48 protein-coding genes and 1 pseudogene (1 of these 49 running past the window's edge) are annotated in these 57,671 nt (G+C 45.4%); 20 read left to right on the forward strand and 29 right to left on the reverse strand.

What is annotated here, in order from left to right; translation table 11 throughout:
• On the reverse strand, positions 1-266 hold a 266-nt coding region (locus tag IEW69_RS16950; protein ID WP_229663611.1), incomplete at its 3' end, for a hypothetical protein.
• A 56-nt stretch (positions 267-322) separates the two neighbouring features.
• On the opposite strand from IEW69_RS16950, the gene IEW69_RS12240 reads away from it, so the two are divergent.
• Complete coding sequence (locus tag IEW69_RS12240; RefSeq protein ID WP_188627153.1) at positions 323-1,303, forward strand: acyl-ACP desaturase; 981 nt, start codon at positions 323-325, stop codon at positions 1,301-1,303.
• A gap of 1 nt (position 1,304) precedes the next feature.
• Here the strand turns inward: IEW69_RS12240 and IEW69_RS12245 are convergent, their stop codons facing one another.
• The 11 genes from IEW69_RS12245 to IEW69_RS12295 are packed head-to-tail and all read right to left on the reverse strand — an operon-like array spanning position 1,305 to position 15,435.
• Positions 1,305-1,892, reverse strand: a complete 588-nt coding sequence (locus IEW69_RS12245; protein WP_188627154.1) for a WcaF family extracellular polysaccharide biosynthesis acetyltransferase — start codon at positions 1,890-1,892, stop codon at positions 1,305-1,307.
• On the reverse strand, positions 1,861-3,318 hold the full coding sequence (gene xrtY, locus IEW69_RS12250) for an exosortase Y (RefSeq protein WP_188627155.1): 1,458 nt from the start codon (positions 3,316-3,318) through the stop codon (positions 1,861-1,863). Before xrtY ends, IEW69_RS12245 begins: the two co-directional genes overlap by 32 nt.
• Positions 3,312-4,580, reverse strand: coding sequence for an XrtY-associated glycosyltransferase XYAG1 (locus IEW69_RS12255; RefSeq protein WP_188627156.1), 1,269 nt, complete (start codon positions 4,578-4,580; stop codon positions 3,312-3,314). The genes xrtY and IEW69_RS12255 overlap by 7 nt, the downstream gene beginning before the upstream one ends.
• A 25-nt stretch (positions 4,581-4,605) precedes the next feature.
• Entirely contained in the window at positions 4,606-6,045 is a 1,440-nt protein-coding gene (locus IEW69_RS12260; protein ID WP_188627157.1) for an exosortase Y-associated Wzy-like protein, read from the reverse strand.
• Positions 6,035-7,210: a glycosyltransferase family 4 protein gene (locus IEW69_RS12265; protein ID WP_188627158.1), complete on the reverse strand. Its 1,176-nt coding sequence runs from the start codon at positions 7,208-7,210 to the stop codon at positions 6,035-6,037. Before IEW69_RS12265 ends, IEW69_RS12260 begins: the two co-directional genes overlap by 11 nt.
• On the reverse strand, positions 7,192-8,559 hold the full coding sequence (locus tag IEW69_RS12270; protein WP_188627159.1) for a glycosyltransferase: 1,368 nt from the start codon (positions 8,557-8,559) through the stop codon (positions 7,192-7,194). The genes IEW69_RS12265 and IEW69_RS12270 overlap by 19 nt, the downstream gene beginning before the upstream one ends.
• The gene (locus IEW69_RS12275; RefSeq protein WP_188627160.1) at positions 8,517-9,800 is read right to left on the reverse strand and encodes a glycosyltransferase family protein; all 1,284 of its coding nucleotides are present in this window, start codon (positions 9,798-9,800) and stop codon (positions 8,517-8,519) included. The genes IEW69_RS12270 and IEW69_RS12275 overlap by 43 nt, the downstream gene beginning before the upstream one ends.
• Positions 9,801-9,803: 3 nt before the next feature.
• Positions 9,804-11,150: a glycosyltransferase gene (locus IEW69_RS12280; RefSeq protein ID WP_188627161.1), complete on the reverse strand. Its 1,347-nt coding sequence runs from the start codon at positions 11,148-11,150 to the stop codon at positions 9,804-9,806.
• The gene (locus IEW69_RS12285; protein WP_188627162.1) at positions 11,147-12,262 is read right to left on the reverse strand and encodes a glycosyltransferase family 4 protein; all 1,116 of its coding nucleotides are present in this window, start codon (positions 12,260-12,262) and stop codon (positions 11,147-11,149) included. The genes IEW69_RS12280 and IEW69_RS12285 overlap by 4 nt, the downstream gene beginning before the upstream one ends.
• Positions 12,263-12,265: 3 nt before the next feature.
• Complete coding sequence (locus tag IEW69_RS12290) at positions 12,266-14,641, reverse strand: polysaccharide biosynthesis tyrosine autokinase (RefSeq protein ID WP_188627163.1); 2,376 nt, start codon at positions 14,639-14,641, stop codon at positions 12,266-12,268.
• Positions 14,638-15,435 carry a polysaccharide biosynthesis/export family protein gene (locus IEW69_RS12295; protein ID WP_188627164.1) on the reverse strand — a complete coding sequence of 266 codons (798 nt, stop codon included), beginning with the start codon at positions 15,433-15,435 and terminating at the stop codon, positions 14,638-14,640. Before IEW69_RS12295 ends, IEW69_RS12290 begins: the two co-directional genes overlap by 4 nt.
• Positions 15,436-15,519: 84 nt before the next feature.
• Here IEW69_RS12295 and IEW69_RS12300 point away from each other — a divergent pair, with 84 nt between their 5' ends.
• The 5 genes from IEW69_RS12300 (at position 15,520) to IEW69_RS12320 (ending at position 25,051) form a co-directional block, all read left to right on the forward strand.
• Positions 15,520-16,263, forward strand: coding sequence for a glycosyltransferase family 2 protein (locus IEW69_RS12300; protein ID WP_188627165.1), 744 nt, complete (start codon positions 15,520-15,522; stop codon positions 16,261-16,263).
• Positions 16,264-16,330: 67 nt separating this feature from the next.
• Positions 16,331-17,332, forward strand: coding sequence for a type I glyceraldehyde-3-phosphate dehydrogenase (gap, locus tag IEW69_RS12305; RefSeq protein WP_188627166.1), 1,002 nt, complete (start codon positions 16,331-16,333; stop codon positions 17,330-17,332).
• A 263-nt stretch (positions 17,333-17,595) separates the two neighbouring features.
• Positions 17,596-18,789 carry a phosphoglycerate kinase gene (locus IEW69_RS12310; RefSeq protein WP_188627167.1) on the forward strand — a complete coding sequence of 398 codons (1,194 nt, stop codon included), beginning with the start codon at positions 17,596-17,598 and terminating at the stop codon, positions 18,787-18,789.
• 353 nt (positions 18,790-19,142) lie between these two features.
• A complete protein-coding gene (locus IEW69_RS12315; protein WP_188627168.1) occupies positions 19,143-24,014 on the forward strand; it encodes a PKD domain-containing protein in 4,872 nt (1,623 codons plus the stop codon).
• A gap of 2 nt (positions 24,015-24,016) precedes the next feature.
• Entirely contained in the window at positions 24,017-25,051 is a 1,035-nt protein-coding gene (locus IEW69_RS12320; protein WP_188627169.1) for a PorP/SprF family type IX secretion system membrane protein, read from the forward strand.
• A gap of 134 nt (positions 25,052-25,185) precedes the next feature.
• On the opposite strand, the gene rpsA is transcribed toward IEW69_RS12320, so the two are convergent.
• Together rpsA and cmk are read right to left on the reverse strand one after the other, a co-directional pair.
• Positions 25,186-27,117: a 30S ribosomal protein S1 gene (gene rpsA / locus IEW69_RS12325; RefSeq protein ID WP_188627170.1), complete on the reverse strand. Its 1,932-nt coding sequence runs from the start codon at positions 27,115-27,117 to the stop codon at positions 25,186-25,188.
• A 154-nt stretch (positions 27,118-27,271) separates the two neighbouring features.
• Positions 27,272-27,958 (reverse strand): (d)CMP kinase, encoded by a 687-nt coding sequence (cmk, locus tag IEW69_RS12330; protein WP_188627171.1) that lies wholly within the window; start codon positions 27,956-27,958, stop codon positions 27,272-27,274.
• Positions 27,959-28,057: 99 nt separating this feature from the next.
• Here cmk and arfB point away from each other — a divergent pair.
• A pseudogene (gene arfB, locus IEW69_RS12335) lies at positions 28,058-28,432 on the forward strand (alternative ribosome rescue aminoacyl-tRNA hydrolase ArfB); the annotation flags it as partial.
• A gap of 14 nt (positions 28,433-28,446) precedes the next feature.
• Here arfB and IEW69_RS12340 read toward each other — a convergent pair.
• Complete coding sequence (locus IEW69_RS12340) at positions 28,447-29,394, reverse strand: lipid A deacylase LpxR family protein (protein ID WP_188627173.1); 948 nt, start codon at positions 29,392-29,394, stop codon at positions 28,447-28,449.
• 53 nt (positions 29,395-29,447) lie between these two features.
• Positions 29,448-31,916 (reverse strand): endopeptidase La, encoded by a 2,469-nt coding sequence (lon, locus tag IEW69_RS12345; RefSeq protein ID WP_188627174.1) that lies wholly within the window; start codon positions 31,914-31,916, stop codon positions 29,448-29,450.
• A gap of 247 nt (positions 31,917-32,163) precedes the next feature.
• Here lon and IEW69_RS12350 point away from each other — a divergent pair, with 247 nt between their 5' ends.
• Positions 32,164-32,790 carry a tetratricopeptide repeat protein gene (locus IEW69_RS12350; protein WP_188627175.1) on the forward strand — a complete coding sequence of 209 codons (627 nt, stop codon included), beginning with the start codon at positions 32,164-32,166 and terminating at the stop codon, positions 32,788-32,790.
• A gap of 284 nt (positions 32,791-33,074) precedes the next feature.
• Here the strand turns inward: IEW69_RS12350 and IEW69_RS12355 are convergent, their stop codons facing one another.
• Both IEW69_RS12355 and gpmI read right to left on the reverse strand, forming a co-directional pair.
• Positions 33,075-33,596 (reverse strand): hypothetical protein, encoded by a 522-nt coding sequence (locus IEW69_RS12355; RefSeq protein ID WP_188627176.1) that lies wholly within the window; start codon positions 33,594-33,596, stop codon positions 33,075-33,077.
• A complete protein-coding gene (gene gpmI, locus IEW69_RS12360) occupies positions 33,596-35,116 on the reverse strand; it encodes a 2,3-bisphosphoglycerate-independent phosphoglycerate mutase (protein WP_188627177.1) in 1,521 nt (506 codons plus the stop codon). The genes IEW69_RS12355 and gpmI overlap by 1 nt, the downstream gene beginning before the upstream one ends.
• 143 nt (positions 35,117-35,259) lie before the next feature.
• Between gpmI and IEW69_RS12365 the strand changes: the two genes are divergently transcribed.
• The 4 genes from IEW69_RS12365 to IEW69_RS12380 are packed head-to-tail and all read left to right on the forward strand — an operon-like array spanning position 35,260 to position 38,034.
• On the forward strand, positions 35,260-35,658 hold the full coding sequence (locus tag IEW69_RS12365; protein WP_188627178.1) for a DUF4783 domain-containing protein: 399 nt from the start codon (positions 35,260-35,262) through the stop codon (positions 35,656-35,658).
• Between the two features lie 44 nt (positions 35,659-35,702).
• Complete coding sequence (nadC, locus tag IEW69_RS12370; RefSeq protein WP_188627179.1) at positions 35,703-36,545, forward strand: carboxylating nicotinate-nucleotide diphosphorylase; 843 nt, start codon at positions 35,703-35,705, stop codon at positions 36,543-36,545.
• A gap of 2 nt (positions 36,546-36,547) precedes the next feature.
• Positions 36,548-37,195: a glycerol-3-phosphate 1-O-acyltransferase PlsY gene (gene plsY / locus IEW69_RS12375; protein ID WP_188627180.1), complete on the forward strand. Its 648-nt coding sequence runs from the start codon at positions 36,548-36,550 to the stop codon at positions 37,193-37,195.
• Between the two features lie 11 nt (positions 37,196-37,206).
• Positions 37,207-38,034 carry a M48 family metallopeptidase gene (locus IEW69_RS12380; RefSeq protein ID WP_188627181.1) on the forward strand — a complete coding sequence of 276 codons (828 nt, stop codon included), beginning with the start codon at positions 37,207-37,209 and terminating at the stop codon, positions 38,032-38,034.
• 18 nt (positions 38,035-38,052) lie between these two features.
• On the opposite strand, the gene IEW69_RS12385 is transcribed toward IEW69_RS12380, so the two are convergent.
• The 4 genes from IEW69_RS12385 to IEW69_RS12400 all read right to left on the reverse strand — a co-directional run bounded on the left by IEW69_RS12385 (position 38,053) and on the right by IEW69_RS12400 (position 43,441).
• Entirely contained in the window at positions 38,053-39,312 is a 1,260-nt protein-coding gene (locus IEW69_RS12385; protein ID WP_188627182.1) for an anthranilate synthase component I family protein, read from the reverse strand.
• A gap of 66 nt (positions 39,313-39,378) precedes the next feature.
• Positions 39,379-40,653, reverse strand: a complete 1,275-nt coding sequence (locus IEW69_RS12390; RefSeq protein ID WP_188627183.1) for an adenylosuccinate synthase — start codon at positions 40,651-40,653, stop codon at positions 39,379-39,381.
• Between the two features lie 31 nt (positions 40,654-40,684).
• On the reverse strand, positions 40,685-41,173 hold the full coding sequence (locus tag IEW69_RS12395) for a Fur family transcriptional regulator (protein WP_188627184.1): 489 nt from the start codon (positions 41,171-41,173) through the stop codon (positions 40,685-40,687).
• A gap of 60 nt (positions 41,174-41,233) precedes the next feature.
• A complete protein-coding gene (locus tag IEW69_RS12400; RefSeq protein WP_188627185.1) occupies positions 41,234-43,441 on the reverse strand; it encodes a RelA/SpoT family protein in 2,208 nt (735 codons plus the stop codon).
• Positions 43,442-43,592: 151 nt separating this feature from the next.
• Here IEW69_RS12400 and IEW69_RS12405 point away from each other — a divergent pair, with 151 nt between their 5' ends.
• The 3 genes from IEW69_RS12405 to bshB1 are packed head-to-tail and all read left to right on the forward strand — an operon-like array spanning position 43,593 to position 45,450.
• The gene (locus IEW69_RS12405) at positions 43,593-44,210 is read left to right on the forward strand and encodes a DUF4294 domain-containing protein (protein ID WP_188627186.1); all 618 of its coding nucleotides are present in this window, start codon (positions 43,593-43,595) and stop codon (positions 44,208-44,210) included.
• A 5-nt stretch (positions 44,211-44,215) separates the two neighbouring features.
• Complete coding sequence (locus IEW69_RS12410; RefSeq protein ID WP_188627187.1) at positions 44,216-44,713, forward strand: glutathione peroxidase; 498 nt, start codon at positions 44,216-44,218, stop codon at positions 44,711-44,713.
• Positions 44,714-44,733: 20 nt separating this feature from the next.
• Positions 44,734-45,450, forward strand: coding sequence for a bacillithiol biosynthesis deacetylase BshB1 (gene bshB1, locus IEW69_RS12415; protein WP_188627188.1), 717 nt, complete (start codon positions 44,734-44,736; stop codon positions 45,448-45,450).
• A gap of 1 nt (position 45,451) precedes the next feature.
• Here the strand turns inward: bshB1 and IEW69_RS12420 are convergent, their stop codons facing one another.
• Together IEW69_RS12420 and lat are read right to left on the reverse strand one after the other, a co-directional pair.
• Positions 45,452-45,862 carry a hypothetical protein gene (locus IEW69_RS12420; RefSeq protein WP_188627189.1) on the reverse strand — a complete coding sequence of 137 codons (411 nt, stop codon included), beginning with the start codon at positions 45,860-45,862 and terminating at the stop codon, positions 45,452-45,454.
• Positions 45,863-45,878: 16 nt separating this feature from the next.
• Positions 45,879-47,210, reverse strand: a complete 1,332-nt coding sequence (gene lat, locus IEW69_RS12425) for an L-lysine 6-transaminase (protein ID WP_188627190.1) — start codon at positions 47,208-47,210, stop codon at positions 45,879-45,881.
• A gap of 169 nt (positions 47,211-47,379) precedes the next feature.
• On the opposite strand from lat, the gene IEW69_RS12430 reads away from it, so the two are divergent.
• Both IEW69_RS12430 and IEW69_RS12435 read left to right on the forward strand, forming a co-directional pair.
• Entirely contained in the window at positions 47,380-48,216 is an 837-nt protein-coding gene (locus tag IEW69_RS12430; RefSeq protein WP_188627191.1) for a universal stress protein, read from the forward strand.
• A 265-nt stretch (positions 48,217-48,481) separates the two neighbouring features.
• Positions 48,482-51,508 (forward strand): glycosyltransferase family 117 protein, encoded by a 3,027-nt coding sequence (locus IEW69_RS12435; RefSeq protein ID WP_188627192.1) that lies wholly within the window; start codon positions 48,482-48,484, stop codon positions 51,506-51,508.
• Positions 51,509-51,522: 14 nt separating this feature from the next.
• Here the strand turns inward: IEW69_RS12435 and IEW69_RS12440 are convergent, their stop codons facing one another.
• The 4 genes from IEW69_RS12440 to IEW69_RS12455 form a co-directional block, all read right to left on the reverse strand.
• Positions 51,523-52,287, reverse strand: coding sequence for a ThuA domain-containing protein (locus IEW69_RS12440; protein ID WP_188627193.1), 765 nt, complete (start codon positions 52,285-52,287; stop codon positions 51,523-51,525).
• A 91-nt stretch (positions 52,288-52,378) separates the two neighbouring features.
• Positions 52,379-52,567 (reverse strand): hypothetical protein, encoded by a 189-nt coding sequence (locus IEW69_RS12445; protein WP_188627194.1) that lies wholly within the window; start codon positions 52,565-52,567, stop codon positions 52,379-52,381.
• A gap of 272 nt (positions 52,568-52,839) precedes the next feature.
• Entirely contained in the window at positions 52,840-53,289 is a 450-nt protein-coding gene (locus IEW69_RS12450; RefSeq protein WP_188627195.1) for a DinB family protein, read from the reverse strand.
• A 27-nt stretch (positions 53,290-53,316) separates the two neighbouring features.
• Positions 53,317-54,201 (reverse strand): 1-aminocyclopropane-1-carboxylate deaminase/D-cysteine desulfhydrase, encoded by an 885-nt coding sequence (locus tag IEW69_RS12455; protein ID WP_188627196.1) that lies wholly within the window; start codon positions 54,199-54,201, stop codon positions 53,317-53,319.
• Between the two features lie 471 nt (positions 54,202-54,672).
• On the opposite strand from IEW69_RS12455, the gene IEW69_RS12460 reads away from it, so the two are divergent.
• Both IEW69_RS12460 and IEW69_RS12465 read left to right on the forward strand, forming a co-directional pair.
• Positions 54,673-55,707: an RluA family pseudouridine synthase gene (locus IEW69_RS12460; RefSeq protein WP_188627197.1), complete on the forward strand. Its 1,035-nt coding sequence runs from the start codon at positions 54,673-54,675 to the stop codon at positions 55,705-55,707.
• Positions 55,708-56,553, forward strand: coding sequence for an aminotransferase class IV (locus IEW69_RS12465; protein ID WP_188627198.1), 846 nt, complete (start codon positions 55,708-55,710; stop codon positions 56,551-56,553).
• Between the two features lie 8 nt (positions 56,554-56,561).
• Here IEW69_RS12465 and fmt read toward each other — a convergent pair whose 3' ends face one another.
• Positions 56,562-57,470: a methionyl-tRNA formyltransferase gene (gene fmt, locus IEW69_RS12470; RefSeq protein ID WP_188627199.1), complete on the reverse strand. Its 909-nt coding sequence runs from the start codon at positions 57,468-57,470 to the stop codon at positions 56,562-56,564.
• Between the two features lie 58 nt (positions 57,471-57,528).
• On the opposite strand from fmt, the gene IEW69_RS12475 reads away from it, so the two are divergent.
• Positions 57,529-57,671, forward strand: the beginning of a protein-coding gene (locus tag IEW69_RS12475) for a DNA topoisomerase IB (RefSeq protein ID WP_188627200.1). 925 nt of this gene lie beyond the right edge of the window; only the first 143 of its 1,068 coding nucleotides appear in the window; its start codon is at positions 57,529-57,531; its stop codon lies beyond the right edge, outside the window.

Below are 57,671 nucleotides of genomic sequence, written 5' to 3' on the forward strand. Positions count from 1 at the left end.
CGTGGGAGAGTAGGTCGGTGCCAAATCTTAAAGAAAGCCTGTAAGTGAAAACTTACAGGCTTTTCTTGTTTATACAGGTTTTTATTTGCTTCATGTTTGTTGCCTTTGATCCGGATTGTTTCACTGGTTTTCAATCTTGTCAAACGCATCATACTTAATAACATTCTGTTAAAGTCATCATTTTCAAATATTCTATTGAAAACAGGGCATGCTATTTGCTTTTCCTTGCTTAAAGAAGGTAAAAAGCCGTATTTGTGCTTCTTCATATGATCAGATAGACAGATATTTGTTTATCTTTACACCCAAATAAATTAGATATATAATGAGGTATTTTGTTGAGAGAAGAAGGGAAGTCATGTTACACATCGAGAACTATATGCTTGAGGTAATGGACACCTACCTTAAACCAATTGATACAAACTGGCAGCCTTCAGACTTTCTGCCTGATTCTACGAGTGAGACTTTCTTTCAAGATTTAAAGTACTTGCGTGAAAATGCAGAAGGCTTATCTTATGACCTTGTTGCGGTGCTTATCGGTGACACCATTACTGAAGAAGCTTTACCAACATACGAGTCCTGGCTATCAATGGTAGACGGTGTGAACAGAGATGAGCAGGGTGGATGGATGAAGTGGGTTCGTCACTGGACCGCTGAAGAAAATCGCCATGGTGACCTGTTAAACAAATACTTATATCTTTCCGGTAGAGTTGATATGCGCCAGATGGAAATCTCTACTCAATATCTGATTGCCGATGGTTTTGATATCGGTACCGGTAATGATCCATATCGTAACTTTATTTATACCAGTTTCCAGGAACTTGCAACCAATATCTCACACAGACGCGTGGCTTCTTTAGCTAAGCAGAACGGCGATACGTCATTGTCGAAAATGTGTGGTGTAATTGCTTCAGATGAGGCAAGACATGCTAAAGCGTACAAGGACTTCATGAGCAAAATCTTTGCTGTTGATCCAAGTGAAGCGATGTTAGCATTTGAAGATATGATGCGCCATAAGATTGTAATGCCTGCGCACTTCCTAAGAGAAATGGGATTGAAAATAGGTCAGACATTTGGACACTTCACGGATGCTGCACAACGTTTAGGCGTGTACACGGCTGTCGACTATGTTGAAATTATGCAACAGTTGATCGAAGAGTGGAAAGTGGAAACAATGCCTGATCTTAATGAAGCAGGTGAGAAAGCCAGAGATTATATCATGGCTTTACCAAACAGGTTACTTCGCGTTGCAGATCGCATGAAGAACCCTACAATGGAATATAAATTCAGCTGGATCCATTCCTAAGCTATAACGCAACAGCAGTACTATTTTCAATATAGGCATCGCTGAATATTCGGGTTCGTTGCCTTATGGCAGGGTTCCCCTGATAAATGACATACGCATCCAGATTTCTGACCGCAGTTGAACCTGCGGTTAGAACGGCATGTGTTGCCACACGCACGCCCGGTGCAACAAGCGACTTGGCACCAATCCATACCCCATCTTCAATAATTATCGGTTTTGTTATCAAATCGAACGTCTTCGATTTATAATCGTGGTTCCCGGTCATCAGCATTGCTTGCTGCGATATACACACATGTTTTCCAATAATGACCATGTCCAGGTTGTCGATGTAACAATCCGCCAACCAGGAATGATCACCCAATCGCAGCTTCCATGGGTACCGGATGTGGATGCCCGGCTTAATACGCACATCCTTTCCGATCTGTGCACCAAACAGGCGAAGAATACCAACCAAGATCGTGCTGAATGGTATCAGTCCTGATTTGAAGCAGACCACGTCTATCAGATACCAGCAGTAAACTTTAGCCGCAGGTGCGCCTATACGAAAGGCTTTCTTGTCAAAGTTCTTTGTTAGGGTTGTATGTACCATAATTTTCATGTTTTAAGTTTTCGGCTTTCTTCGTCCACCAATATAGGGCGCATAGTGTAAGGGCATAGACAATGCTGTTGAACAGGGTATGGTGGTCTAACCAGTTTGCCTTGAATGTGGGTTTCCAGTAAAGGCTGATACAGACGAACCTGAAGAGGTTGAGCAGCTGAATCACCAGAATGCCGATTAAGATCATGGGTGCTTTCGGTACGGTTGATTTCGGCCATGCCAGAATGAATGCCGTATAAAAGCTCATTAAACCGTAGCCTAAACAGCTGTATACGAGTTTGAATCCTGAATGCCCTGTTACTACGAGTGTGAAGGTCGTTAGTTTTGTCTGGTAGCCCAGCGTTTTAAGTAATGCCGCTGTTGCCTGCAGATCGAATCTGCGCCAAGCCTGTATGTAGTTTAGGTTTTCCTCAAGCCAGGGAACATAGATTCCGACGGGGCTCGTGATTGCAATAGAGCAGAGGATGAAGCCGTACAGGACAGTGAATAACATTAAGAACTTCAACATGAACAGGAGTTCGAAGTGTGTTTTTTTCTTTGGCATTTGAAGGGTTGTCTTCGCCTGCAGTATTTCTTCAATTTTGATATCCACAATTAGACGAAACCAAAAGCCCTGAAGAAAATGGAAGATAATGCCCGTTCGGCCATCCAGGAATCCCCTTTGGATGATCATTCTGTATGAAAAATATAAGACTGGCCGGATGTATCTGGGTAGTTGCCACCAAAGCAGCTTGAGAAATGCTTTACGCTCATTGGGACTGCCCAGGAGCTTTGGCTTGCTGGCCTGAACCCTTAGGTGCAGCATTCGTTCCACTTCTTCCTGCGCCAGCAGACTGCTATACCTGCCATGTTTATCCAGCCAGAATTGTACACTGGACTCTTTTTTATTTTCTTCAATAAGATACCCGCGCTTCCAGATGCAGGTTTTTCCAGGTACAATGAACCGGTGATCCATGTTCTCATTCAGATCAGAAAATCCCTTATTTACTCTAAACATCTTGAGCAGATAGAATGGATAATAACCACCATGGCGGATCCATTTGCCCTTGTAATAATTTCGTCGGTTGAAATAGATGCCATCTATCCCGCTCATTTCTTCATTATCGAATGCTTGCAGCAGGGTTAGCAGTTCCGGTGAAAGGAACTGATCAGCATCTAAAGCGATAACCCAAGGCGTGCTGATCTGAAAGCGGGATAAGGCTTCATGCCACTGTTTTGGATGATTTTCAAACGAATGATATTCAAGCGCTGCACCATAAGCATTGCAGATCTCCAGGGTTCGATCCGTACTACCGGAATCGAGAATGTAGGTAGGTGCATTTAGCTCCCTGATAGAATCAAGCAGCCTGGCAACATGCATGTCGTCGTTGAAAGTGAGTATTAGAAAGGAAAAAGCTGGTTGCTGTGTGGTTACCATGGCACATGGTTATAGGTTCCACTTGCTTCAGTATTGTTTTGCCGGAATACATCTTCATACAGCTTTCGATAGTCTGCCATGATGGATGCTGTGCTAAAATCGGATCGGATTTGCTGAGCACCATCCTCCCGGATTTTTAATCGTTTTGGCAGGTCCATGTGGATGAAAGCTAGTTTTCCAGCCACATCTGCTATCGTAGTTCGGCATACCCATCCTAAGTCACGCTTGGAGACGTAAGCCGCAAGGCCGACCTGATCAGAGATCAGGACTGCAGTTCCGACGAGCAGGCTTTCAAGCACCACATTGCCGAAGTTTTCGCTGCTGGATGGCAGAACGAGCAGGTCGTGGCGAGCCATCAGGTTGTACTTTGCGTCGTTGGCAATCTGACCAACCCACCTGATGTTTCCGCTAATTTTCAGACTACCGGCAAGCTGCTTCAGATGCCTGATGTACTTTACAGACCCACTACCGGCGATGGTAAGTGTCCAAGGGAATGTTAGCGTAGACAGGGCCTGTATTAGCAAGTCAAGGCCTTTCTTCTGATCAATTCTGGAGAGAAAGAGTAGTCGGAAATCCGGGTTTACTGGATCCGTCACTTGTTGATCATCTATGTATGATGGGAGATTTGAGGTTTCCTGCTCTTCGACTGGACACTCCAGCGCTGCAGCCGTAAGTAAATTGGGGATGACCTTTATCTTAGCGCGGTTGCAATTGAGATGGATGTCCTGGCCCTCCAGCGATGTTGTTGCATGTAGCACTGCTTTTTTTAAGAGGTATTGACCGATGGTCAGGTGTAGCATTCGCTTCATGAAGGTGTTTCGAAAAGTTCTGGTATAGTTGGTGATCATACCTCTAGGCGAGATGATGAGCGGTATGCGGTGCAGAAAACTTAGAACCGCTGCAAGTATCGCCACCAGGTTCCACCAGGAATGGATATGCACGATTGTAGGCTGTCCCTGCAAACGTGCTTTTCGTAGATAACGATGAAGTCCGAGGAGCAATGCCGGTGAGAAGTGTGTATGATCCCGGGTGACCCGGGGGTAAAAGAAAATGGGAACACCATCAATGCTATTTTCACCCCTGAGGTCGAGTTCAGCTTCTCCGTTCGCAGTGGTGGTAAAGACCAGGCAACCAAGGTTGTTAGGGCCAGTGATCGTGGCTTCACAGAGCCGGGCTACAGAAAGGATCGGCCCACCATAGCAGTATGCCGGTTTGTAGGAGGGTGTGATGTGGACTATTGTGAGTTTCTGCTGTTCTGGCATAATCGGCGCTTTAATTTACCTGCTGTTATTGATCAACATCCGATGGACGGAGTACGCCGATGTGTTTAAGCATATTGAACACGATCATCATGAGGATGTAGCCATAAACGACGTTATTGATGATGAATTCAAGGTTATTTCCACGCCAGAGCTGTTGAAACATACCGTTGAAAATGACGATACAGCCGACCTCATAGCCGCCAAAAAGCCGTTCAGCAAGGTTGCACAGTGATTGGCAGACAAGGCCGTAGCAGAGCATGGTGAGGAACACGCCGGCATACCCGGCACTGAGGTAACCATCTACTACGGTCCGTGTTTTTGCGGAAGCGTCTGAATGCTCGCTTATGACCCCAGCTTCATACACTCGGGTCATAGAGGCCGCCTCTGTATTTGGTTTTGCAGGCCATAATGCACGCGGGATTAGGGCTAACATGGCATCTTGCAGAATCTCGGTCCCATAGTACGACCGGTTTGCAGGAACATGCTCCACATATTTGCTGAACATGCTAATTTCACTAAAACGATTGGTCAGAAATGCCCAGCTGTTTTGTTTCACCGTACCATCATTGCTGGAGAAAAGCTGATCATAGGCCTGTTCGGTTGCTTGTTCAAGCGGAAGCTCATCAATCCAGGTTGCGTTACGGATCGTGTTGTTCCAGGTTGGTAGAAAGTACAGCAGCAGCAGCAGGCATGGTGTTCCTAGATTGATTACCAAATGTTTATATCTGGGATAGAGCACTGCAGCAAGGAGGATTAAGGTTACAAACAAGCCTTCCTTATAACCGGATTGTGCAGACTGGAAAACCTGGTAACAGAGGAAAGTGCTGCCTGCAAGAAGCAACTGAGGTTTATTCTGTGTTAAGCCCCATAGCACCATGATTGCGGACAATGTTCTGGCAACTGGAAGCAACAGCACCGCGAATTGGGCAAGTGCGCTAAACTTTGACAGGCCATAACTGCTGAGCAGGACGATACAAAGGATGGCCACGAGGTGGTTAGAAACATCAGGCTGCCAGCGGAACACAGGCCTTTGTTCTGGTCTTAAGCAGATGATCATTCCGAAAACAAGTGCAGCATGCGCAAACACGTAAAGCCTTTGGCAATAGGCCAATTGATAGGTAAAAGTATTTGCCTGGAAAGCTGCTCGGGGTAATCTGGACCAGAAGTAAAAGCCAAGGTGGTCTAAAAAGAAGAAAATCGCGCTAATGCACATCAATCCTGTGAAGATGATCTGGATGAGGATCAAAGGCCGCATGACTTGCAATTTCAGCGGCACGCCAGAGCTTAAGGGCCTCAGCACCTTTTTTGTCGAATAGTAAAAGATGAAGAAGCTACCCAGCCAGGCACAGAAGTAGGATAGTACCGGGTTATAACTGATTATACTGGATAGCAGCCATGGTGCAAATATCGGAAGGAGTGCCATGCGTTTGATGGCAAGCCTTGGATGTAAATGGTCAACTACCATAGATTGCTTGAATTTGATGTTGATAGCTCCAGTTCTTTATCTTTTCGCTTGAAGCGCGACCCATATTTCGTAATTGGGCTTTGTCGGCGAGCAATTCGGTTAGTTTAGCCAGGAGATCATCCTGATCGCCAGCTTTGAAGGTTCGCCCATTGCTATTGTCAGTCAAGTCGGCAGCAGCACCGGCCATTGAAGATGCCAGGATGGGTTTTCCGGCCGCCATAGCTTCATTGATCGCCAGTCCCCAGGTTTCTGCCGGGCCGGATGAGGGCATGCAAAACAGATCACAGCTCTGGTAAATCGCAGGCATACGCTGTTGATTTTGGAACGTCATGAAGTGGATGTTTGATTTTGGCTTTACACCCCTGATTTCTTCTGCCATCGATTTTAACTGCTGTTCTAATTGGCCGGATCCTACAAACAGGAGGTGAATCCCGGGCTGTTTTATTTTAGCGAAGGCATGTAGAAGTATCTCAGGGTTCTTTTTTGGTGTAAACTTGCCGGTATAGAGGACGAGCAGGTCTTGATCAGCGATGCCAAATGTAGTTCTGATGCCGAGTTCAGTTCTGATGACGACCGCCTCTCTGATGCTGACCGCCTCTCTCAGGCTGGTTGCGCCATCTTGATGATCTGCAGCAAAGTACTTGTTGTCTACTGCAAAGCGCTGGTTGTCTACCGCGTGAGGTGCGTATATAAGTTGCTCCGATTTGAACCCATACTCTTCAAAGTACAACTTGTTGTGACGGCCTACATATAGGGCATAATCGAACTGTCGATAGATCAGTTTAAGTAGAAGTTTCTTAATCATTTTACGCCAAAAAGGAGTAGGATCAAGTAAGGTGGAGTCACCACGAAAGTATAGGGTGGCTTTATTTGAAAAGTATGCTATGATTTTGAGATGGGTTGCATGGGCCCAACCATAGATTAATATGGCCGTAGGCTGGTATCTTTTTATTTCTGCCAGGGCGTGAGAAAATACATGATTGTAACCGTCGAGTAGCGGAAGGTCCCAGTTCACGTTACGGCAAAATCCTGGATCGTACTGCGGCTGAGTTTTGTAGAATACCTTGATTTCATGACTTTGGGCCATGAGTCTGAAAAGCGGGGCATAGTACTGCACCGGGTGACTGCATATGATGGCAAGCCTTTCTAATCCGGGGTTTGGCATACCTGATCAAATAAGTTTGTTTGTAATCTTGTGAAATGTTCAGCGCTATAGTGCCTGAGCGTATCTGCTTCCGCAACGCTTATGCTTTTTAAGCTGAGGATCGCATCACGCAAACATTCAGTGATTTGGCTACTCTTCATAGCATAGTCTTTGTGTATGTGAAATACACTTGCTTGTGGAATGGTTCTTAAGATTGTAGATACTGCACTTAACGGATGTACGATGGCCAATATTGGCCTTTGAACCATTAGGTAAGGGTAGAGCTTAGATGCAACGTAGTCCGCTTGATCGGGCCCGGGTATGAACAGCATATCAGCTGCCTTCAGCGTGTTTAAGGTTTGATAGTAGGGTAGGCGGTCGGTTGATTCCAAGAAAATCCCTTTAAGATTCTGAACGTCCTGTTCTTGAATTAAGGTTGATTTTCCTGATCCATTCGGTGCATAGCTGGTACCATATAGATGGACCTTCAGTTTATGGAATACTTCAGGATATTTCTTCAAGCCCAACTGAACCGCCGAACGCAAATGGCGGAAGGCTGGGAGCAAGTCATGCCCACCCCGCCCGATGTAAACCAGATTAAAGCAGGAAATCCTATCGGGTATTGCTGCGCCAGTGGTGCAAACGCCCTCCATGCACATTGCGTGCGCGTTTAACTTATTCTGCTGTGCGATTTCCATATCCGGCAGGTGCATCCCGAAAGGAATGGTTGCCGTTGGTTTACTTCTCAGGTGCGGGTACCGTTGTTGTAGTACTTCCAAATAACCGGCAGACACACTGATTAGGCCGTCGGCAGCTTGCATTGCGTAAGGTTCTAACATCTTGTTTAGATAATAGGAAAACCAGAATTTCTTGGGACGTTCGTGCTTCGGCTTGGATAGGTAATAGGTACTGTGCCATGGATCCTGTATGTCAAACACGATCCTGGTTTTGAAGCGCTTTTTCCATATTGCCGCAAGTGCAAGCGTTGGAAATTGCGTGGTAGAGAAAAAGATCAGATCATAGTCGCGCGACTGCAGAAGCTTGTTCACTGCCTTGAAGTAGAATATGAGTGAGCGGAGTGCGATGCTGCCGAGTCCGATTTTAGCGGTCCAGCGTTTATCCAAGGCTTTAACAAGGTGGATCTTGATGTGCTGGGGGACACTGTTGAGTAGAAGATCATCCTGTACCATGTCGCAATACCGTGGATCTACAGCGACAACCTCCGGTATCCATCCATTATCAGCATAAAACGAAATACTTGTTCGAACACGATGTGCGTCAGCTGCATTGATTGGTGCAAAGTACGGCGATATGATCAGGAGCTTTTTCAATTCAGAATCCGGTTTATTTTGCGCAAAAGGAGTTGGCATTCTGTCTCCCAGTTTAAGAATTGTTGACCTAGTAAGTAGTTCGCCCTTTTTGTGTCTGCCAAGGCTTTCCTATAGTTGATGTAGTGTTGAATAGCTTCCGCAAGGGCGCTTAAGCTATCTTTTTTATAGCAAATTCCGATACTGGAATGCTCGTTATAAAATTGACGCTGCGCCTTGGTGTCACTCAAGATTACTGCTAAACCTGCTTGTATATAGGTGAAAAGTTTGTTACTCAGGGCTGCTTCATTGTTGCTGCAGAATCCTGTTTCGGATGCAAGCCCGACGTCGAAGGTTGCGCTGAACCGGGTTAGTGCTTCCGGCTCCATTGGTTTATGGATGTGCAGTTTCTCTAAGGGGATGTTGTTTCTGGATGCAAGTCCATGAAGTTGCTCCACGTAGCCAGGCTTCATATCACCGAGCAGGTGTAACTCATAGTTTGTGGCTGCAAGGTATTGAAGCGCGTCCATGATGAGTTCTATGCCTCTGTTTGGGCCTATGCTTTGTGAAAACCAAAAGAGCTTTACGGGAGGGGATAGCAGGTTTGTGGAGGCAGTCGCATGCGGTATGGCAGTCGCTTGCGGCCTTAAAGCAGTAGCCGTCGTGAACAATGGTGTTGTTTTCGGAAGCAAGTTTCTGATGACCATAGGCCTGCGATGGTAATGCTGCTCATATAGTTCCGCAATGTCTTGACTACTCGTGGTGAAGTGGTCTAACTGCGGAATGTATGTGTCTTCAATCCGGACTTTGAGCCGGCGTTCTGTTGAGGAGAGGCTTGCTGGTGTTTCTTCGCGATGGTAGTCTTCGGCGTCAAATCCAGATATCGCTTCATTTCGCCGAGCAGCGATTACGGCCGCTGGTAAGGCCGCAAGGTTATGGGCAAGATATAGGTCGGCAGGAATACGGGATGCTGCTCGGACGAGTGGCAAAGTGGCTCTGGAAAGGGCATATACGCTTAGCTTGTTGTTGACGCTTATTCTGGCGGTACAGCCGGCCAGTTTATGAAGCAATTTACTTTTGTAGTATGCGGCTATGGCGCCTGCTGGTGAACCAGCAACCTGGATTAACTTCCATTTTCTGGTAGCCATCAGCTGCTGATCCGCAAGTGTCGCCCACTTGTTCCAGTAACAATAAAGGACGGTGACCTGGTAACCGTTGGCCGTAAAAAGGTCTGCTTCCTTAACGAGCCGCGGGTTTGTCGCTGGTTGTCCGCTGGTAATTAGTACAATATGTCCGGCACACATAGATTACATTATTTTATTTGTACGTTCTACTGAAGTGCTTTCACGTCCCTGAACAGCAAGCTCCAGGTATTTACGTGCGATAATGTTGATGTCGAATTTGGCCATTGCCGTGTCCCTGCAAAGGCCCCGGTCCAGTCGCTTAAGTTTGTGTACGGCATTGATCATTGCTGGAGTATCCTCTACAATGAAACCTGTTCTGCCTGGCGTGACAACTTCTGGTACAGCGCCTTTGTTGAATGCGATGACCGGTGTGCCACATGCCATAGCTTCGATCATCACAATGCCGAATGGTTCTTCCCATTCTATGGGAAACAGCAACGCTTTTGACCTTGAGAGATAATAGCTTTTCTGCTTGTCATCAAGTTCCCCGAGATAGATGATCTGTGTTCCATCTATTTCCGGAGCAAGCGTTTCGCTGTAGTAGGCCTGACCGGCAGGCGTGTTGGTGATATTGCCAGCGAGCCATAATCGGCTGCGCGTCTCCTTTGCAACCTTTATCGCGGTATGCGCGCCTTTGATCGGGTCCAGCCTGCCCAGGAACATCAATGGCGCATGTTCATCAAAGGTTGTATGATGTTGATATGTTGAAAAATCAACTGTGTTATGTATCGTTTCCCATTGTGTGAACCTCTGCTTCAGGGCGTTTTTGTTGTTCTTATTGTTGTTGTTATTAGTATTGATGTCGTTATGGTTGTTATTGGTGTTTTTGAAGGCGTTAGTGGTGTCGTTATGCTTGTCAGTGGTGTTGTTGAGGGAGTTAGTGATGTTGTCCTTGTTGTTAGTGTTACTGTTGTTGAAGTTGTTGTTGAGGAGGTTATTGTTGAAGTGCTTATTGTTGTTGTGCGAAATCGCTAGCGAAGCATTGCCTACATCCGCTAACGACCGGCAATTATCACTGCAGGCTGTAAACCAGAAATTCCTGGGCCGTAATCGCTGAATCATATGTGTGTTCCGTGTGGTGATCTTTCGTTGGTAACTCATAATCTTGATGGAAGCAACCCGTAGCACTGGTAACAGGTAAACTAGTCTGCCGAAATTGTGAATGAGGTCGAACCTTGCGACTGCAAATGGTTGTGTACCATGGTTCTGCTTCATGGAGAAGGTATTTTTAAGTAAGAAAGCCCATACAAAGGCAATCGCCTTCGTGCGATTCCATTTGGATCCATCTACTTCATTGACACCGTAGGTGATGGTTTGTCCATCGCAATGGGAGTTCGGACCCGCAAGCAAGGTGACATCGTGGCCTTGCCTAGCATAAGCATTGGCCAACAAGTGGACAATGCGTTCAATGCCTCCGTACCTCAACGGGGGGACTGAAATTCCTGGATCCATAATTAAGAGAATGTTCATCGAGCGTCGGTTAAAAGTGAATAAATGTTTTCTTGGTACTTCTCGAAGGAAAAGACTCTTGTCACAATTTCTTGCCGCCGTTTTTGATCCTGAGCGTCATTCGGTTCCTGTAACAAGTTCTTCAGTGCCTGGACGATCTCCGCCCTAGAATGCGGATCAACCAAACAGCCCGTTACCCCGTCGAGTACAGCATCAGCACTGCCATCGCGGTTTCCGGCAATGACCTGACTGCCACATGCAGCAGCCTCCGGGAAGACCAACCCAAAGCCTTCTTTACTGCTGGGTAGGGCAAAGATGTCTGACAGGAGGTGATGATCCGTTAGTTCTTCATGGCGCACGAATCCTGTAAGGCGAACGTGTTGTTGGAGCTTCAATTCACGGACTTTTGCTGCGAGGCGAAAGCGTTCGTCATCACTGGCTTTTCCAGCGATTACATAACGGACATTCGGAAAATCCCTAATCAAGGTGGGAAGACTTTCAAGGATCAAGTCGTAACCTTTCTCCTGCTCAAACCTGTCCAATCTGGTGAGTGTAAGGATGATCTTATCATTTACATGGATGTTGTACCGCTTCAAGAGATAGTCTGGCTTATTAAACTGCTCTGGCACCTCAAACAGCGGGTCCAGGCAATTGTTCAGGATCTGGATACGGGAAGATGTAATCCGATGTTTTTCGACCAATACTTTTTTGGTGAACCTGCTTACTGCCCAAATTCGGACTTGTTTGTTCAACAATCGCTTTTTCCACCAGGGGGTATCCCCCCAAACTTCTTTGCCGTGAGCCAGAAGTGTAATTTCTGTGGCAGGTGAAAACAACTTAATCAGGAAAGCCAGGGGCAGTAAGTTAACATGGGCAAGTATGACGGTCTTTGCTGAACAGGCTTTCCAAACTGCATACAGCATGAATTTCAATCTCTTGTAGTTGAAAGCTTTATAGCACTTAGACCCAACATAATTCAGATTAACATCCGTCGCCGCATCACAAAGTGAGAGCACTTGGAATCCTTGATTCTGTTGTAAACTAATGTTGTATAAAGCTTTGGTCATTGACCTGCAAACCATCTGGACACCGCCGGTTTGGCTGAAAGTTGCGAGGGTGAGAAAGAGCATCATCTTTTAATTAGCGTTTCTAGATTGCCACCAGCTTCTTTTTTGCGTTCCACCAAGATAGCCCTGCAGGGTACCTGAGGCATCTGCCTCTGTATATAGGCTTGTGCTATAATATGGACTGTGGAGATTATCGTAGTTGAAGGCATTTAATACAATGTGGAAGTTGTCCATGTCCAGCTCCTTTGACAGTCGATCAGGGACAACGGCAGCATGGTACCTCGACACTCCTGCACGAATGATGAACAAATTTATATCTGCGGATTTTAACATTGGCACGGCATCAGATACCAGTCCTACAGGTGCGGAATCTATGATCACATAGTCATATTCCAGTTTCGCTTCCGCAAGAAGTCTGTGCATGCGTTGTCCGTACAAGAGCTCCGCAGGATTGGGTGGCACGGGTCCGGCGGTGATATAGGAAAGCCAATCTGAATGATGTACAATTACTTCGCTGAGTTCCGCTTGTGCAGACAGGTAATTACTTAACCCACGCTGGTTGGTTGCATCAAAGGCCATGTGTAGCATGGACTTACGTAAGTCGGCAGCAATAAGCAAGACCCGTTTGTCAATCAGGGACAGCGAATGTGCAAGGCACAGTGCGGTGAAAGACTTTCCTTCCCCGGCAGTTTCTGAAGTGATGCAAATCATCTTCTTTCCAATGTCTGGCGCAAGGAAGCTGATGTTTGTTCGCAGCGACCGAATGGATTCTGCAAACATGGTTTTACCAGGTTCTAATAATAATCCAGGGTTACGGGGAAGTCTGCTCGGGTATTTTCTAATCACTCCGATTATCGGCGTGCTGGTTAATTGCTCTAAGGTTTCCCGGTCGAAAATGTACGGGTTCATCGCACGTACCAGGAAGATCAAGCCTATACCACCAAGAAGTCCAATTATCATAGTTGATTTATAGGTGTTCATAGCAACGGGCGCTACCGGCGTAAATTGGGCCACTGCTTTATTTACGATCGTTGCTGCAGGGGTTATCGCTGCCCTGCTAATCTGCGCTTCGAGCTTCTTCTGATTAAGGTAGGCGTAGACTTTTTGATTGACATCAAAGGTGGATTGAAGGTTCATGAAATCCTTTTCCGCTGTCGGCAGTTGATTCAGTTGAACCTGATTTTTATCGATCTGTTGCTGCAAGAGCAGTTTGGCTTCGGTATTTCTCCGATGCTGTGCAGTGATGTTATTCGTCAATGCTTGCCGGAGGATTCCAAGTTGTGCTTCTGTATCTTTTACTACCTCGGAACTTCCTTTATAGGTGCTCAGTTGGTTTTGTTTCTTCAACAGCAGTACGTTGTATTGTGCCAGTAGGTTTGCAAGCAGCGGATCTTCAATGTTTTGTAGATCGAAGTCAATGCTGCCATCTCCATTATCAAGCAGTAGCTGACCTTTCAGCAGGTCCGTCTTCATGATGTCCAGTTCGAGATCGGCCTTCTGCTTTTCCAGTGTTTCCAGTTTGTTCAGAGCCTGTGCAGTTATCCCAGAGACATTAAGCATCTTAGAGCGGACCTTAAACTTTTCGAAGTTCGTGCCTGAATGACTAACTACCTGTGCCAGCCTATTTTGAAGGGTGTCTATAAAAGTGATCGTCTGGTTCGCTGATCTGGTTTTCTGTATCTGATCATAGCTGATATATGCTTCCAATACCGCGTTTAGAATATCGGCAGCAAATACAGGATTTTTATCCTTCTGTGTAAAGCTTAGAATGTTCGTATTCTTGTTTTCGGTCATCGTGAGCCCGTTATCTATTCGTCTCACCAATGCAGCAGGCGCATTAAAATGTATGTAGTACGGCGTCTTAATCTGTGTTGATTTAAACTGCCCTGCCACCAGAAACTGATATCCGCCAATGGAAATAGCCTCATTAGTATGATGCGTTTTACGCACGGTACTGCCAGCTACACGATACTCAAGTTCAAATTGATCTTTTGAAACTGGTGTAATCCGGTAATTATCAATTTGATTATTCCCTGATGTTTGATGCAGTATGATGATGTTAAAAGGGACTAAGGGGTATAGTTCTACCAAATCAAGTAATCCCATTTTGTAAAAAGCCACAGGATAGTTCAATCGCTTTGCAGCGTCGAGCAGAACGGCTCTGGAGCGTATGACAAACTGCTCAGATTGTAGCTTGTTGCTGCGTTCATAAGTGTTTCTGACATTGATCAGCTCAGAAATCTCTGACCGCTTTTCTTCAAACTTCAGCGTGGCATCCATTGCGTAGAACTTAGGAGCAATACTAAGATATATGTAGGTACTGATCACGGCTATAAAAAATGTCGCGACAAGCCAGTACCATCGACTGCTAATAATTTTTAACAAGCGATTGTAGCTGAACTTCAGCCCGTTTTGCGAATAGTTTTTAGCCTTCACTTCCATCATTTTGATAAGTTGACGATCAGTAATATGGTATTTAGTGCAACAAACCCAATTTGGAAGAATGTGCTATAAGCTTGCGCATGATGCGCCTTTAGGGCAGCAGTTCTGGGTTCGACGTAGATGATATCTCTGGATTGCAGCTTAAGCCGCTGGTCCTTAAGAAAGGCATAATCTGCAAGGTCTACGATAATGACTTCAGGCTTACTGCGCGGACCACGTATGATTTTTACGCGGTGTTTGTTGGCGATGGATGTTAAACCTCCTGCGTCTCCAAGCAAATCAATGAGTTCATAATCCTCCCTGTTGATGATGTATTTGCCCTGTTTAGCAACTTCGCCCATTACAACCACATACAGATTGTTTATCCTCACATCGATCAATGGACGCTTAAGCTCTTTCTCACTGTATTTTGCTTCTATAAGCTGCGCGGCCTGATCGCGGTTTAAGCCTGCGACATGTACCTTTCCAATCAACGGTAGATTAATGTCTCCAGCTGCATTCACTTTGAAAGTGGCATATGTATCTTCTTTAAAATCATTTCTCAGGTGTTCCTTTCTCACCAGGATGGTGATGTCCTGCAGGTCCGCAATTGCGAGTTCATCCTCCGGTTTAATGCTGTTGTAATAGTCGGACTGCTGATCAATGTTCTTAACTACATACGCGCTGCTACTCGTATCTCCATCGAAGGGCGTTTTTAAAATTACGTCTCGGTTAACAAATGCACACCCACCGAGCAATTGCATAAACAACATCAAAACTATCCATCTGGTCCTTGCGTGCATATTGTTTTTTGTCATCTTTAAGTTTAAATACTTGATACAATGTATAAATAATTATTTTACAAAATACTATATTACATTTGAATTAATAAATTTATTAAAATGAAGGTAAGTTTGATAACTGTTGTATTCAATTGTGAAGACTACATCGAGCAATGCATTCAGTCGGTGCTTGCGCAGGATTATGGGGAGTTGGAGTATATTGTCATCGACGGAAAATCTTCTGATGGTACCGCTTCGATCATCAACCGGTACACCGACCGATTGTCGTACTACGTTTCTGAACCGGATTCGGGTATGTATGATGCCTTGAACAAAGGCATCGCTGTTGCCACTGGCGAGCTTATCGGAATTGTAAATGCAGATGACTACCTGGTTGACACCGACGTCATCTCTGCAGTAGCGGATTTTCTCCTTCAGCGCAATGCCGATGCGGTATACGGCAATCTGAACTACGTGCAAAGAACAAAGGAAACGGTCATTAAACGAAGTTGGCGCTCCAATCCACCACGGCGCAAGGATCTTAGACTCGGCTGGATGCCTGCACATCCGGCGCTATTCATTAAAAGATCATGCTTCCAACGTTATGGTCTTTATTCGCTCAAACTTGGTACGGCAGCAGATTATGAACTTATCCTCCGGTTCTTCTATAAGCATCATATGCATGCGGTGTTCCTCAACAAACTGATTGTGCACATGCGAATGGGAGGGATGAGTAACCGGAACCTGAGAAGCCTTTTAAATGCCTGCGCCAATGATTATAGAGCCATGGTTCATAATCAACTGCCTGCACCTGTGCTGGCGCTGCTGTGTAAGAAGTTGAGGAAGCTTGGTCAGTTCATCTGAAAGTTAATTCCTGGTAAATATTTATAATAGAATAAAAGGGGTAATTTTGCCACTCAGAATTTTGACTATGAATATTTCTATTAATGGCTTTGGCAGAATAGGACGCAACTTCTTAAGAGCTGCACTTGAACGCGACTTAAATATTGTTGCAATTAACGACCTCTCAGATCCTAAAACATTAGCCCATCTATTTAAATACGACACGGTACACCGGGGTTTCAAAGGCAGTGTCTCTCATGACGACGAGTCTATTATCATCAATGGAAAACGCATTCTGATCTTAGCTGAAAAGAACCCGGAGGCGCTACCATGGAAATCCATGAATATAGATTTAGTGATTGAATCCACTGGGAAGTTCACCGACCTGGCAGGAGCCTCAAAACACCTGCAGGCGGGCGCCAAACAAGTGATTATCTCTGCACCGGCTACAGACAAGGAAATCCCGATGGTAGTGCTTGGTGTGAATGACCATTTAGTAGACCTTCAATCGCCTGTACTTTCAAACGCATCCTGTACAACAAACAACGTAGCGCCAATGATGAAAATCCTGGACGATAAATGGGGCATCGTAGAAGGATACATCACCACCATTCACTCCATGACGGGTGATCAAAGCCTGCATGACGCACCACATAAGGACTTGAGGCGCGCACGTGCGGCTTCTGCCTCTATCATTCCGACAACTACAGGTGCTGCGAAGGCGGTAACCCACATCTTTCCGCATCTGGACGGAAATCTTGGCGGGGCGGGTGTTCGGGTGCCGGTACTTAATGGCTCCCTAACCGATCTGACTTGCATTCTTAAAAGTCCGGCGAGCATAGAAGCGATCAACAAAGCCTTCCAGGATGCCGCTGCAAACGAAATGATCAATATTCTTGAATATACAGAAGATCCGATTGTCTCCGTAGACATTCTGGATAACACACACTCCTGCGTATTTGATGCACAATTAACCTCCATAGTAGGTGATCTGGTTAAGGTTGTAGGGTGGTACGACAATGAATCCGGCTATTCTGCACGACTCGTTGATCTGGTACTTAAGATTAGCAGCCATAATCAGGTTGATTAAACTTTACCTAATCACCTGAATTAAATGAATTCTTAAACATCTTATTAAACTTATCCATATAATCCGTTAAAAACCTGCAACAAATTGCCTTAACACCGTCATAAAGTTTGTCTTAGATGGATTGAAAAAGGCGGGTGCTGCTTATATTTGGTGCAAAGCCGGTTTCCAAGGGGCAGTTTTCAGCGATATACACTGGGAATTTCATCGGCATCACCCATTAGGGTATCTTGGTTATCATAAATGTCAACAACTAAACTAAAATTATGAATACAGTAGATCAATGTAACTTCAAGGACAAGAAAGCACTTGTAAGAGTCGACTTCAATGTACCTTTAGATAAAGAATACAACATCACAGATGATAAAAGAATGCGCGCTGCCATTCCTACGATCAGCAAGATCATCAAAGATGGTGGCGCTGTGATCTTGATGTCTCACCTTGGCAGACCAAAAGGCGGGCCAGAAGAGAAATACTCTTTAAAGCACATTTTAGGGGACCTATCGCGAATGCTTGACATCGAAGTGAAGTTCGCAGATGATTGCGTAGGTAAAGAAGCTGTAGATAAAGCAGCGAATCTGATGCCTGGGCAGGTATTATTGCTTGAAAACCTGAGATTCTACAAGGAAGAAGAAAAAGGTGATCGCGACTTCGCTGAAAAGCTGGCGAAGCTTGGTAATGTATACGTTAACGATGCCTTTGGTACAGCTCACCGTGCGCATGCTTCCACGGCGATCGTAGCGGAGTTCTTCCCAACGGAAAAGTACTTCGGATATTTAATGGCTGAAGAGCTTAAGAACGCAGAGAAAGTTAATGAAGGTGCTGATAAACCTTTCACCGCCATCATGGGTGGCGCGAAGGTGTCTGACAAAATTCTCCTGATCGAAAGCTTGCTGAATAAAGTTGATAACTTAATCATCGGCGGTGGCATGGCCTACACGTTTGCCAAAGCACAGGGCGGCGAAATTGGTACCTCTTTATTAGAAGCAGACTTGATGCCCCTTTGCCTGGAGCTTATTGAGAAAGCAAAAAGTAAAGGTGTTAACCTAGTCTTGCCAATTGATACAGTGATTGCCGACAAATTCGATAATGAAGCGCAGAAAGACACGGTAGATTCAGGACAAGTACCTGCAGACTGGATGGGCCTAGACATCGGTCCGAAGTCCATTGCATTATTCACAGAAACCATCAAGAACTCTAAAACCCTATTATGGAATGGTCCAATGGGTGTATTTGAGATGGAGAATTTTGCGGTAGGAACACGTGCTATCGCAGATGCGGTAGTTGCGGCTACTAAAGAAAGCGGTGCCTTCTCATTAATCGGAGGAGGTGACTCTGCAGCAGCCATTGCCAAGTTCGGCCTTGAGGATGAAGTTAGCTTCGTATCCACTGGCGGCGGTGCATTGTTAGAGTATATGGAAGGCAAAGAACTTCCTGGAGTGAAAGCAATAAACGCATAATTAGGCGCTAATAGCCTCTGGTCAGCTCAAGACCTACTAAAAAGCCCGGGAGTAATCGCCGGGCTTTTTTTGTATAAAGTTGAGAAATCATTTGTGTGTAATGTTCAAGAATTAAAAACTATGCCAAAGTAGATGTTAAGTGTCTAAAAATAAGCACAAATTCAAAGGCCAAAACTTCAGCTTTTCAGACCAAAAATGCGATGAAACTCGCTACCAAAGCATTAAAGCAAGATATTCAGCGCTGATAGACTAAAAACGAACAAACTCTAACGTATTATTTCTCATTTTATTTTAACAAAAAGAATAGCTAAGTTGCTGAATTGCTGTTATTGTTCGTAATTTTGCTAACCAATATGAGGAAAAAACTACCCGCAATCGTCGTACTGTTGTTAACAATTTTTCCCATACTGGGAATTGCTCAAATCAATAGTGAACAAGTGGATCCTGGCCCTTACGGCAGGCTTAGCAACATCACCGTTCCCAACCAGCTTTCCATCAGCAATGCGAACTTTGCTGCGAACAATACCTTTACGCTGTATCTATCCGATGCAACGGGAAATTTCGCTAATGAAAGGGTCATTGGCTACTTTGTGGGATTCTTTTCCCGGTTCATCAATGGTGTCATCCCCGGAGACGCCGCTGCGAGCAATGCTTACCGGATTCGAATAAAGAGTAGCAATCCTGTGGCCGTGCATGAGTTTACAACGGCTTTCCAGGTCGTCGCAACACAGGGGCCTGGTTCAGGCATTACGGCGCCAGCAAACCTCAGCCTGGGCGCAGATGCATTTGGCTGGTGCGGAACCAGCACAGGCGATAACAAGTCCATTCTTTTCGGCATTGCGGCCAATGCGCCACCTACACAAACCTTAACTTTCAAAAATGAAGTTACCGGAGCCACCGGTACCGTTCCTGCAAGTAGCGTTGGCTATGATCTGAATGGAATCAGTAAAGATTACTATACCCTAAGGGTAAGTGCCGAGCGTGTAGAGGCCGGGCAGACCATAAAATCAAACAAGTCGTACTTACTGTTAAACCAACAAACCCAGGTGAGCCCGATCAGCGGGGAAAAAACCGGTTGTATTGATCCTGCCCTCGGTACAGGTGTAGACATCAACTTCGCCATTTCGGTAAGTGGAAACGGTGGTATCCAGAACAACTATCCCGGTTCAATCTATCGTGTAAACTGGGGCGATAAACAAGAAAGTGTCTATACACACGCCGAAGTCCTCCGTCTCAACGGCGAGCTTGTCCACAATTACAAAAACTCCTCCTGTGGAGAGCCCCCGATTGACTTAGGCACAGGCATAAGGCTTGCAAATTCTTTCAAGATCTCTATTACTTCTCAGAATGCCTTTTGTTCAACAATCTCCAATCCCGTTACTTCCTACGCTCAGATCTATGCGAAACCAGTAGCGAAAATAGATACTGCGCTGATCACGGCAGTTTGTGTAAATAAACCAGTACTGTTCAGCAACAAAAGCATCCCAGGAACAAATGCAAACTGTTCAACCGGCATGACATACAGATGGTATGTGGACGGTGTACTTGCATCAGATAGAGAATCCTTTGTGTTTCCTGGCTTTGCGACCACAGGCACGCACACCGTGCGACTTGTCGTTTCCAATGACGTTGGCTCTTGCAGTCCGAGTGAAGATAGTTGGACTATTTGCGTGCAAAACCCACCAAGACCAAGCTTCAACCTGGGTACAAATACCACGGCTTGTGTAGGTACGATCTTCAGACCTGAAAACACTTCTTACGTAGACAATAGCTGTAATGCCACCAACAGCTTCCGTTGGGAGATCACTGGCGGACCAGTTACTTATGTAAACAACACTACTGCGACCAGCGAGAAACCAGAGTTTAGCTTCAATACACCAGGAATCTACAAGATTAAGCTTGTCGCAAAAACAGCTTCCTGTGGCGAGGTGGTTACGGAAGAACAAACCATCATCATCAATGGTGCGCCAACGGCGACTCTTTCTCCAAATGCACAACTTTGCAGCCTGGGTACCTACAAGTTCTCCGACATGGGTACAGGACCAACCTTAACCAAATTCAGCGGAACGCAACAAGAGCTTGCAGATACCTACACCTGGACGGTAACCGGCGGTGAGTACGAATTCGAAGGTTCTACCGCAAACACAAAGTTCCCAAGCATCAAATTCCTGGAATATAAAACATACACCATCACCGTAACCCACAAAAACAGCTGCGGAACGGAAACGAAAACACAAACCATATCCTTTATTCCTTCGCCGACCATTGAGATCCAAACGGCTGATATCATCTGTTTTGATGATCCAATTGCTTTAAGGGCGATCATCACAGGCGAGGCAGCTACACAAACCTGGGTCGGCGGATACGGTACCTTCAGCGCCGGCAGAAATGCACTGGTTACGGATTATATTCCAACTGCTGCGGAACGTGCAGCAGGAAGGGTAGAGCTGAAAATACGTATCACAACAGCCCTTGCTGCGCCATGTGCGTTAATCGAAAAAAGCGTGGTCGTAGTTATCCGCCCTAAAGCAGCCATCACCAGTGCGGCAGCCATCGCCAACTGTAACAATGCGCCGTTAAATTACACCATCACTTCCAACCTCACGGGAACAACCTACACCTGGACCGCAACCGGTCCCGCAAGTGTCACCGGCTTTACCGCTGGTAGCGGAAATGTGATCAATGATGTACTGGTAAATGCAAACGGAAACGTTGATGCGACCGTAACCTATATCATCACCCCGATGAACAATGGCTGTCCTGGTACACCTTTCACGTTAACCGCGACCATTGGAAACATTAAAAATGACATCAGCAGCAGCATCCGCACGATTTGCAGTGGCCAGGAAATTACCATCACCGGAAATGACCTTTCTACTTTAGCAGGATACCGTTACGTATGGGAACGCAGCTTAGATGGCGGCGCAACCTGGACAGCAATTGAAAACCAGAATCAGAAAGATCTTAAACTGACACTGACAAGCACCCAACTGTTCAGACGTTCCGTAAGCGGTGGCAACTGTTCAGCTGTTAGCGAGTCGATCCAGATCAACGTATTACCGCCTTTAGAAAACAACATCCTTACCCAAGTGCCTGCCATATGCGAAGGCTTTGCAGCAGCACAATTAACCGGATCTGTACCTACCGGAGGCGATGGAAACTACAATTACCAGTGGCAACGAAGCACCAATGGGGGCACAGCCTGGACCAACATAGACGCGGCGGTACTTCCAGCTTACCAACCAGGTATATTGACTGCTACAACCTTATTCAGACGACTGGTAAGCACCACTATCTGTTCAGGACCTTTCCAGAGCGTGAGTAACCCAATCACCGTAACAGTAAATCCTAAGCCAAAAGCGGAGTTCACTGCAGTGCTTGATAAAAGCTGTGCACCGTTCCTGATCAATGCACAGAATGTCGTTGCAAAAGCTTACCCGGATCGTAATGATATCTACAGCTGGTATGCAAATGATGTGCTAATTGGTACAGGCATCAGCTTTCCAAACTACACGATCACGACAGACAATACGTCCATCCAGATCAAACTTGTAGTAAGCAGTCGCTTTGGTTGCGCAAGCGATAGCACAAGCCGCGTGTTCAGTACGCAACAAACGGCTACCGCATCCTTCAGCCAGAGCACTGAAGAAACCTGTGGACCTGCACGCGTGACTTTCCGTAACACGACACCTACAATACCAGGCACAACCTACTTCTGGGATTTCGGAAATGGCGTTACCACGAACGTGGCGAATCCAGTGCCGCAGAACTTCCCGGAACATCCGGCAGGCCGCGATACCACATACACCGTAAAACTTACCGTTAGAAACGTTTGCGGTGACAACACCTTTACTTCAAGGGTACTTGTTAAAGCATTACCACGGGCCGTGTTCTCGCCAAGTAAAACAACAGGCTGTTCACCAATGGTCGTTACTTTTACGAATACCTCTCCAGGTACGGGCAACACTTACTACTATGATTTCGGTGACGGTACGCCGCCATTGCGTAAAACAGATAATTCACCAGTTACGCACACATTCGTATCGGGTACCATTAAAGACTACACCGTAAGCATGATTACCGAGAACAGTTGCGGAAGGAGCGAGCCAACCACGTACAAGATCCGCGTATCACCAAACACGGTGATCCCAGAGTTGGTGGTAAACAGTGATGAACTTGCAGGTTGTGCACCTTTCACCGTAAAGTTCTTCAACAATTCCAGCGGCGCCACATCTTACGTTTACGACTTCGGCGATGGCAGCAAAGCCGGACCAACAAGAACATCACCAGAAACCATTACCCACACCTTTACCAAAGGTGGTGTTTATGTGGTAACACTTACCGCATCCAACGGATGTTCAGATACCACTACAACAGAAACCATCACTGTTTATGAACAGCCAATGCTGCAGATCGCTGCAGATCAGGTACAGGGCTGTCCGGGCTTAAACGTGAAGTTCAAAAATGAAAGTGTAGGCGGCATCTCCTACGTGTGGGACTTCGGTGATGGATCGCCAACTTCCACTGAATTTGCACCTTCACATGTTTATACCGGTGATAAAGAATATTACACGGTGACTTTAACAGCTGTGAACGCATTGGGTTGCAGCAACACCAGGGTGTTCAACCAATTTGTACACATCATTCCGCCACCAGTAGCGAAGTTTAATGTCGTACCTGGAACAACCATCAACATCCCGAACTACACGTTCCAGTTTGAAGATGAAAGCGAAAACAACCCAGACAGCTGGAGCTGGGATTTTGGAGATGGCACAACATCAAACACCAGAAGCCCTAAACATACCTATCCAGACACAGGCAGCTACACGGTTACCTTAAGGGTTACCAACCAATTTAACTGTTATACGGAAGTTAGTAAAGTCGTTAAAATCGTTGGTGTACCAGGATACCTTTATGTGCCGAATGCATTTATGCCGAACAGCGGTACTGAAGAACTTAGAACCTTTAAAGCAAAAGGTTCCGGCCTCGCAACTTACAGATTAAGCATTTTCAATAAATGGGGTGAACTGCTGTGGCAAACGGATAAGCTTGAAGAGGGCAGACCAGTAGAAGGCTGGGATGGTACTTATAAGTCCATACTTGCGCCACAAGGCACATACATCTGGAAAATAGAAGCAGAATTCATCAACAAAATGCCATGGAAAGGCATGAGCCTCAATGGCTCCGCGCCGAAGCGCACAGGTACAATCAATTTAATTAGATAAAGATGAAACGTAAGCATATCAATAAGATATTGATGATGGCGTGTCTGGGCTTATTTTCATATGAAAGCCGTGCACAAGATCACATATACTCCCAGTTTTTCAATTCACCGATCTACCTGAACCCTGCGCTGACCGGCCAGTTTGAAGGTGACTTAAGGATGAACCTGATCTACCGGAATCAGTACTCCGGCATGGCACAGAACTTGAACTATTTAAGTGCTTCTGCCGACCTTAACATCCCGGATTTTGGTGGTGGTGTGGGCCTGCTCTTCAATAGAAGCAGCGAAGGGACCGCATATCTCGTTAAAAACAACATTGCGGCAACATATTCCTATAGTGTCGGTGGTGATGACTTCATTGCCTCCTTTGGTATCCAGGCTGGTGTAACCAACCGTTCCGTAACCTGGAATAAGCTGGTGTTCGCAGATCAGATCGACATGCGCCTGGGTTACATCCCGGGAAGCATCTCTGCAGCAGAACTACCAGACGTATCCAACAAGTTCTTCTTCGATGCCGCCGCAGGTACCAACATCGTATTTAAGTCCATGATGCTAGGTGCTTCATTCTACCACATCAATCAGCCAAATGAGTCCTTCAGTGGAGCAGAAGCGAAGCTCCCGATCCGTATGTCTGTTAATGCAAGTTATATGATCCCGCTGGCTTATAATGCGGGCTACAGTAATTATGACGGCGCTTTCCTTATCCCATCTGTAATTTACAACCGACAATCCAGGATGAGCACAGCGACCTTCGGTGCGCAGATTAAATACCGTAATCTAAATACAGGCTTGTGGTACAGAACAGCAGGACAGGGCGGACCAGATGCTGTGGTGCTATCTTTTATCATCGACCTTTTGGGTGGAAGCAGATCAGGAGAGAAGCTGCGATTGGGTATCAGTCATGATGCCACCACATCCAAGATCAACTACACCAATACCAGCGGCACTACAGAGGCCAGCGTAGGCTACCAAAAGTACTTCCGCAATAGTGGGAACTACCAGAAGTTTAAAGGCCTCCAGAGCTACTATTTCTATTAGGAAATAGTAGCAGGTCAAAACCTGAATTATACTCCTATTAACCTGGTTAAATTATATTCCAATTCACCTGACTACAGGGCAAAAAAAAAGCTATCCGATTTGGATAGCTTTTTTTATTTAGAGATTAGGAGAACTTATTGTTTGTTTTTGTTCTCTTCACCTTCCATTTGTTGTTTCAATTGAGCAAGAACGTCTAGATCTCCAAGCGTTGATTTCTCAACTGAGTCTTTAACTTTCTTTACTGCTGTATTAGAAGCTTTAGCTTCTTTTTTCTTGGTAGCTCTTTCTTCAGCAACTGCTTCAGCTTTAGCCTCTTCCCAGATACGGGCGTGAGATACAACGATACGTTTAGCATCTTTGTTAAACTCGATGATTTTGAAATCATTGGTTTCTTCAGCTTTGATAGTTGTACCGTCTTCTTTAGCCATATGTTTTGTAGGTACGAAACCTTCAACACCGTAAGGTAAAGCAATAACAGCACCTTTATCAGTTACTTTCACAACTGTACCCTGGTGAACTGAATCAAGGGTAAAGATGGTTTCGAAAGTATCCCAAGGGTTTTCTTCTAATTGTTTGTGACCTAAGCTTAATTTACGGCTCTCTACGTCAAGTTCAAGAACAACTACGTCTAATGTATCACCAACTTTAGTGAATTCGTTAGGGTGATTAACTTTCTTAGACCATGATAGATCAGAGATGTGAATTAAACCGTCGATACCTTCTTCAATTTCAACGAATACACCGAAGTTAGTCATGTTTTTAACTACTGCTGTGTGTTTGCTGCCGATTGGATATCTTTCAGCCACATTTTGCCAAGGATCTTGCGTTAATTGTTTGATACCTAAGCTCATTTTACGCTCGTCGCGGTCTAATGTAAGTACTTCAGCTTCGATTTCGTCACCAACTTTCAAGAACTCTTGTGGGCTGCGTAGGTTTTGAGACCATGACATTTCTGACACGTGAATCAAGCCTTCAACACCAGGGATGATCTCTAAGAAAGCACCGTAATCTGCAACGGTAACAATTTTACCTTTAACTTTTGAACCAACAGTTAAGTTAGTGTCAAGGCTTTCCCAAGGGTGAGGAGTTAATTGTTTAAGACCTAAAGCAATCCGTTTTTTCTCGTCATCGAAGTCAAGAACAACAACATTGATTTTTTCATCTAAGCTCAATACTTCTTTCGGGTGCTCTATGCGGCCCCAAGAAATGTCAGTAATGTGAAGTAAACCATCAACACCACCTAAATCGATGAATACACCGAAGTCTGTAATGTTTTTAACAGTTCCTTCTAATACCTGACCTTTTTCAAGTTTAGACACGATCTCAACTTTTTGACTTTCTAAATCGTCTTCAATTAAGATTTTGTGCGAAACGACAACGTTTTTAAATTCATGGTTGATTTTCACAACTTTGAATTCCATCGTTTTACCTACGTAGATATCGTAATCACGGATAGGTTTGATGTCAATCTGAGATCCTGGTAAGAAGGCTTCAACACCCATGATGTCAACGATAAGACCACCTTTTGTACGGCTTTTAACAAATCCGTTGATGATTCTGTCGTTTTCAAGCGCTTCATTAATAGATTCCCATGAACGTTGGGTCTTAGCTCTCTTACGAGATAAAATTAACTGGCCGTTCGCATCTTCAGGGGCTTCCACGAAAACGTCAACTGTATCGCCAATTTTTAAATCCGGCATATCACGGAATTCTGAACTTGATACTAAACCGTCAGATTTAAATCCTACGTTTAATACAACGTCCTTGTTGTTGATTGATACAACAATCCCACTGATAATCTCACCTTGATTGATTTGATTAAAAGTATCGGTATACATGCTCTCAAACTTTTCACGGTCTTCGTCTGTGTAATTACCGAATGCTTTGTCGTCTGCATCCCAGTCAAAATCTTGATCTGGAGTCGCTAATGATGATTTGATCGCTTCGATCGACACTGTATCAGCTTCTGATTCAATGTTTTCTTTCTCGGACAGACGAGCGTCTGCGCCTTGGAATTCGGCTTTTTTAGCCTCTAGTTCTTTTTCTGCTACTTGTTTTTTTGCCATTAAAAATTTAATCTCCTTTTCCCGTGAGGGACTACAAAGATAGAAATATTTATTTTTAATGAAAGAAAATATAATAAAGTTCTTGATTTAGAACTTATTAACAATTAACAGCAGATGTGGAATTCGTCGGTATTTTACCCCTAAAATTCTCCTTTTATGCTAGTTCTTCCAGGAATGGTTGCACCTTGCTGATCGCAAAGTCCAGCTGCTCCTGCGGTGAGAGCTCTGTGTTGTCTAAAATGATCGCATCTTCAGCCCGCACCAATGGACTTTCTTTACGCGTCGTATCCGCGAAATCACGATGTGCAATATTTTCAAACACGTCTTCAAGGCTCACATCGGTATTACCTTTTGCACGTAGTTCATTAAAACGTCGCTCTGCTCTGATTTTTGGATCGGCAGTCATAAATAACTTTACCTGTGCATCCACAAACACTGCCGTACCGATATCACGGCCGTCCATAACAATGTTCTTGGATTTACCCATGCGCTGCTGCTGCCTTACCATCTCCACACGCACACGCTTGTTTGCAGAAACTTCGCTTACGCTTTCGGAAACCGGCATCAGCCTGATCTCTTCCGAAACCTCTTCGCCATTTAACGAAATGTGGGATTCAAAATCACGAGAGTGGAAATTTAATTCAATGTGTTGCAGCGCCTCTTCAACAGCTGCATCATCATTTACATCGATGTTGTTTCTGAGAAAATAAAGGGTCACCGCACGGTACATGGCGCCGCTGTCAACGTAAATCAGTCCTAGTTTCTTTGCTAATGCTTTTGCCAATGTACTTTTGCCGCAGGATGAATATCCATCAATCGCTACTACCAGATTATTTCTCATTCCCGCAAAGTTAAGCTTTTGCCTCTTTTCCAATTCAAATTGTTGAAGAAAACTTATTTTTGCCGCATGACAGCAGACCAGCAGCGCATCATGGATTACCTAACTTTCAAAACTTCCAGAAGCGGAGGGAAGGGGGGCCAACATGTAAACAAGGTTTCCAGTAAAGTAGAAGTCGTGCTGCACATACCTTCTGCCGCATTCCTGTCGGATGAAGAGAAAGCACTATTGATGACGCGACTTGCGCACCGGCTGGATACAAATGGGAATTTGCACGTTATCGCACAGGAGGACCGAAGTCAGCTGGTCAACAAGGAAACCGCGGTGGAGAAACTGCTCGCCATTCTGGAAAAAGCACTAAAGGTAGACAAACCCAGAAAGCCAACTAAAATCCCGCGATCTGTAATTCGTAAGCGGCTCGAGAACAAGCATTCCACAGCACTCAAAAAAGAGATGCGGAAGCGGCCGCGACTTTAACCTTCGAAGAAATCTTAATTAAAGCGGTAATTTGCGGTGATGCTTCCAAACTGGTGTGCCGATGCCGTACTCTTAATCTCCTTCGTTTTAAAGATCACATTGAAGTCGAGACTCAAACGTCCGGTACTATAATTTACGCCAAACTGTTGTGCGAACACAAGTGGTTTAACCCCGTAGGTCACCGGACTGTTGTCGGAAAACAAACTGCCCTGTACGGTTGCATCATAAGCAACGAAGTTCAGCTGCGGTTTAGCGTAAAAGAATAGTTCATGCCTCGGCGTTGCGCCGTCATTACCAATCCTTGCATCATAACTTGCCGAATTAAAGAGCTGCTCTATATTGCCCGCTCTGAAAAGGATACCAGCACCAGCACCGCTAAAGGTTGTTCCTGCATTTGCATAACCCTCAAAACTAAAATCCGTCTTTGCGTTTTCGGCGCGCTGTAATAACCTTACATATTGTACCGATGCGTTCACCGCGGCTTCATTCCCGATCTGGTATTCCCAGCCGGCGGGTTCATAAAAGCCAAACGTCTCATGCAATAGTTCCTGGCCATCCTGTGCCAGGGCATTTGGTCCTGTGGTACCCACTTGTACTGCAGCTTTCAACATGTGCTCTTCGGTATGGAACCAGCTCATGGCCGCACCAACGTACAGGTAACCTGCAAATGGTCTATCTTGGGTCGCCGGTTCCGGGCGGTAGCCGGAACGGGGATTGAAAATCATCTGTCCTGCAGAGATCTCCACGATTTTCTTTTTCAAGCCGCTATGATGTGCTGCGTTTTTCGTTGCAAACCGGTAATTCAAAAACAAACCGTTCGTATAATACCGATCGGAGCCTTGAGCCAGGTAAGAGTCGTTATCACTCTGAAAACCGACCTCATGTTTGTATTGTTGTGCACTTGCCTGAACTCCAAACAGGAAGATGCCGATTGTAAATGCCAGAAACTTGCTTTTAGCCATAAAATGAAAAACCCGGATAAATCCGGGTCAAGTTAGTTTATTGTCTATAGATATTAATCTTGTTTTTTCTTTTTCACGGTAAGATCCTGTGGGTTCTTAACTTTTTCAGCCGTAAGGGCCAGGTCAATCACCTCGCGCATCTCCGATACATAATGGAACTTCAGATCCTTAACGTAGCTCTCTTTAATCTCCAGAATGTCTTTACGGTTGGATTTACAAAGGATAATCTCCTTGATGTTCGCACGTTTTGCCGCAAGGATTTTTTCTTTAATTCCACCTACCGGAAGTACCTTGCCACGTAGCGTAATCTCACCCGTCATCGCCAGGTTCGGTCTGACTTTACGTTGCGTAAAGGCAGAAGTCAATGCGGTTAACATGGTTACACCAGCCGATGGACCGTCCTTAGGCGTAGCGCCCGCCGGTACGTGAACATGCACGTCAAAGTTGTCGAACAGCTCATAATCAATGCCGAACTGTTCCGCATGCGAACGCAGATAAGCCAAAGCAATAACGGCAGACTCTTTCATCACGTCACCAAGGTTACCAGTTAAGGTCAGTTTTCCTTTTCCAGGGCTCAGACTTGCTTCAATAAATAAGATATCACCACCTACAGAGGTCCATGCAAGTCCGGTAACCACACCTGCAACTTCATTTCCCTCATAAAGATCCTTGTCGAAAACCGGAGCCCCTAAGATGCGTTCTACATCTTCACTGGTTAAAGTGGGCTCGTACGTTTCTTCCATGGCAATCTTTGTCGCAACACCGCGGACAAGTGAGCCGATCTTTTTCTCCAATGAACGAACGCCAGATTCCCTGGTATAATCTTCTATCACCTTTTCAATCAATGCTGGCTTGAGCACGATATCCTTGGTTTTGATACCGTGTTGTTCTTTCTGCTTTGGTAAAAGATATTTTCTTGCAATCTCGATTTTCTCTTCAATGGTATAGCCATTCACCTCGATGATCTCCATACGGTCAAGCAAGGCTGGTTGAATGGTGTTTAGTGAATTCGCAGTGGCGATAAACAACACATTTGAAAGGTCGTAATCCGCTTCTACATAGTGATCGTTAAAAGCATTGTTTTGCTCCGGATCAAGGACTTCAAGTAAAGCCGACGAGGGATCACCGCGGTGATCTGAACCAACCTTATCAATCTCATCCAATACAAATACTGGATTTGCTGCGCCAGCTTTTTTCAAAGACTGGATAATGCGACCCGGCATTGCACCGATATAAGTCTTACGGTGACCACGAATTTCTGCTTCGTCACGTACGCCGCCTAAAGCGATTCGTACATATTTACGGTTCAGTGCTTTTGCGATAGACTTACCCAAAGAGGTTTTACCTACTCCGGGAGGGCCCACCAGGCAAAGGATCGGCGCCTTCATGTTGCGCTTCAACTTCAACACTGCCAGGTATTCTATAATTCTTTGCTTAACTTTTTCCAGACCGAAATGGTCTTTGTCCAGCACACGTTGTGCGCGTTTTAAGTCGAAATTGTCTTTGCTGAACTCATTCCAGGGCAGATCCAGCAACAATTCCAAATAGTTCATCTGAATGGAATAGTCTGGCGCCGCGGGGTTCATGCGTCCGAGTTTCTCCAGCTCTTTGTTAAAGTGCTCTTTAACGGAAGATGCCCATTTCTTTTTATTTCCACGTGCCTCTAAGGCATTGTATTCTATATCTGTGGAGTTACCACCTAATTCTTCCTGAATGGTTTTCAGCTGCTGATTCAAGAAATAATCCCTTTGCTGTTTATCCAGGTCTATACGGACCTTGGATTGGATCTGATTTTTCAGCTCCAGCATCTGCAGTTCCAGCGTAAGCAACTCCATCACTTTTTCCGCACGGTCGCGCAAGTTGGCCATCTGAAGCATCTTCTGCTTATCAGCCATTTCGGCATTCATGTTCGAAGAAATAAAGTTGATCAGGAAAGAAGTGCTTTCTATGTTTTTAAGCGCCAGTCCAGCTTCGCTTGGAATGTTTGGTGATAGCTGTATGATTTGAGCCGACATCTCGCGGATAGAGGCGATCAGTGCTTTGAACTCTTTATCTTTCTTAAACTTCGCCTCTTCAAACTTGCTTACTTTTACCTTAATGTAAGGCTCAGATTGAACCAGTTCTAACAGGTTAAAGCGCTGCTTACCCTGGATAATCACGGTGGTATTACCGTCTGGCATCTGCAACAATTTAATGATGTGTGCAACGGTACCTACACTGTTAAGTTGCTCAAAGGTAGGATCTTCAATAGATACATCCTTTTGCGAAACAACACCAATGATGCGATCACCTTTATAAGCTTCTTTTATTAAACGGATGGATTTGTCGCGTCCTACGGTAATCGGAATAACAACGCCAGGAAAAAGAACGGTATTCCGGAGTGGTAGAATGGAGAGTACTTCAGGGGTTTCTTCGCCGTTCATATCATCCTCATCTTGCTGTGACATCAAAGGGAAAAACTCTGTATCCTCATTTATAATTGGAAGTGCATTACTAAAATCAAATTGATCTTTTATACTCATTAAATTAGGCCTTTTAAAAACGACAGTATGACAGGTTGCCGTTTGATAATATTAGATTTAGTCGTGTGAACATTAAATTCAACTCTTATGCCAAAGCATGATAATACAGCGAGTCTGTTAAAAAGTCCGGATTCTAAAAATAATTCCAAAATTAACATATTTTGAAATATTAAGCGTTAAGTGTAATATTGCTGCCAACGAGGAGCATTCCTTGCTTAGCGTTCCAACTTATCTTTATTTATACTTAATGAAATATCTTAAACACACCTTTATCATTTTATTTCTTAGTGTTGCCGTTAATAGTTTTGGTCAGGGAAGCGGTTATTACAACCTGGGCATGCAGCTAATGATGAAAAATGATTTTAAAGGCGCAATTGCCCAGCTTGAAAAAGCGGACGCAAAAAGCCCTGATAATCCAAATATTTCCAAGATGCTTGGTTACGCTTACTTCCAGTGTAAGGAATATGAAAAATCCATTACCGCATACAGCAAGCTCATCACACTAAAACCAACAGATAATTCTGCTTATTACTACAGAGGTAAGGGTAGGTTGAATATTGCTAATGATCCGAAGGAATCATTGAACTCCATGCGTGACAACTTCTACCTTTCTGCGATTAAAGATTTTTCTAAAGCCATTGAGCTAGGTGGTGAGGAAGATGTTCAGTTGCTTCAGAACCGTGGAATTGCCTATAAAGATTATGCAATCTTTAAATCATTCAAAATTAAGAAGTCTGCCGATAAGCTTGCCTGCAACACTTTGTTCAACAGCGCGATATCTGACTTCCAGAAAATACTGGTATTACAACCGCAACGCAAAGACATTCTGGATCTAACCAAGTATGTTAAAGCACAAATTGCCAGCTTAAAATAAGTACCATATTTCCCATTATACAGGAGGCCGATCAGTGATGATCGGCCTTTTTTTGTTTAGGACAGCTGTGCCGATGCATCCGGGTCAAGCGCTGAAGAAGCCCATACGTACCACAGATCAAACGCACAGCAAACGCACACGCTTTGTGCGCTATGTGTGTGTCTGGTGTGCGGTTGGTGTGCGTGTGCTGTGCGGTTGACCCGAATGCATAACCCTTCCATTCACGAGTGATCTGCGGGGATCGATAAACAAAAAGAGCCGCATTTTAAATGCAGCTCTTTTTGTTAGAATCTTCCGGTGATCTCGTATCGCTTAGGCGACATGAGCTTTATTTCTTGCCGCTTTCTGATCTTGTATAAACTATCCGGATAATAGCTCAGGGTATCGCTGGAGCTATACAGGTAGTTGCTGTTGTGAATCGTAATGATGATGCCTTTTACAACACCATTTGCTTTCAGTACCTGCACTGCTTTTACGGGTACTTTATCGCTGTTCGATGTGTATGTTATGCCGGAGGGAGTATTTTTGCTGCTGAATTCGCCTGCCCATGCAGCTTTGTTTATGTCCGCATCAATGAATACGGAAAGCTCCTTTTGCCAATCGCTAACTTTAACCTGCTTTTCTTCGGCTTTGTCATCAACCAACACGCGCTTGTTTACAAGCGGCTGTTTAGCCTTTAAAGTCGCCGCTTCCTTGTTGAAGTAGCCTTTTAGATCAAAGTATGCAGGCTTGGTGCCTGGACTTTCCTTTTCAGGGGCGGCACACGCGGTTAGCAATGCAGTAAAAACAAGCAGGTATTTCCTCATTATACCAATACGTCTCCCGTCATAATTGCCGGACGATCTATGCCCATAATTTTAAGAATGGTTGGTGCGACGTCGCCGAGCTTACCATCTTTAATGGATTTGTAATCCTGATCAATCAGAATGCATGGTACCAGATTGGTGGTATGCGCAGTGTTCACGGAGCCATCATCATTCATCATGTACTCACTATTACCGTGATCGGCTAGCAGGATGAACGAGTAGCCGTTCTCCAGACCTTTTTTTACAACCGTTTCCGCACATCTGTCTGCAGTCTCTACAGCTTTTACTACGGCTTCAAATACACCGGTGTGGCCAACCATGTCCGGGTTAGCAAAGTTCAGGCAGATGAAATCTGCCCAGCCTGATTCAAGCTCTTCGCAGATGGCATCCGTAATGCCCTGTGCACTCATCTCCGGTTGCAAGTCGTATGTAGCAACTTTAGGAGAAGGCACCATAATGCGCTTTTCATTCTCGAAAACCTGTTCACGGCCGCCCGAAAAGAAGAACGTTACGTGTGGGTATTTTTCAGTTTCTGCAATCCGGATCTGGTTCTTATGGTGTTTCGCCAATACTTCACCGAGGGTTTCGGTTAGGTCATCTTTAGTGAAAACTACGTTTACGTTCGAGAAGCTCTCGTCGTATGTAGTCATGGTCACATAATAAAGCGGCAGCTTATGCATTTCAAACAAGGGGTAATCCACCTGGCATAAAGCAGATGTGATTTCACGTCCGCGGTCGGTTCTGTAGTTGAAGCAGATGACTACATCGCCTTCCTGGATGGTTGCAACTGGTGAGCCATCGTTATTCGTCACAACGATCGGGTTGATGAACTCGTCGGTTACGCCATTCTCGTAAGATTTCTGTATGATGCTTTCCGGATCTTGCGTTGCGAGGCCAGTACCTTTGGTAAGCAGGTCGTAAGCAAGTTTCACGCGTTCCCATCTGGAGTCGCGGTCCATTGCATAATACCTTCCGATTACGCTGGCAAGTTTACCTGCTGAGCTGGAAAGGTGATGGTTTAAGTCTTTGATGAAGCCCAGACCTGATTTTGGATCTGTATCACGGCCATCCAGAAAAGCATGGATGAACACGTCATTAACGGCCGCTTCTTTCGCCGCATCACATAAAGCTTTCAGGTGATTGATGTGTGCGTGTACGCCACCATCGGATACCAGGCCAATGAAATGCACGGCTTTATGATTTGTCTTTGCATAGTTAAATGCATCAACGAGGGTTTCGTTTGAAAATAATGTACGGTCTGAAATGGCTTTGTTGATGCGGCCAAGTTCCTGGTAAACCACTCTTCCGGCACCAAGGTTCATGTGACCCACCTCTGAGTTACCCATTTGTCCGGCAGGTAAACCTACGGCTTCGCCTGAAGCTTCAAGCCTGGAATTCGGGTAGGTTTTCAGCAGCGAATCAAAGAATGGTGTATTGGCGGCAAAGGCAGCATCAGATTCATCTTGTTTGCCGTATCCCCAGCCATCAAGAATCAGTAGCATCACTTTTTTATTATTCATTTGTATCGTTTTATTTGTAAGAAAGATCTGGTCTTGTTCAACAAATATAAAGCAAATGAGTTCTATTGGGTTACAGAAATCCATTTTGTGAAGGCCAGATGGCATAATTTGTGGGGTAAAGCTTATATTAGCGAAAATTAAACATGATCAGATCACTCGTTCCAATACTTTTTGTAATAACGGGATTGCTGTTTCCGCTGCAATTCCAGAGCAATCTGGTGGGGGATGTTTCCGGTCATTTCCGCAACGGCAATTCTAAGGAGATCGCAAAGTACTTTAACGCTTCAGTGGAACTGAATATCGCGTCTGAAACCGACACCTATTCAAAGGCACAGGCTGAACAAATCCTGCGGGATTTCTTCAATAAAAACATGCCGGTCAACTCTTCCGTTATTCATCTAATCAATACAAATCCAAACTACCAGATTGGTATATTGTCCGTTCTTACTAAAACGGTTAAGTATAGGGTAACCGTCACTTTCAAGAAGACTTCAGGTGATTTTTTAATTACGGAGTTGAGAATAGAGGGCGACAAAACTTAGCTGCATTACACTAAAAATGCTATTTTTGGGTAAATATTAATGTTTTGGACAACCAGCTTATAGAACTTTTCATCAAAAATGCCATTGCCGAAGATCTTGGCGATGGTGACCATACATCACTTTCTACCATTCCTGCTGATGCCGTAGGAAAAGCCAAACTCATTATAAAAGAGGATGGTATCCTTGCGGGTGTAGCGCTTGCCCTGGAGATTTTCCGCCATGTTGATGCGACCCTGAAGGTAGATGTTATGCTACAGGATGGTGCCGAAGTTAAATATGGCGATATCGCGTTTACGGTGGAAGGCAATACACATGCTATACTGCTTGCGGAGCGTTTGGTGCTTAATTGCATGCAACGCATGAGTGGTATTGCAACAAAAACCAATCGCATTGTGAAGGTGCTGGAACCATCTCATACTAAGGTGCTTGATACCCGCAAAACCACACCGGGTTTACGGTATCTGGAGAAACTGGCGGTGAAAATCGGGGGTGGAGTAAATCACCGGATTGGCCTTTACGACATGATCCTGATAAAAGATAATCATGTGGACTATGCCGGTGGTATTGCAAACGCGATCAAAGCAGCAAATGCTTATCTAAAACAGCACAATAAAGCACTGGAGATCGAGATTGAGGTGCGCAACTTCGAGGAGTTGGAAGAGGCCCTGGCAACTGGTTCGATAAATCGGATTATGCTTGATAACTTTAAACCTGAGGCTTTGAAAAAAGCGGTAGCGCGCATTGGCGGGCAGTATCAAACAGAAGCATCTGGTGGCATTGTGGAAGCAGAAATTCCTGCATACGCAGCAACCGGGGTAGATTATATTTCTATGGGCGCATTGACGCATTCCGTTAAAAGTTTAGACATGAGCTTAAAGGCGTTTTAAGAATGTTATCTATATATTCTATTTCTGCTGTAATTCTGGCCTATTTGTTTGGCTCTATACCCACGGCGGTATGGCTCGGCGGCGCCTTCTATGGTATCGATGTCCGGGAATACGGTAGCGGAAATGCAGGTGCTACAAACGTTTTTCGTGTACTTGGTAAAAAAGCCGGACTGGCGGTGATGATCATCGATATTGCCAAAGGTTATACCGCAACAAAACTCGCTTACTTCATTGGTCTTTCGGTTACGGGGCCGCATAACTCTTCGCAGTTTATCAATTATGAACTTGCACTTGGCATTACGGCCGTGATGGGCCATTTGTTCCCGATCTTTGCTGGCTTCAGGGGGGGTAAAGGGGTGGCAACACTTTTTGGAATGATTTTGGCAGTTAACTTCCCGGCAGCTATGCTTTGCGTTCTGGTCTTTACCGTTGTTCTATTGCTTACGAAATACGTTTCCCTTGGATCTATCTGTGCCGGATTTACTTTCCCGCTCAGCATTGTATTCGTATTTCATTCATCCATAAAGTCTGAAGTACTATATGGAATGTGCGTCTGCATACTGATCCTGATCACACATCAGAAGAATCTGGAACGACTGCTTAAAGGCAAAGAATCCAAAGTGTATTTGTTTAAAAGCAAAAACAACTAAATCAAACATTAATGAAAAAAATGAAACTATCAGGCCTTGCTCTTGCAGTGCTGCTGTTCGCCAATGCGTGTTCTACAGTGCCGTTAACCGGCAGAAATCGCTTGAGTTTTGTGAGTGAAACCGAGATGCAGTCTGCAGCAGCTCAAAGTTATAATGCACTGCTTAAGGATTCTAAAACAACGGTGTTGAATAATGCAGACGCAACAAGGGTGAAACGCATTGGGCAACAAATTGCTACTGCGGTAACCAAATACATGAATGCGAATGGCTATTCGGAGCAAATCAAAGGCTTCAACTGGGAATTTAATCTGATCAAAAGCGACGAGGTGAATGCCTGGTGTATGCCTGGTGGTAAAGTTGCCGTTTATACGGGCATTCTTCCGGTGACGAGAGATGATGCAGGCTTGGCAACCGTAATGGGCCATGAGATTGCGCATGCGATTGCACAACACTCTTCTGAACGCGCATCAAAAGCCGCAGTGGCTGAAGGTGTAGGTAGCCTTATTGGTGCGGCGACAGGAAATCAATCTGCAACTACACAAGCGGTGATCAACCAGGTATATGGTATCGGTGCACAGGCAGGTGTTTTGTTGCCAAACTCGAGAAAACAGGAACTTGAAGCTGATCACCTTGGATTGATCTTCATGTCGATGGCCGGATATGATCCAGCAACTGCTGTTTCCTTCTGGCAGCGTATGGCTTCTGCAAGCAATGGTTCTAAGCCACCTGAGTGGATGAGTACCCACCCTGCAGATGGTACCAGGATCGCGCAAATCCAAAAAGATTTGCCTGAAGCAAAAAAATACTTTAAGTCAACAACCGGTAAACCGGTAAAATAATAAACGATAAAGGGACCGCTACTGTGGTCCCTTTATCGTTTCTATGATTGCTGATGCCTTGAGCATGCATTCTTCATATTCTTTCTCTGGAACGCAGGCCGCGGTAATCGCACTGCCCACCTGGAAGGATAAGTAAGCTTTATCGGATGCGTAGAGCATACTTCTAATCACCACATTGAAGTCGAAATCCCCTTCCGGACTGATATAGCCCATGGCGCCAGAATAGGCACCTCTGGTACTTTCCTCATATTCTTCGATCAGTTCCATGGCGCTGACCTTTGGTGCGCCAGTCATAGATCCCATGGGGAAGGTGTTCTTTATGGCATCTATAAAATGTACATCCGGGTGAAGTTTGCAGGATATTGTGGAGATCATCTGATGCACCTGCGCAAAGCTGTAAATACCGAACTGTTCTTCTACCTTCACTGATGCCGGAGTGGCGCTTCTGGTCAGGTCATTTCGTACCAGATCTACAATCATCACATTTTCTGTTTGTTCCTTCAGGTCTGCTGCAAGCTGCGCTTTGATCACTACGTCTGTTGCAGCATCCTTGCCCCGCTTTGCCGTGCCTTTAATGGGCTGAGAGATCAGTTGTTGGCCTTTCTTCCGCAGGAAGCGCTCCGGACTGGCGCAGAGTAGATACTTGTCTTTCAGTTTAAGGTAAGCAGCGAATGGGGTTGGAGAGTTGAAGTTTAAACGTGCATAAGTTTCTGCCGGATTGATCCAGGCCTGCCTTGCAAAGAACTCCTGGCAGAACGTGATTTCATAAACATCACCCCGGCTGATGTGCTGCTTCAGCTCCTGGATTTTATGGATATAGATTTCTCTGTCCATCATCGCCTGAATATTTACTTCCGGTGACGCGCTTTGCTCATTGTTTTGAAGATTCTGCGTGTTGATTTCTTCCAGGAGATTGGCTGGACCGACTTCCACGCGAAGTACACCATTTTCTGAAACGATGAGGTATTCTGGTTGGAAAAAGCAGAGCTGCGGAAACCCGAGCTGATCGGGATTGCCGGATTGCAGGGCTTCTATTCCATTTTTCAGGTCATAGCCGAGGATACCGAACAGCCAGCCTGGATGAGCTGCGTAAAAACTTTTAAGATTTTCGAAGGCACCTTCACTGTCGCTGTATAGCATATGCGTTGCACCTGCGGCGATAAGCAGGTCGTACTTGCCGTAAGGGTCGGGGTAGCTGTTGGAGTCCAGCACACAACAGTACTCGAACTGATCTGCCCAGTGTAGTGCTTTGTGCTTGAAGTCTGCTGTTAATCGCATAAATTCCGGATTAAACAAAAAAAGGGTGGTCTGAAACCACCCTTTAAATATTTGAATTGCTAGATATTACAAAGTCAGTGTTTGCACGCGGTCTGGTCCTACAGAAAGGAACTTGACCGGTACATTCAATTCTGCTTCAAGGAATGCGATGTAGTTCGATAAAGCTGTTGGAATTTCGTCCACTTTAGTGATCTTGGTGATGTCGGTTTTCCAACCTTCAATCGCCTTTAATACTGGTGTCGGTTTGATCGAGATGATGTCGTAAGGCATGTAGTCGATGGTTTCACCATTGTACTCATAGTGCGTACAAGCGTAGATGGTGTCAAAACCATCCAGCACGTCAGCTTTCATCATGATCAATTCCGTCACGCCGTTTAGCATGATTGCATATTTCAACGCAGGAATGTCGATCCAGCCACAACGACGCGCACGGCCGGTTGTTGCGCCAAATTCATGGCCAACCTGGCGTAGAGTTTCGCCGGTTTCATCATCCAGTTCAGTAGGGAAGGGGCCGCCACCTACGCGTGTGCAGTAAGCTTTGAAAATGCCGTAAACACTACCGATTCTGTTCGGCGCAATACCAAGACCGGTACAAGCACCAGCAGTGGTGGTATTGGATGAAGTAACAAAAGGATAAGAACCGAAATCAATGTCAAGCAGGGTACCTTGTGCACCTTCTGCTAAAACAGTTTTACCTTCCTGCAGGTAGCCATTAACGAAGTGTTCGCTATCTACATGCGGGATAGATTTGATGTATTCAATAGCTTCAAAGAAAGCAGCTTCTTTCTCTGTTAGATCATATTCGAATTCATAATGCGAGAGAATCTCTTTGTGTTTTTCAACAAGCTTGTTGTAGCGGTCTTTGAAGTCTGGCAGGGTAGTATCACCAACACGTAGACCATTACGGCCGGTTTTGTCCATGTAAGTTGGACCAATACCTTTTAGTGTGGAGCCAATCTTGTCTTTACCCATTTTAGCCTCATTTGCGGCATCAAGTAATTGGTGCGTTGGCAAGATCAGGTGCGCCTTTCTGGCAATAACCAATTTTTGCTTGGCTATCGGGTCATGCCCCGCAGCTTTCAAGTTGTCTAATTCACGTTTTAGAATTATCGGATCGATTACCACACCATTACCAATCAGGTTCATGGTTTTCTCGTTGAAAATACCAGATGGAATGGTATTTAGAACGAACTTTTTGCCATCAAACTCTAAAGTGTGACCAGCGTTGGGTCCGCCTTGGAAACGAGCGATTAAATCATACTGCGGACTTAAAACATCCACAATCTTACCTTTGCCCTCATCGCCCCATTGCAGGCCCAGAAGCACGTCTACTTGCGTCATTATAAAAAATTAATGAGATTATATTTATAAATTAATTTGCATGTTGGATTTCGGTATTAACAACTGGAAGCGTTTTAGCTTTGCAGTCGAAGCATATACCGTAAAGGTTCAAAGAGTGATGTTTGATATCAAACTTTAGCAGATCACCCACCATACTTTGGATCTGGTGGATTCTCGGATCACAGAACTCAACCACTTTTCCGCAGTCAATGCAGATGATGTGGTCATGTTGGTGATAGCCGTAAGATTTTTCGAATTGAGCCATGTTCTTGCCAAACTGGTGTTTAGTCACCAGGTCGCAGGATACCAGTAATTCAAGGGTATTATAGACTGTCGCACGACTAACCCGGTATTTCTGGTTCTTCATGTGGATATACAGTGTTTCTACATCGAAATGATCATCTCTTGAATAGATTTCTTCAAGTATAGCGAAGCGTTCAGGGGTTTTTCTCAAACTCTTATTCTCTAGGTAAGCTTCGAAAATCTTTCTTACCAGCTCGCTGTTGTGGTTTGTTGACATACTTATTTAACTCCTTTCAAAGGTACCACTTTTTAGATAAAGTTTAGATTTATTGATACTTTAAGCGTCAAATCTGGTCACACCAGTAACACCTTTCACCTCCAGCAGATTTTGGATGAGCTGGTCCAGATGGTCTTTATCATTCACATAAATCATGATCGAGCCATCAAAAATCCCGTTATCTGTATCTACTGTGATCGACCGCATATTCACTTTGAAGTCGTTTGATATGACCTTTGTAATGTTATTGATCAGCCCCATGTCGTCGATGCCGATGATGTGCAATCCGGTAAGGAAGGTGAGTTCTTTCTGCTTGTTCCATTTCGCTTTCACGATACGGTAGCCGTAGTTGGCCATCAGTTGTGCCGCATTCGGACAAGTGGTCCGGTGGATCTTAATGCCATCATTGATGGTTACGAAGCCAAACACGTCATCTCCAGGGATTGGATTACAGCAAGGCGCAAGAGTATAGTCAATGCGCTGCATGTCTTCACCAATCAACAGAATGTCGGACTCAGGGCCTTTAACCTTATTGAGCAAAGCTTCAATTTGCTGATTGTCGTTACGTTCTGCGCCACGGTTCTCAATTTCCTTTTCGCTGGCAACGTAGTCTTTCAGATCCTTCAGCTCAATTTTACCTTGTGCTACGGCAATGAACAACTCCTGGGTAGAAGGCAGTTTAAAGAAGTAGCTTAGTTTGTTGAGGTTATCGGTGTTGTAAGTGATTTTAAGTGACTTAAGCTTACGCTCCAGGGTTTCCTTACCTTCTTCTGCAATCTTGCGTTTCTCTTCTTTGAGGGAGCTTTTGATCTTTGATTTCGCTTTCGCGGTAACCACGATATTCAGCCAGTCTTCTTTCGGGATCTGCTTGCTGGAGGTAATGATTTCCACCTGATCGCCATTCTGCAACTTGTAGGATAGCGGCACCAGCTTGTGGTTTACCTTTGCGCCGATACATCTGGCACCCACATCGGTGTGGATCTCAAATGCAAAGTCGAGTGCGGTAGCGCCTTGCGGCAGTTGTATTAAGGCACCCTTTGGAGTGAAAATGAAAATCTCATCAGAGAAGAGGTTCATCTTGAAATCGTCAAGGAAATCCAGCGCATTTGCTTCCGGATTGCTCAACATCTCCCGCACTTTCATGATCCACTGGTCGAGACCATTGTCTGAGCTCGATTCTTTATACTTCCAGTGTGCAGCAAAACCTTTCTCGGCGATTTCGTTCATGCGCTCGGTACGGATCTGCACTTCTACCCATTGCCCTTTAGGACCCATTACGGTCGTGTGTAATGACTCATAGCCGTTCCCTTTTGGGGAAGACACCCAATCCCGCAGACGGTCTGGATTTGGACGATAAAGGTCTGTTACAATAGAGTATGCTTTCCAACATTCTGCCTTTTCCTGTTCCGGAGCACTTTCCAGGATGATGCGAACCGCAAAGAGATCATATACCTCTTCGAAAGGTATGTTCTTCTTTTTCATCTTGTTCCAGATGGAATGGATGGATTTTGGTCGGCCGTAGATGTTTGCTTTAAGGCCTTGCTCCGTTAAGATTTCATGGATCGGCTCCACGAAGTTCTTGATGAAGAGGTTACGTTCAGCTTTCTTTTCATTCAGCTGGGTTGCAATGTATTTATAGGTATCTGGCTCCAGGTACTTCATGGAGAGGTCTTCAAGCTCAGATTTGATGGCGTAAAGTCCTAAACGGTGTGCAAGGGGTGCGTAGAGGTAGATGGTTTCCGAGGCGATTTTGAGCTGCTTTTGCCTTGGCATAAAATCCATGGTGCGCATGTTGTGCAGCCTGTCGGCAAGTTTGATCAGGATCACTCTCACATCATCCGCCAGTGTTAGCAGCATTTTACGGAAGTTTTCCGCCTGCAATGAACTGTTGTAGTCGAAAACGCCAGAGATTTTGGTCAGGCCATCTATGATCTTTGCCGTCTTTTTACCGAACTCCCTTTCGATATCTTCGAGGGTCATGTCGGTATCTTCGACCACATCGTGCAACAGCGCACAAACAATAGACGTTGTACCCAGGCCGATCTCTTCCGCAGCAATCTGCGCAACAGCGATCGGGTGGTAGATGTATGGTTCTCCGGACTTCCGGCGCATGTCTTTATGGCTTTCAAGGGCCATGTCAAACGCTTTGCGGATCTCCTTCTTGTCACCCCTTTGCATGGTTGGTTTACACGCACGCAGCAGGGCACGATATCTTTTCAAAATTTCCTGCTTCTCAGCTTCTAAATCAATCACCAACGTGTTCTTCATTTGTATTATTTTCGTAGTATCGGATTTCATTATGTATTAAACACTTATATTCGATAGATGCGTTGCTATCTGACAATCTATTAACAAATTAAAGTGCTGATGCCAAACCTAATATATTTTATTAGGTTTAACTTTGTGGGATTATAAATTTATGAAATTTTATAGGTTAATTTTTCTCCTGATTGTCATTATTGCCGGGTGGAACAACGCTTCCGCGCAGGTTACGGATGAGGTTAAGTTCCCACCGAAGGGCAAAAATGACACCATAAAAGTGGCCGGAACAAATGTGGGTGGTGAGATGATTCCATGGATACCACTACATGAAGTTGCCATCTATGGCGTCCGGATTTTCAAATCACCGGCGGAGCGTGCCGCCTACAACAGGTTACGCTATAACGTAATGAAGGTGATGCCGTATGCCTTGTTTGCGAAACGCCGCTATGAGCAGCTGGAGCGCGATATTGCGACGACCACCAACAAACGGGAGCAGAAGAAGCTGATTAAAGCCTGTGATGCGGAGATCAAGCAGATGTTTAACAAGGAGATTAAGGAGCTGACCATTACGCAGGGAAAGATTCTGACCAAACTTGTGGACCGCGAGCTTGGGCGTACTACATTTGACATCGTTAAACAAACAAAAGGCGGTTTGACCGCATTTGTATATCAATCGGTCGCACGTGTTGTGGGCCACAATTTAAAAAGCACATACGACCCTCAGGAGGATAAAGACATTGAAGCGATCATTGCATCCTCGGGTTTTTACAGATAATAAGCATGACAGAAAAGCCTCAAAGTATTCACCAGTTCAAGGTTAACCTGCTAAATGGCACCAATGTAAATTTAGATCAGTATAAAGGCAAGGTGTTGTTAATTGTGAACATCGCTTCCGCTTGTGGCTTTGTCGCACAGCTACAGGAACTGCAGGAACTGCGGGAATCTTACAAGGATCGAAACTTTGAAGTGCTGGCCTTTCCTTCGAATGATTTCGGCCGCCAGGAACCCCTGGATGGCGAAGAAATCAGCCAGTTTTGCCAGGTGAATTATGGTGTTACTTTTCCGGTATTTGAAAAGACCATGGTTCGTGGTGAACAGGCGCATCCATTGTTCAAGTTTCTGGCTGACAAAAAGCTGAATGGCGTATTAAGCTCCACACCACGCTGGAACTTCCATAAGTATTTGATCAATCAAAACGGTGAGGTGGTCGATTACTTTTATCCTTTTACCAAGCCCCTTACCTCTAAAGTTAAAAAGCAAATCCTGCGGTTAGTATAAGCAGGTGCAAGACTAAATTCATGAAATTAGATATACTCGTATTTGCTGTACATCCCGACGACGCAGAGTTAGGTTGTTCAGGAACCATATTAAAACATATTGCTGCCGGCAAGAAAGTAGGTATTGTTGACCTTACGCGTGGCGAACTAGGTACCCGTGGTACTGCGGAAACCCGTGATGTTGAAGCAAAAGATTCCGCAAGCATCCTTGGCCTGCATGTCCGGGAGAACCTTGGTATCCGGGATGGCTTTTTCCAGAATGATGAAGCGCATCAATTGAAGGTGGTTCAGATGATTCGGAAGTATCAACCGGAGATTATACTCAGCAATGCCCTTAGGGATCGTCATCCTGATCACGGCCGCGCCAGTGATCTGGTCCATGATTCCATCTTCCTTTCTGGCCTGCTTAAAATTAAAACGACTTTAGACGGCCTGGAGCAGGAACCCTGGAGACCACGGTTAAACCTGAATTACATTCAGGACATGTACATTGAGCCAGACATCATTGTAGACATCACCCCTTTTATCGACGGAAAGATTGCTTCTATCAAGGCGTTTAAGACGCAGTTTTACAACCCGGATCATCATGAAGCGGAGACTTATATCTCGTCACCTGAGTTTTTCGAGTCTGTACTTGCACGAGCAAGGGAGTTCGGAAAATCTATTGGAGCAACTTTCGGGGAAGGATTCACGTCCAGAAAGCTGCTTGGTGTAGATAACCTGTTTGATTTGAAGTAGGTCAGGGCTGCAGGTTCGGGTTCCTTGTTAAGCTTACGTTTCCCATGGCACTTTTTTCATAAAGCATCACCCAGGATTCGTTGAATTCTGGCAGGAAGTTATGTTTACCTCCGGTGACTGTTGTGGGCACCTTCGTGCCTTCCATGAAAAAGTACACCTTCGTGTTTCCGCCTTTGTGGTGGGGCTTGAAGTTGCCATAGGTCACCATGTCTGTAGACAGCGTGTCTTTCATGGTTACGGCAAACACGTATTGAATAGGGCCGGTATTGTTATCATTTCGGTACCGGGCCACCTCTTTGAAGCCGCTTTTCAGGTCTTCAACGCCCGGTTGAGTAAAGGTGCCCTTGATCATCCAGCCGACCAATGCCAAGACCAGGAAACCAATTATGATGTTCATTTTTTTGTTCTTCATGTGTGTTCTTTTAGGATTACAGGTCTCCAAGGATCTGCTGCATGGCCTCCATACCTTCGTCTATTTGGCCTTTTTCTATGTGTAAGGCTGGTCGAAAGCGGATGCTCTGTTTTCCACAACCCAGAAACATCACATGGTGTTTCAATCCATCTTGAATAAACTTGTCGCGCATTTGTGTATTGGGCAGATCGAAAGCGCATAGTAGACCCTTTCCGCGTACATTACTGACCTTTTCAAAGCTGTCTGAAAAACCTTCCAGCTGCGACAATAGATATTTTCCCACTGCCGCAGCGTTGTCTACAAGCTGATCTTCTTCAATGATCTGCAGGACCTGTGTGCTGCGGACCATATCCACAAGGTTTCCACCCCAGGTAGAGTTGATCCTGGAGGAGGTGTTGAAGACATTATGTTCTACTTCATCCACCTTGTTTCCGGCAAGGATGCCGCATACCTGCATCTTTTTACCAAATACGAGAATGTCAGGCCTTGCTGCTTCAGCGTAATGCTGATGGCACCAGAACTTGCCGGTAAGGCCAACACCGGTTTGCACTTCGTCATAAATTAAAAAGGCTTCATGCTCATCTGCTAATTTTCGGAGTTCAATCAGGAAGTCTTCTCGCAGGTGATTATCGCCTCCTTCAGCTTGTATGGGTTCTACAATGATAGCGCATATATCGTCCTTGTGCTCGAAAAATGCCGCCTTAATTTGTCGTATGGACTGTTGTTCCGTTTCAACGGCTGTATTAAGGTTGTCGCCACTTAGGGGATAGCGCATGGTGGGTACCGTAACCCGCGGCCAGTCGAACTTGGCAAACCATTTCGTTTTTTCGACGGAGGTGTTGGTGAGGCTTAGGGTATAGCCACTTCGGCCGTGAAAGGCCCGCTCAAAGTGGAGCACCTTGGACCCTTTTTCCTTTTTGTATCCCTTTGCGAAGTTCTTTTGTACTTTCCAGTCCATAGCCACCTTTAGTGCATTTTCAACGGCAAGGGATCCACCCGCAATAAAGAAGGCATGAGGGAGGTAGTCTGGTATGCCCACACGGGAGAAGGTGGTTAGAAACTGTGCGTATTCCTGCGTATATACGTCTGAATTGGATGGGTTGGTAAGTGCCGCATTCAGCAGGCTTCTTTTAAACGCATCATCATTCAGCATTTTTGGATGATTATACCCCAGCGGAACGGAGGCAAAGCAGGTGAAGAAATCAAGAAGTTTTCGGTGGTGTTTGGAATCGTAGATGTAACATCCTTGACTTTTCTCCATATCGAAGGTTAGATCCAGGCCATCTGCCAGAATATGTTTACCTAAAGTTTCTGCTACTTGCTGCGGGTTAATCGATAATTCGTACATAGGCAAAAAGGGGGTTTTCTCAAATGTAACGAAAAGGGTGGGGGTATACAACCTTTAAGATTGTGACCAAAATCACGTTTTCTGATGTTAATCAGCACGATAGCACTCAACAGAATTGCCGACCTTTAACTACCAGCTTAAGGGTTTTAAGCTTAAAATAGATCAGCGTATGGAAACTTTATTGATAACGACGGACCTGTCGGAAAATTCGAAGGCAGCAGTGCAATTTGCTTTGCAACTTGCAGCGCAAGGCGGGTATAAACTTGTTTTTCTCCATGTGACGGAGCTATTAAAGCCTGTAAAGTGGAGTGAGGAATTCTATAAGAATTTCGAACAGCAGGAGCTTGACGGCTTGAAGCGGCAGCTTATGGCTTTTGTGATGGAAGTTTCTGCGGGCACAGGAAGTACGGTGATCAATCCGGAATACGTGGTTCATAATAGTTCTTCTGTTGCCGCCAATGTGGTGCATTATGCTACGCAGCATCAGATATCGTATATCTGTTTGTCTCGAAAAGGCGGAGGTAACAGTCTGAAGCTTTTTGGCTCCATCACCGCGACCTTACTGGAGAAATCTTCAGTTCCTGTGATTGCTGTTCCAGAAGATTATGTTTCTGGCGCAGTTGAAACCATCTGCTATGCCTCGGATCTGGAACATATCGCGGCAGAATTGCAACAGGTTGGACACCTAGCAGACACGCTAAAAGCTCGGGTCTCATTGCTCCATTTTAGCAGTCCGGTAACTGGTGAAGATGCAGTAAATAAGATTGCTGTAGCGAAAGAGCAGTTAAGCTCCGTGCCGGTTGATGTCCATGTGGAGCCTATGGATTTTGAAGTCGCCTTATCCGATAGGCTGGCGCGATCCGTGGAAAACCTGAAGCCAGACCTGCTGGTGATGTTTACCCGGCAAAACAGAAGCTTCTTTGAACGCATTTTCTTGTCCAGCATTTCTGCAGAATTTGCCGCGGAAGCAAGGTTGCCGTTGCTGGTTTTTAGGAAGCAACAATAAGGGTTCATTTAGAAGGAGTTATATGGGTCTTTGATTGGGTAAATCCTCCCTGCACATATGATAAGTGGGTTTTTATGAATAGACTCGTCATTGTAGGCGGTTAGGAGCTTATGTAAGGCTCGGGTAGGCGCCATTTTTCTTGCGCCTGAAGGTGCCGGTATTGCCGCTAAATTGTTAATTAATGTTAAAGCTTTTGTGAGCCGATTTCTTGTAGGTAATTTGACTACTCGAAACACTTATATACTTACAGGCAAATTCTTTGGCAATGGCATATTCCCGGATTAATAACGGTACTGGTTGGTTTTGTTTTATTGTCGCATTGATTACATACACGCTTACGCTGGAGCCGAGTGTGAGCTACTGGGACACGGGTGAATTCATTGCTGCTGCACATAAGATGCAGATTGTGCATCAGCCTGGTGCGCCGTTATTTCTGATGGTGGAGAAGTTCTTCTCTTTACTTGCCATGGGGGATGTAACCCGCGTAGCGTACTTCATGAACCTGGGTTCGGCGATTGCGAGTGCATTTACCATTCTTTTCCTGTTCTGGACGATTACCGCATTGGCTAAAAAGCTACTTGCTTTACAGCAGCAGGAACCTGAGGGCACACAATTATTGGCGATCATGGGGGCGGGACTTGTTGGCGCACTGGCATACACCTTTTCAGACAGCTTCTGGTTTTCTGCGGTAGAGGCCGAAGTGTATGCGCTGTCATCCTTGTTCACGGCCATTGTATTCTGGGCCATGCTGAAGTGGGAAGCCGTAGCCGATGATCCGGCATCTGACCGCTGGCTTTTGTTCATTGCTTACATGATGGGCTTGTCGATCGGCATACACCTGCTTAATCTGCTCACCATTCCGGCACTGGCGATGGTTTACTACTTTCGGAAAACCGCCCAGCCAAGCCGCTCCGGTATGTTTAAAGCCTTGTTTGCAGGCATACTGGTACTTGCTGTCATTCAATATGGCATTATTCAATACCTCGTTGCGATAGGTGCATACTTCGACCTTTTCTTTGTGAATACCATGGGCACCGGTTTTGGAACTGGTGTAATCATCTACGCCATTTTGCTGATCGCAGGCTTCACCTTTGGCATCCGCTACGCAATCAAAAACCGTAAGCGCTTTCTGCACCTTGGACTCTTGTCTTCAGTGCTGCTGATCTTCGGCTACTGCTCTTTTGCAATGATTGTTATCCGTGCGCAGGCGAATCCCAACCTGAACAATAACGATCCGGATAATGCCTTTTCATTTCTCGGCTACTTAAATCGGGAGCAGTATGGCGACCGGCCTTTGCTGTTCGGGCCAAACTATGACTCGCAGATCATTGAAGTGGAGGAAGCCGGACCACTCTACCGGAAAGGGGAGCACAGCTATGAAATCGCTGGCAAGAAGATGGAGTATGTCTATGATCGAACAACTTTACTCCCGCGCATGCACGGCGATCGTGGTGGTCATCCGGACTTCTACAAAGAATGGATGCGCTTTGATGATGGTCATTCACCAACGGTGATTGATAACATTGGCTTCCTTTTAAGCTACCAGGTTGGGCACATGTACTTCCGGTATCTTCTCTGGAACTTTGTGGGAAGGCAGAACGATACGCAAGGCTTCGGCAGTTATTTCGACGGCAACTGGCTGAGTGGCGTAAAGCCACTTGATGGCCTTCGACTTGGAAATCAAGACCACTTGCCTCCTTCCATCACAGAAAATAATGGGTACAACCGCTTCTATTTTCTGCCCTTTATACTCGGCCTTGTCGGGATGGTATGGCATTTTAAGCGCAACCGCCGGGATGCTGGGATCGTGGCGCTGATGTTCTTTTTCACCGGCATTGCAATCGTGCTTTATTTGAATCAAACACCATTGGAGCCCAGGGAGCGGGATTATGCTTTCACGGGATCCTTTTATGCCTACACGATTTGGATTGGACTGAGTGTGCTCGCCATCCAGCAATGGCTCTCTAAACACCTGCAGCCGAAGTTGGCTTTGTCTGCGGCGCTAACCTTGTCCTTGCTGGCTGCGCCAGTGTTGATGGCGGCGGCGGGCTGGGATGATCATGACCGCTCTGATCGTATGCTTACCCATGATCTTTCGAGGAATTACCTGGAATCTTTAGCGCCAAATGCCATCCTGTTCACCTACGGTGACAATGATACCTATCCGCTATGGTACATTCAGGAAGTGGAAAACGTGAGGCCGGATGTGCGTCTGGTGAATTTGAGTCTCTTTGACGCAGAATGGTATATTAATGGTATGAAGCGCCCCCAAAATGCTTCGGCGCCATTGCCGATTACCATGAAGGAGGAGCAATATGCGAAAGGCACACGCGACGTCATGTATTATCAGGACTTTAAAATTGACGGACATGTAGAATTAAAGTCGATTATGGAACTACTGCTCTCGGACAATCCGGAGGATAAAGTAGAAATGCAGGACGGCAGAAGGGAAAACTTCCTGCCGACAAAGCATTTTCAGCTCCCGGTAAATAAGGCAAATGCGATGCGCAACCAGGTTGTTGAACCGCAGGATTCGACCAAGGTAGCGGATGCACTGCGTTGGACTTACAATAAGAACTTCGTTACGAAGGGTACCCTGGCAATGTTCGATATTCTGGTGCACAACAACTGGGAGCGACCAATATATTTCACTGCCGGCATGCCGCCGGAGCAATTTAACGGACTTAATGACTACCTATATTATGAAGGGCTCGTACTGAAACTGAAGCCGCTGAAAGCAGATACAGCCAGACAAGGGGGATTAACCAGCCCGGGGGCTTTATACAGAAATCTGAATGATAAGTTCGTTTGGGGTAATCTGAAGCACACTGGATACATTGATACAGAATCACGGCGTCAGTTGTCAAACATGACGAACATGTTCAACAGTGGCATTGGCGGGTTGATTGCAGAAGGCAAGACTGATAAAGCCAAAGCTTTGGTTCGCAAATATTTCGAGGTGATGCCGGAGGGTATTCAAAGCATGTACACTGCTGCGGGAAAATCGATGCTTGCTGAACATCTGTACGCGCTAAAAGACAATAAAGGCGCAGCCGACTTAATCAAGCAGGCTGCCGATTATATCGAGCGGGAGATGATTTACGTCGCTGATGTATCAACGAGCAAAAACAGTTTCTTAGGTGGTCAGGATGTGCAGTTGGCTTTTTCATTATGGAATCAGATGATTCAGGCTGCACGTGCGAATGGTGATGCAGCGCTTGCAGACGCCCTCGACCAAAGATACAAAGGTCTGGAAGAACGTTTCGCTGCGTTCTTCGCTGCACCACAATAGTTTTAGATGATTGCTTATTTCTTACCTGTCGCCGCCCAGAATATGCCTGCATAAAGGTGGTTTAAAAACGCGGGCTCACTGAAGTTGGTGGGCACGTGACCCAATCCGGTGTAGAACGCACGGCCACCGTCAAACTCATGGTACCAGGCAATTGGGTGCATTTTGCCCATACCCTGGCCTTTGGCTCTGTCGCCCCAGTCCGCCTTTGCATCGTAGCTGCTTTCATCAACACCTAAGATGTAGTTAAGACCACTTACCTTTTCCGGGCCGTACTCGTACCATTCTTCAGTCCACAGTTTATCATTCTGGAAGCCCTGCAAGCCAGGGAAAGTTGGATCAAGGATTTTTGTTTTCGCCGTTTGAACCGCTGGATGGATCACAAACATCCGGCCCACCAGCTTATTGTACCATGGCCAGTCGTACTCCGTATCCGCAGCACTGTGGATACCCACAAAGCCTTTTCCGGATTTGATGAATCTTTCCATGACCTGCTGTTCTTTCGCGTTGAAGATATCACCTGTGGTGTTCAGAAACACAACTGCCTGGAATTGCTTAAGGTAATCTTCTGTAAAACCGCCGGGATTTTCCATGAGCACCACATCGAAGAAGTTCCTTGTTCCAAGTTCCTGCAGTGCGAGCACGCCAGCATGGATGGATTCGTGGTGCCAGCCTTTGGTAGTGGTGACAAGTAGTACTTTGAATTGTTTTTGAGCGAAGGAAGCGGATAGGAAAATAAACTGGAGTGCTATAACGAGCAATAAAGCTTTGAAACGGTTCATGTGGTTCGTATTTGGTTTGATGAAGATAAGGAAATGTTGTTAAAGAAGAAACGCGCCATTAAGCGCGTTTTTTAGAGATTCGGTATTGCTGCTACTCAGCATCTTGATCATCAGCTTGCTGATCATCGATTTCTTCGTCGAGCAGGGTGCCTTGGCCATCTGCATACTCCACTTCATTATCTGTATACTCCAGATCGCCATTTGGGGTGTTTGGCTTTCCTTCTGCTGGTTCATTCTGGATTTGTTGCTCCAGATCCTTTTGCTCATTTACATTTTCCATAGTACAGGTTTTGTAGTAGAACAGGAGCGCTCAGAAATATGTTTTAAAAAATATGAGTAGAAGTGAAGACAATGGTAAGAGTGGAGGTGATGATAGTTAGGCTGCTTATTTTTATATTCAAGCTACTTGTTTATGACACAAGCTATTTGACTTAAACTATCTAACGCAAACCATCTGACCAAATTATCAGAAGCAAGCTATCTGACGCAGTTACTTGTTTCTTAGGCAATCTATCTGAAGCAAACTATCTAACGCAAGTTATCTGCCGTAAGCTACTTCTTTCTCACATAAGTAATGTAATCCGTGTTTATGGGATCAATGTTATGCATTCTCATTTCTTTGGCAATCTGTGCTCTGTGATAGGTGCTGTGGTTTAACACATGCACAATAATGTCGTGCATAGGATCACTGAAGGCATCCCCGCTGGTGTTCACATAAGAGATTACCTGCTCCAGATCCTGGTTGTTGTTCAATACGGTTTGTAGCTTTTGGACACTGCTTTGGTGCAGGCTTCTGCAATCGTGCAGGGGCAGCGTTTCCCATACACCCACCACTTGCTTTTCACCGGCAACTCTGCTCATCCAGATCGACTCGGCGTTTACGATGTGCTGTAAAAGCTTGAGCGCGGTAGGAGGTACAGTAAGTAGGGCTTCGAGCTGGTTGAAGAGGCGGTCCATAGCCCAGATTTGGTATTTCAATAAACGGTTCAATGTGCTTTCCATGATGATCCAGAAATAACTTTAACAATATTAAGTGAATAATTTTGACAACTTCTCCTGCATTCCTAAGATACCCAGTAGCCCACCAGTATGCAAAGCAACTATTTTGGCATCCTTGTCAATCTCTTGCTTTTCCGCCAGGTCATGTATAGCAAAAAACAACTTCGCCGTGTACACCGGGTCGCTTAACAGCCCATACGATGAAGCAAATTGTGCCATAAACGTTAGTAGCGCAGGTTGTGTTTTCGCATAGCCACCAAAGTGATACTCGGTATGTAAATGCAACTGCTGATCAACCTTAACGTGGGCAGACATCTCGTCTTTGATGAATGCACCACCCTTAAGCACCGGCACTACATGTAATTCGCAGTGCAGCTGGCGTTCCAGGATCCCCTGCATTAATCCTGCTGCTGTAGTACCCGTTCCTGCAGCACAGAAAAGCAGGTCCATGTCGTCAGGCAACTCATCTATGATCTCTGCACAGCCTTTTACCGCTTCCGCAGATGCGCCGCCCTCGTCAATGAAAAAAGCAGAGGCGCTGGCACCAAAGTGTTGATCGAAAAGCACTCGCTTATCTTTATAGCTTTCACGATCTGTAAAGATCAGGTGCATGCCGTACAGCCGACAAAGCAGGAGCATCTGGTTTTCTACAGGCTCCCCGCGAACAAAGGCAGTAGATTGAAATCCTGCGCGGGCTGCGGCACTTGCAGTAGCCACCAAGTGATTTGAAAACGCGCCACCAAAAGTGACCAGGTGAGTTTTGCCTGCTTCAGCAGCGCTTTTCAATAAATACTTAAGCTTGCGCCATTTATTGCCGGAAATGTAAGGATCAATCAAATCATCGCGTTTGACGTAGAAGTTCGTCAATAATGGATGCTCAATTTTTTGCAGTGGACTGTAAACCTGGTCAAACATGACGTAAAGATAATTCCTGGAGGGGTTTTCCCGTAGCTATCCGTTAAATTGAGCTGCAGGTTAGCTACTGCTCTTTGCTGCCGGGCTTATTATGAAATTGGAGCGTCTAACTGAAGCAACTGCTTTTTACTGCAAAGCTAATCGTAAGTTCAATTTCATTCGCAGGTTCATTCCAGATACGCGCTTACCGCAGGCTTGTTGTAAAAGCAAATAGGTGGGCTTATTAAAGCCACCGCTCTCGCTGCCGGCCTGTTGTAAAGCAAAGGTGGTTCTTATTTAAGCAACTGCTCTTCCGTAGGCTTGTTGTAAAGGCAAACAGGTGGTCTAGCTGAAGCAACTACTTCTTACCGCCAAGCTAATCGTATCTCCATATCAATTCAAACGCCTTTATCCAGCTTTAATCTACACAAACGAATCATCTGGCTTGTTTTCTTTTACAGGAATGTAATTCTTAAAGTTTAGTTTTGTAAAATGGAAAACACCAACGTAGAGGCAGATATAGAAGATCAGGATTTATTTGAACATTTTAGCATTGTTGTAGATAAAGGGCAATCGCTTTTAAGAATAGACAAGTTTTTGATGGGGCGGATAGAGAATGCCTCTAGAAATCGTGTTCAGAATGCCATTGACGCAGGAAACGTACTTGTTAATAAAAAGACAGTTAAATCCAGCTATAAAGTAAAGCCTGCGGATGAGATTTCCATTGTATTTGCACATCCACCACGTGATACAGAAGTTTACCCTGAAGACATTCCTTTAGATATCGTTTACGAAGACGCCGATCTGCTTGTGGTGAACAAGCCTGCAGGCATGGTTGTGCATCCCGGTTACAACAATTACACCGGCACACTTGTTAACGCACTGGCCTTCCACTTTGAACAATTGCCAGAGCTTCCAGGCAACGAGGGTAGACCAGGCTTGGTTCACCGGATTGACAAAGACACATCTGGCTTACTGTTGATCAGTAAGAACGAGATCACCATGACCAAGCTTGCCAAGCAGTTCTTTGATCACACCATCACCAGAAAGTACGTCGCACTTGCCTGGGGAGATATTGAGGAAGATGGAACCGTAACAGGGTACATCGGCCGCAGTGCCAAAAACAGAATCGTAATGGATGTTTATGACGATGAAGAAAAAGGTAAGTGGTCTGTAACACATTATAAGGTACTTGAACGTTTAGGCTATGTGACACTGGTAAGTTGCCAACTGGAAACAGGGCGCACGCACCAGATCAGGGCACACATGAAACATATCCACCATCCTTTGTTTAATGATGCAAACTATGGTGGCGACAAAATCCTGAAAGGCACAACCTTTACCAAATACAAACAATATGTGCAGAACTGCTTTGACTTAATGCCTAGGCAGGCACTGCATGCACAAACACTGGGGTTCATTCACCCGACAACAAAAGAATACATGGAATTTGAAGCACCACTACCGCCAGATTTTGCGGCAGTGCTTCACAAATGGAGAAATTATATCGTACAGCCTCAATCGTAAATGCAAGAATATATATTACACAACGACAACTTCATCTTATCTAATCAACCGGTTCTACCGGTTTCGAACCGCTCCTTCAAGTTCGGAGACGGTCTTTTTGAATCCATGCGGATGTGTAATGGTAAACTGATGTATCCGGAACAGCATGCAGACCGCTTGATGGCCGGCATGAAAGCCCTAAAGCTTGATGGCAGCAGCCTAATGGACGAGTACTTCCTGAAGCAGAAAGCTGTGGAACTTGTCAAACGAAACCGCCTGCGGGGGGATGTACGTTTACGGCTGTCGATCTATCGTGAGGGCGACGGGCTTTACACGCCCGAAGGCAACTCTGCAGGCTATGTGCTTGAAGCATCGCCACTGCCCGATACCAACTATCAGCTGAATAAAAGGGGACTGATCGTAGACGTCTACGACGAGATCACCAAACCCATCAACATCCTGTCTAACTTTAAAACGAGTAATGCCCTCCTTTATGTGATGGCTGGCCTTTACAAAAAGCAGAACAACCTGGATGATGTTTTCATGCTTAACCAACAAGGATTTCTATGTGAAAGCATGAGCTCGAACATCTTTGTCGTTTATGAAAAGCAGATTTACACACCTGCATTATCTGAGGGTTGCGTTTCTGGCGTGATGCGCAGTGTAGTCATGGAATTAGCCAAATCCAAACGCATCACCATCACGGAGGCACAGTTAAATCCCGAAGTGCTGAAGCAGGCTGAAGAGGTGTTTATCACCAACGCAGTTGGCGGTATCCGATGGGTCATGGGCTACGGCAGAAAACGTTATTTCAACGAAAATGCCAAGATGCTCAGCGCCATGTTAAACGATACCGTTCCCCTGTAAAGGGGTGCCTACAGTCGCATTCCCCTTAGAAATTCTTCTACTGACATTCTTTTTTTACCCTCATACTGAATGTCTGTCAGCTTCAGGGAGCCATCCTGCGCCGCAAATTTCAGGAAGGTCTTTCCGTCACTGCTGAAAGTGCCTGGCGTTTCCTGCGGATCGCCCATTTCCATTTCTGCTTGGAAGACCTTTAGGTTTTTACCCTGCAGTTTGGTGAATGCAGCAGGATAGGGGCTCAAGCCCCGGATGTGGTTGTATATGGTTTGCACCGGCTGATTCCAGTTAATCTCACAGAAGTCCTTGAAGATCTTTGGCGCATGTTTCTGCACCTCCGTTATCACCTGCGGTGTCTCCTGGTAGTCGCCATTTTCAATCGCGTCAATCGTGCGTACCAGCAGTTCTGCGCCAGTTTCCATCAGCTTATCGTGAAGTGATCCAGCATCCTCATCTGGCCCAATCTCCACTTCTGCGGAAAATATTACATCACCGGTATCTATCTCATGTTTCAAAAAGAAGGTTGTCACACCCGTTACGGTTTCCCCATTGATGATCGCATGGTTGATGGGTGCTGCACCACGATAGTCGGGCAGCAGTGAAGCATGAAGGTTGATTGTGCCTTTAGGCGGCATGTTCCAGACCACTTCCGGCAGCATGCGAAAAGCAACGACAACCTGAACTTCCGCCTGCAGGCTTTCAAGTTCAGCAAGGAACGCTGGGTCCTTCAGTTTCAGGGGTTGTAAAACCTTCAATCCTTTCGCAACTGCGTATTGTTTTACAGCACTTTCATGGATTTTCTGACCTCTACCTGCGGGCTTATCCGCTGCGGTTACCACCCCGGCAATATCGTGTCCGGCTTCAACCAATGCGTTTAAGGAGGCCACTGCAAAATCGGGCGTACCCATGAAAACTATTCTCATAATCTTGTGTTGTAAATGCGCAATAAAGGACAAACTTAAATCAATTTTCCTAAAAAACATGGTTGAGACAGAGGAAGAGATCAAAATGAGTGGATTGGTGTATTTAACTGATCAGATGCCAGGAATATACAGGAAAGGCGAACCCGGAAATTTCCACTACGAAGATAAAAGGGGTAATCCGGTTACCGACGAGAAAACCCT

This window comes from Pedobacter quisquiliarum, assembly GCF_014642175.1.
In the GTDB taxonomy this organism is placed as follows: domain Bacteria; phylum Bacteroidota; class Bacteroidia; order Sphingobacteriales; family Sphingobacteriaceae; genus Pedobacter; species Pedobacter quisquiliarum.

Coding starts and splice junctions, on each gene's coding strand:
- IEW69_RS12240 (WP_188627153.1), top strand. CDS start 323: ATGAGGTATTTTGTTGAGAGAAGAAGGGAAGTCATGTTACACATCGAG.
- IEW69_RS12245 (WP_188627154.1), bottom strand. CDS start 1,892: ATGGTACATACAACCCTAACAAAGAACTTTGACAAGAAAGCCTTTCGT.
- xrtY (WP_188627155.1), bottom strand. CDS start 3,318: ATGGTAACCACACAGCAACCAGCTTTTTCCTTTCTAATACTCACTTTC.
- IEW69_RS12255 (WP_188627156.1), bottom strand. CDS start 4,580: ATGCCAGAACAGCAGAAACTCACAATAGTCCACATCACACCCTCCTAC.
- IEW69_RS12260 (WP_188627157.1), bottom strand. CDS start 6,045: ATGGTAGTTGACCATTTACATCCAAGGCTTGCCATCAAACGCATGGCA.
- IEW69_RS12265 (WP_188627158.1), bottom strand. CDS start 7,210: ATGCCAAACCCCGGATTAGAAAGGCTTGCCATCATATGCAGTCACCCG.
- IEW69_RS12270 (WP_188627159.1), bottom strand. CDS start 8,559: ATGCCAACTCCTTTTGCGCAAAATAAACCGGATTCTGAATTGAAAAAG.
- IEW69_RS12275 (WP_188627160.1), bottom strand. CDS start 9,800: ATGTGTGCCGGACATATTGTACTAATTACCAGCGGACAACCAGCGACA.
- IEW69_RS12280 (WP_188627161.1), bottom strand. CDS start 11,150: ATGAACATTCTCTTAATTATGGATCCAGGAATTTCAGTCCCCCCGTTG.
- IEW69_RS12285 (WP_188627162.1), bottom strand. CDS start 12,262: ATGATGCTCTTTCTCACCCTCGCAACTTTCAGCCAAACCGGCGGTGTC.
- IEW69_RS12290 (WP_188627163.1), bottom strand. CDS start 14,641: ATGATGGAAGTGAAGGCTAAAAACTATTCGCAAAACGGGCTGAAGTTC.
- IEW69_RS12295 (WP_188627164.1), bottom strand. CDS start 15,435: ATGACAAAAAACAATATGCACGCAAGGACCAGATGGATAGTTTTGATG.
- IEW69_RS12300 (WP_188627165.1), top strand. CDS start 15,520: ATGAAGGTAAGTTTGATAACTGTTGTATTCAATTGTGAAGACTACATC.
- gap (WP_188627166.1), top strand. CDS start 16,331: ATGAATATTTCTATTAATGGCTTTGGCAGAATAGGACGCAACTTCTTA.
- IEW69_RS12310 (WP_188627167.1), top strand. CDS start 17,596: ATGAATACAGTAGATCAATGTAACTTCAAGGACAAGAAAGCACTTGTA.
- IEW69_RS12315 (WP_188627168.1), top strand. CDS start 19,143: ATGAGGAAAAAACTACCCGCAATCGTCGTACTGTTGTTAACAATTTTT.
- IEW69_RS12320 (WP_188627169.1), top strand. CDS start 24,017: ATGAAACGTAAGCATATCAATAAGATATTGATGATGGCGTGTCTGGGC.
- rpsA (WP_188627170.1), bottom strand. CDS start 27,117: ATGGCAAAAAAACAAGTAGCAGAAAAAGAACTAGAGGCTAAAAAAGCC.
- cmk (WP_188627171.1), bottom strand. CDS start 27,958: ATGAGAAATAATCTGGTAGTAGCGATTGATGGATATTCATCCTGCGGC.
- IEW69_RS12340 (WP_188627173.1), bottom strand. CDS start 29,394: ATGGCTAAAAGCAAGTTTCTGGCATTTACAATCGGCATCTTCCTGTTT.
- lon (WP_188627174.1), bottom strand. CDS start 31,916: ATGAGTATAAAAGATCAATTTGATTTTAGTAATGCACTTCCAATTATA.
- IEW69_RS12350 (WP_188627175.1), top strand. CDS start 32,164: ATGAAATATCTTAAACACACCTTTATCATTTTATTTCTTAGTGTTGCC.
- IEW69_RS12355 (WP_188627176.1), bottom strand. CDS start 33,596: ATGAGGAAATACCTGCTTGTTTTTACTGCATTGCTAACCGCGTGTGCC.
- gpmI (WP_188627177.1), bottom strand. CDS start 35,116: ATGAATAATAAAAAAGTGATGCTACTGATTCTTGATGGCTGGGGATAC.
- IEW69_RS12365 (WP_188627178.1), top strand. CDS start 35,260: ATGATCAGATCACTCGTTCCAATACTTTTTGTAATAACGGGATTGCTG.
- plsY (WP_188627180.1), top strand. CDS start 36,548: ATGTTATCTATATATTCTATTTCTGCTGTAATTCTGGCCTATTTGTTT.
- IEW69_RS12380 (WP_188627181.1), top strand. CDS start 37,207: ATGAAAAAAATGAAACTATCAGGCCTTGCTCTTGCAGTGCTGCTGTTC.
- IEW69_RS12385 (WP_188627182.1), bottom strand. CDS start 39,312: ATGCGATTAACAGCAGACTTCAAGCACAAAGCACTACACTGGGCAGAT.
- IEW69_RS12390 (WP_188627183.1), bottom strand. CDS start 40,653: ATGACGCAAGTAGACGTGCTTCTGGGCCTGCAATGGGGCGATGAGGGC.
- IEW69_RS12395 (WP_188627184.1), bottom strand. CDS start 41,173: ATGTCAACAAACCACAACAGCGAGCTGGTAAGAAAGATTTTCGAAGCT.
- IEW69_RS12400 (WP_188627185.1), bottom strand. CDS start 43,441: ATGAAGAACACGTTGGTGATTGATTTAGAAGCTGAGAAGCAGGAAATT.
- IEW69_RS12405 (WP_188627186.1), top strand. CDS start 43,593: ATGAAATTTTATAGGTTAATTTTTCTCCTGATTGTCATTATTGCCGGG.
- IEW69_RS12410 (WP_188627187.1), top strand. CDS start 44,216: ATGACAGAAAAGCCTCAAAGTATTCACCAGTTCAAGGTTAACCTGCTA.
- bshB1 (WP_188627188.1), top strand. CDS start 44,734: ATGAAATTAGATATACTCGTATTTGCTGTACATCCCGACGACGCAGAG.
- IEW69_RS12420 (WP_188627189.1), bottom strand. CDS start 45,862: ATGAAGAACAAAAAAATGAACATCATAATTGGTTTCCTGGTCTTGGCA.
- lat (WP_188627190.1), bottom strand. CDS start 47,210: ATGTACGAATTATCGATTAACCCGCAGCAAGTAGCAGAAACTTTAGGT.
- IEW69_RS12430 (WP_188627191.1), top strand. CDS start 47,380: ATGGAAACTTTATTGATAACGACGGACCTGTCGGAAAATTCGAAGGCA.
- IEW69_RS12435 (WP_188627192.1), top strand. CDS start 48,482: ATGGCATATTCCCGGATTAATAACGGTACTGGTTGGTTTTGTTTTATT.
- IEW69_RS12440 (WP_188627193.1), bottom strand. CDS start 52,287: ATGAACCGTTTCAAAGCTTTATTGCTCGTTATAGCACTCCAGTTTATT.
- IEW69_RS12445 (WP_188627194.1), bottom strand. CDS start 52,567: ATGGAAAATGTAAATGAGCAAAAGGATCTGGAGCAACAAATCCAGAAT.
- IEW69_RS12450 (WP_188627195.1), bottom strand. CDS start 53,289: ATGGAAAGCACATTGAACCGTTTATTGAAATACCAAATCTGGGCTATG.
- IEW69_RS12455 (WP_188627196.1), bottom strand. CDS start 54,201: ATGTTTGACCAGGTTTACAGTCCACTGCAAAAAATTGAGCATCCATTA.
- IEW69_RS12460 (WP_188627197.1), top strand. CDS start 54,673: ATGGAAAACACCAACGTAGAGGCAGATATAGAAGATCAGGATTTATTT.
- IEW69_RS12465 (WP_188627198.1), top strand. CDS start 55,708: ATGCAAGAATATATATTACACAACGACAACTTCATCTTATCTAATCAA.
- fmt (WP_188627199.1), bottom strand. CDS start 57,470: ATGAGAATAGTTTTCATGGGTACGCCCGATTTTGCAGTGGCCTCCTTA.